This window comes from Nitrososphaerota archaeon, assembly GCA_029785825.1.
GTDB lineage: Archaea > Thermoproteota > Nitrososphaeria > Nitrososphaerales > Gagatemarchaeaceae > UBA183.
On sequence record JAFLYY010000001.1, the window covers coordinates 736,164 to 791,573 of the forward strand.

General features: G+C 63.4%; 65 protein-coding genes and 1 pseudogene (2 of these 66 running past the window's edge). 38 read left to right on the top strand and 28 right to left on the bottom strand.

The window, feature by feature from the left end; genetic code table 11:
- The 3 genes from JRN21_04010 to JRN21_04020 form a co-directional block, all read left to right on the top strand.
- Positions 1–781 carry the 3' portion of a hypothetical protein gene (locus JRN21_04010; GenBank protein MDG6988472.1) on the top strand. It extends 179 nt beyond the left edge of the window, so 781 of the gene's 960 nt are visible here — the last part of the coding sequence; its start codon lies off the left edge, out of view; it ends in the stop codon at positions 779–781.
- A gap of 212 nt (positions 782–993) precedes the next feature.
- Positions 994–1,488 carry a hypothetical protein gene (locus JRN21_04015; protein ID MDG6988473.1) on the top strand — a complete coding sequence of 165 codons (495 nt, stop codon included), beginning with the start codon at positions 994–996 and terminating at the stop codon, positions 1,486–1,488.
- Positions 1,489–1,607: 119 nt separating this feature from the next.
- Entirely contained in the window at positions 1,608–2,060 is a 453-nt protein-coding gene (locus JRN21_04020) for a hypothetical protein (protein MDG6988474.1), read from the top strand.
- Between the two features lie 438 nt (positions 2,061–2,498).
- Here the strand turns inward: JRN21_04020 and JRN21_04025 are convergent, their stop codons facing one another.
- Complete coding sequence (locus JRN21_04025) at positions 2,499–3,362, bottom strand: hypothetical protein (protein ID MDG6988475.1); 864 nt, start codon at positions 3,360–3,362, stop codon at positions 2,499–2,501.
- A gap of 322 nt (positions 3,363–3,684) precedes the next feature.
- Here JRN21_04025 and JRN21_04030 point away from each other — a divergent pair, with 322 nt between their 5' ends.
- A complete protein-coding gene (locus tag JRN21_04030) occupies positions 3,685–3,993 on the top strand; it encodes a hypothetical protein (protein ID MDG6988476.1) in 309 nt (102 codons plus the stop codon).
- Between the two features lie 514 nt (positions 3,994–4,507).
- On the opposite strand, the gene JRN21_04035 is transcribed toward JRN21_04030, so the two are convergent.
- The gene (locus JRN21_04035) at positions 4,508–4,663 is read right to left on the bottom strand and encodes an AbrB/MazE/SpoVT family DNA-binding domain-containing protein (GenBank protein MDG6988477.1); all 156 of its coding nucleotides are present in this window, start codon (positions 4,661–4,663) and stop codon (positions 4,508–4,510) included.
- 64 nt (positions 4,664–4,727) lie between these two features.
- On the opposite strand from JRN21_04035, the gene JRN21_04040 reads away from it, so the two are divergent.
- The 5 genes from JRN21_04040 (at position 4,728) to JRN21_04060 (ending at position 7,483) form a co-directional block, all read left to right on the top strand.
- Positions 4,728–4,943, top strand: coding sequence for a hypothetical protein (locus JRN21_04040; protein MDG6988478.1), 216 nt, complete (start codon positions 4,728–4,730; stop codon positions 4,941–4,943).
- 90 nt (positions 4,944–5,033) lie between these two features.
- Positions 5,034–5,546: a hypothetical protein gene (locus JRN21_04045; protein ID MDG6988479.1), complete on the top strand. Its 513-nt coding sequence runs from the start codon at positions 5,034–5,036 to the stop codon at positions 5,544–5,546.
- A gap of 59 nt (positions 5,547–5,605) precedes the next feature.
- A complete protein-coding gene (locus JRN21_04050; GenBank protein MDG6988480.1) occupies positions 5,606–6,040 on the top strand; it encodes a hypothetical protein in 435 nt (144 codons plus the stop codon).
- A complete protein-coding gene (locus JRN21_04055; protein ID MDG6988481.1) occupies positions 6,030–6,530 on the top strand; it encodes a hypothetical protein in 501 nt (166 codons plus the stop codon). The genes JRN21_04050 and JRN21_04055 overlap by 11 nt, the downstream gene beginning before the upstream one ends.
- 11 nt (positions 6,531–6,541) lie before the next feature.
- Positions 6,542–7,483, top strand: a complete 942-nt coding sequence (locus JRN21_04060) for a hypothetical protein (GenBank protein ID MDG6988482.1) — start codon at positions 6,542–6,544, stop codon at positions 7,481–7,483.
- A gap of 5 nt (positions 7,484–7,488) precedes the next feature.
- On the opposite strand, the gene JRN21_04065 is transcribed toward JRN21_04060, so the two are convergent.
- Both JRN21_04065 and JRN21_04070 read right to left on the bottom strand, forming a co-directional pair.
- Positions 7,489–8,889: an ATP-binding protein gene (locus JRN21_04065; GenBank protein MDG6988483.1), complete on the bottom strand. Its 1,401-nt coding sequence runs from the start codon at positions 8,887–8,889 to the stop codon at positions 7,489–7,491.
- 62 nt (positions 8,890–8,951) lie between these two features.
- A complete protein-coding gene (locus JRN21_04070) occupies positions 8,952–9,938 on the bottom strand; it encodes a hypothetical protein (GenBank protein MDG6988484.1) in 987 nt (328 codons plus the stop codon).
- A gap of 68 nt (positions 9,939–10,006) precedes the next feature.
- On the opposite strand from JRN21_04070, the gene JRN21_04075 reads away from it, so the two are divergent.
- Complete coding sequence (locus JRN21_04075; GenBank protein MDG6988485.1) at positions 10,007–10,543, top strand: hypothetical protein; 537 nt, start codon at positions 10,007–10,009, stop codon at positions 10,541–10,543.
- Here JRN21_04075 and JRN21_04080 read toward each other — a convergent pair.
- The 3 genes from JRN21_04080 to JRN21_04090 all read right to left on the bottom strand — a co-directional run bounded on the left by JRN21_04080 (position 10,518) and on the right by JRN21_04090 (position 12,249).
- Positions 10,518–11,030, bottom strand: coding sequence for a hypothetical protein (locus tag JRN21_04080; protein ID MDG6988486.1), 513 nt, complete (start codon positions 11,028–11,030; stop codon positions 10,518–10,520). The genes JRN21_04075 and JRN21_04080 overlap by 26 nt on opposite strands.
- Before the next feature lie 158 nt (positions 11,031–11,188).
- Complete coding sequence (locus JRN21_04085) at positions 11,189–11,689, bottom strand: hypothetical protein (protein ID MDG6988487.1); 501 nt, start codon at positions 11,687–11,689, stop codon at positions 11,189–11,191.
- 38 nt (positions 11,690–11,727) lie between these two features.
- Complete coding sequence (locus JRN21_04090) at positions 11,728–12,249, bottom strand: Lrp/AsnC family transcriptional regulator (protein ID MDG6988488.1); 522 nt, start codon at positions 12,247–12,249, stop codon at positions 11,728–11,730.
- Between the two features lie 115 nt (positions 12,250–12,364).
- Here JRN21_04090 and glnA point away from each other — a divergent pair, with 115 nt between their 5' ends.
- The gene (gene glnA, locus JRN21_04095; protein ID MDG6988489.1) at positions 12,365–13,762 is read left to right on the top strand and encodes a type I glutamate--ammonia ligase; all 1,398 of its coding nucleotides are present in this window, start codon (positions 12,365–12,367) and stop codon (positions 13,760–13,762) included.
- A 163-nt stretch (positions 13,763–13,925) separates the two neighbouring features.
- Here glnA and JRN21_04100 read toward each other — a convergent pair whose 3' ends face one another.
- Entirely contained in the window at positions 13,926–14,153 is a 228-nt protein-coding gene (locus JRN21_04100) for a hypothetical protein (protein ID MDG6988490.1), read from the bottom strand.
- A gap of 277 nt (positions 14,154–14,430) precedes the next feature.
- Positions 14,431–14,667 carry an ATP-binding cassette domain-containing protein gene (locus JRN21_04105; protein ID MDG6988491.1) on the bottom strand — a complete coding sequence of 79 codons (237 nt, stop codon included), beginning with the start codon at positions 14,665–14,667 and terminating at the stop codon, positions 14,431–14,433.
- A 30-nt stretch (positions 14,668–14,697) separates the two neighbouring features.
- On the opposite strand from JRN21_04105, the gene JRN21_04110 reads away from it, so the two are divergent.
- From JRN21_04110 to JRN21_04135, 6 genes and pseudogenes are all read left to right on the top strand, one after another.
- A complete protein-coding gene (locus JRN21_04110; GenBank protein MDG6988492.1) occupies positions 14,698–15,813 on the top strand; it encodes a DegT/DnrJ/EryC1/StrS family aminotransferase in 1,116 nt (371 codons plus the stop codon).
- Between the two features lie 22 nt (positions 15,814–15,835).
- The gene (locus JRN21_04115) at positions 15,836–16,384 is read left to right on the top strand and encodes a hypothetical protein (protein MDG6988493.1); all 549 of its coding nucleotides are present in this window, start codon (positions 15,836–15,838) and stop codon (positions 16,382–16,384) included.
- A 189-nt stretch (positions 16,385–16,573) separates the two neighbouring features.
- A pseudogene (locus JRN21_04120) lies at positions 16,574–16,708 on the top strand (RNA polymerase Rbp10).
- A gap of 89 nt (positions 16,709–16,797) precedes the next feature.
- Positions 16,798–17,832, top strand: coding sequence for a hydroxymethylglutaryl-CoA synthase (locus JRN21_04125; GenBank protein MDG6988494.1), 1,035 nt, complete (start codon positions 16,798–16,800; stop codon positions 17,830–17,832).
- Positions 17,833–17,840: 8 nt separating this feature from the next.
- The gene (locus JRN21_04130) at positions 17,841–19,001 is read left to right on the top strand and encodes a thiolase domain-containing protein (GenBank protein ID MDG6988495.1); all 1,161 of its coding nucleotides are present in this window, start codon (positions 17,841–17,843) and stop codon (positions 18,999–19,001) included.
- A 1-nt stretch (position 19,002) separates the two neighbouring features.
- Entirely contained in the window at positions 19,003–19,389 is a 387-nt protein-coding gene (locus JRN21_04135; protein ID MDG6988496.1) for a Zn-ribbon domain-containing OB-fold protein, read from the top strand.
- Positions 19,390–19,434: 45 nt separating this feature from the next.
- On the opposite strand, the gene JRN21_04140 is transcribed toward JRN21_04135, so the two are convergent.
- Positions 19,435–20,040: a GNAT family N-acetyltransferase gene (locus tag JRN21_04140; GenBank protein MDG6988497.1), complete on the bottom strand. Its 606-nt coding sequence runs from the start codon at positions 20,038–20,040 to the stop codon at positions 19,435–19,437.
- A 127-nt stretch (positions 20,041–20,167) separates the two neighbouring features.
- Here JRN21_04140 and JRN21_04145 point away from each other — a divergent pair, with 127 nt between their 5' ends.
- Together JRN21_04145 and JRN21_04150 are read left to right on the top strand one after the other, a co-directional pair.
- On the top strand, positions 20,168–21,466 hold the full coding sequence (locus JRN21_04145) for a sodium:proton antiporter (GenBank protein MDG6988498.1): 1,299 nt from the start codon (positions 20,168–20,170) through the stop codon (positions 21,464–21,466).
- On the top strand, positions 21,463–22,941 hold the full coding sequence (locus JRN21_04150; protein MDG6988499.1) for a glycine--tRNA ligase: 1,479 nt from the start codon (positions 21,463–21,465) through the stop codon (positions 22,939–22,941). Before JRN21_04145 ends, JRN21_04150 begins: the two co-directional genes overlap by 4 nt.
- On the opposite strand, the gene JRN21_04155 is transcribed toward JRN21_04150, so the two are convergent.
- A complete protein-coding gene (locus JRN21_04155) occupies positions 22,913–23,725 on the bottom strand; it encodes a DUF92 domain-containing protein (GenBank protein MDG6988500.1) in 813 nt (270 codons plus the stop codon). The genes JRN21_04150 and JRN21_04155 overlap by 29 nt on opposite strands.
- A 122-nt stretch (positions 23,726–23,847) precedes the next feature.
- On the opposite strand from JRN21_04155, the gene JRN21_04160 reads away from it, so the two are divergent.
- The gene (locus tag JRN21_04160; protein MDG6988501.1) at positions 23,848–24,873 is read left to right on the top strand and encodes a hypothetical protein; all 1,026 of its coding nucleotides are present in this window, start codon (positions 23,848–23,850) and stop codon (positions 24,871–24,873) included.
- Between the two features lie 16 nt (positions 24,874–24,889).
- Here JRN21_04160 and JRN21_04165 read toward each other — a convergent pair whose 3' ends face one another.
- Positions 24,890–25,603: a helix-turn-helix domain-containing protein gene (locus tag JRN21_04165; protein ID MDG6988502.1), complete on the bottom strand. Its 714-nt coding sequence runs from the start codon at positions 25,601–25,603 to the stop codon at positions 24,890–24,892.
- Positions 25,604–25,697: 94 nt separating this feature from the next.
- Entirely contained in the window at positions 25,698–26,663 is a 966-nt protein-coding gene (locus JRN21_04170) for a hypothetical protein (protein MDG6988503.1), read from the bottom strand.
- 221 nt (positions 26,664–26,884) lie between these two features.
- On the opposite strand from JRN21_04170, the gene tfb reads away from it, so the two are divergent.
- Positions 26,885–27,793: a transcription initiation factor IIB gene (gene tfb, locus JRN21_04175; GenBank protein MDG6988504.1), complete on the top strand. Its 909-nt coding sequence runs from the start codon at positions 26,885–26,887 to the stop codon at positions 27,791–27,793.
- Between the two features lie 59 nt (positions 27,794–27,852).
- Here tfb and JRN21_04180 read toward each other — a convergent pair whose 3' ends face one another.
- From JRN21_04180 to JRN21_04200, 5 genes are all read right to left on the bottom strand, one after another.
- Complete coding sequence (locus JRN21_04180) at positions 27,853–28,383, bottom strand: hypothetical protein (GenBank protein ID MDG6988505.1); 531 nt, start codon at positions 28,381–28,383, stop codon at positions 27,853–27,855.
- Positions 28,380–29,438: a CPBP family intramembrane metalloprotease gene (locus JRN21_04185; protein MDG6988506.1), complete on the bottom strand. Its 1,059-nt coding sequence runs from the start codon at positions 29,436–29,438 to the stop codon at positions 28,380–28,382. Before JRN21_04185 ends, JRN21_04180 begins: the two co-directional genes overlap by 4 nt.
- A 22-nt stretch (positions 29,439–29,460) precedes the next feature.
- Positions 29,461–29,673, bottom strand: coding sequence for a hypothetical protein (locus JRN21_04190; protein ID MDG6988507.1), 213 nt, complete (start codon positions 29,671–29,673; stop codon positions 29,461–29,463).
- Between the two features lie 182 nt (positions 29,674–29,855).
- Positions 29,856–30,647: a 3-hydroxy-5-phosphonooxypentane-2,4-dione thiolase gene (gene lsrF, locus JRN21_04195; protein ID MDG6988508.1), complete on the bottom strand. Its 792-nt coding sequence runs from the start codon at positions 30,645–30,647 to the stop codon at positions 29,856–29,858.
- Between the two features lie 55 nt (positions 30,648–30,702).
- Entirely contained in the window at positions 30,703–31,740 is a 1,038-nt protein-coding gene (locus tag JRN21_04200; protein ID MDG6988509.1) for an alcohol dehydrogenase catalytic domain-containing protein, read from the bottom strand.
- A gap of 136 nt (positions 31,741–31,876) precedes the next feature.
- Here JRN21_04200 and JRN21_04205 point away from each other — a divergent pair, with 136 nt between their 5' ends.
- The 12 genes from JRN21_04205 to JRN21_04260 all read left to right on the top strand — a co-directional run bounded on the left by JRN21_04205 (position 31,877) and on the right by JRN21_04260 (position 43,316).
- Positions 31,877–32,974 (top strand): GTP-binding protein, encoded by a 1,098-nt coding sequence (locus JRN21_04205; GenBank protein MDG6988510.1) that lies wholly within the window; start codon positions 31,877–31,879, stop codon positions 32,972–32,974.
- Complete coding sequence (locus tag JRN21_04210; GenBank protein MDG6988511.1) at positions 32,975–33,151, top strand: hypothetical protein; 177 nt, start codon at positions 32,975–32,977, stop codon at positions 33,149–33,151.
- 312 nt (positions 33,152–33,463) lie between these two features.
- Positions 33,464–34,066, top strand: coding sequence for a hypothetical protein (locus tag JRN21_04215; GenBank protein MDG6988512.1), 603 nt, complete (start codon positions 33,464–33,466; stop codon positions 34,064–34,066).
- 21 nt (positions 34,067–34,087) lie between these two features.
- Entirely contained in the window at positions 34,088–34,738 is a 651-nt protein-coding gene (locus JRN21_04220; GenBank protein ID MDG6988513.1) for a hypothetical protein, read from the top strand.
- Positions 34,725–35,012 (top strand): transcriptional regulator, encoded by a 288-nt coding sequence (locus tag JRN21_04225; GenBank protein MDG6988514.1) that lies wholly within the window; start codon positions 34,725–34,727, stop codon positions 35,010–35,012. The genes JRN21_04220 and JRN21_04225 overlap by 14 nt, the downstream gene beginning before the upstream one ends.
- A gap of 53 nt (positions 35,013–35,065) precedes the next feature.
- Complete coding sequence (locus tag JRN21_04230) at positions 35,066–35,977, top strand: malate dehydrogenase (protein ID MDG6988515.1); 912 nt, start codon at positions 35,066–35,068, stop codon at positions 35,975–35,977.
- Positions 35,978–36,092: 115 nt separating this feature from the next.
- Positions 36,093–37,271 carry a hypothetical protein gene (locus JRN21_04235; protein MDG6988516.1) on the top strand — a complete coding sequence of 393 codons (1,179 nt, stop codon included), beginning with the start codon at positions 36,093–36,095 and terminating at the stop codon, positions 37,269–37,271.
- Positions 37,268–38,350, top strand: a complete 1,083-nt coding sequence (locus tag JRN21_04240) for an electron transfer flavoprotein subunit alpha/FixB family protein (protein ID MDG6988517.1) — start codon at positions 37,268–37,270, stop codon at positions 38,348–38,350. Before JRN21_04235 ends, JRN21_04240 begins: the two co-directional genes overlap by 4 nt.
- The gene (locus JRN21_04245; protein ID MDG6988518.1) at positions 38,340–40,016 is read left to right on the top strand and encodes an FAD-dependent oxidoreductase; all 1,677 of its coding nucleotides are present in this window, start codon (positions 38,340–38,342) and stop codon (positions 40,014–40,016) included. Before JRN21_04240 ends, JRN21_04245 begins: the two co-directional genes overlap by 11 nt.
- A 112-nt stretch (positions 40,017–40,128) precedes the next feature.
- Entirely contained in the window at positions 40,129–41,076 is a 948-nt protein-coding gene (locus JRN21_04250; protein MDG6988519.1) for a threonine/serine dehydratase, read from the top strand.
- A 13-nt stretch (positions 41,077–41,089) separates the two neighbouring features.
- Positions 41,090–42,085: an ornithine cyclodeaminase family protein gene (locus JRN21_04255; protein ID MDG6988520.1), complete on the top strand. Its 996-nt coding sequence runs from the start codon at positions 41,090–41,092 to the stop codon at positions 42,083–42,085.
- Between the two features lie 52 nt (positions 42,086–42,137).
- Positions 42,138–43,316 (top strand): serine hydroxymethyltransferase, encoded by a 1,179-nt coding sequence (locus tag JRN21_04260; GenBank protein ID MDG6988521.1) that lies wholly within the window; start codon positions 42,138–42,140, stop codon positions 43,314–43,316.
- A gap of 15 nt (positions 43,317–43,331) precedes the next feature.
- Here JRN21_04260 and JRN21_04265 read toward each other — a convergent pair whose 3' ends face one another.
- Positions 43,332–44,348, bottom strand: a complete 1,017-nt coding sequence (locus JRN21_04265; protein MDG6988522.1) for a type II glyceraldehyde-3-phosphate dehydrogenase — start codon at positions 44,346–44,348, stop codon at positions 43,332–43,334.
- Positions 44,349–44,379: 31 nt separating this feature from the next.
- On the bottom strand, positions 44,380–45,585 hold the full coding sequence (gene pgk / locus JRN21_04270; protein ID MDG6988523.1) for a phosphoglycerate kinase: 1,206 nt from the start codon (positions 45,583–45,585) through the stop codon (positions 44,380–44,382).
- Positions 45,586–45,978: 393 nt separating this feature from the next.
- Here pgk and JRN21_04275 point away from each other — a divergent pair, with 393 nt between their 5' ends.
- Positions 45,979–46,191, top strand: coding sequence for a hypothetical protein (locus JRN21_04275; protein MDG6988524.1), 213 nt, complete (start codon positions 45,979–45,981; stop codon positions 46,189–46,191).
- 17 nt (positions 46,192–46,208) lie between these two features.
- Positions 46,209–46,640, top strand: coding sequence for a type II toxin-antitoxin system VapC family toxin (locus JRN21_04280; GenBank protein MDG6988525.1), 432 nt, complete (start codon positions 46,209–46,211; stop codon positions 46,638–46,640).
- A gap of 127 nt (positions 46,641–46,767) precedes the next feature.
- Here JRN21_04280 and JRN21_04285 read toward each other — a convergent pair whose 3' ends face one another.
- On the bottom strand, positions 46,768–46,995 hold the full coding sequence (locus JRN21_04285) for a hypothetical protein (GenBank protein MDG6988526.1): 228 nt from the start codon (positions 46,993–46,995) through the stop codon (positions 46,768–46,770).
- 716 nt (positions 46,996–47,711) lie between these two features.
- Entirely contained in the window at positions 47,712–48,554 is an 843-nt protein-coding gene (locus JRN21_04290) for an undecaprenyl-diphosphate phosphatase (GenBank protein MDG6988527.1), read from the bottom strand.
- Positions 48,555–48,624: 70 nt separating this feature from the next.
- Here JRN21_04290 and JRN21_04295 point away from each other — a divergent pair, with 70 nt between their 5' ends.
- Positions 48,625–48,963: a hypothetical protein gene (locus tag JRN21_04295; protein ID MDG6988528.1), complete on the top strand. Its 339-nt coding sequence runs from the start codon at positions 48,625–48,627 to the stop codon at positions 48,961–48,963.
- Here the strand turns inward: JRN21_04295 and JRN21_04300 are convergent.
- On the bottom strand, positions 48,935–49,753 hold the full coding sequence (locus JRN21_04300) for a hypothetical protein (protein ID MDG6988529.1): 819 nt from the start codon (positions 49,751–49,753) through the stop codon (positions 48,935–48,937). The genes JRN21_04295 and JRN21_04300 overlap by 29 nt on opposite strands.
- 52 nt (positions 49,754–49,805) lie before the next feature.
- Positions 49,806–50,195: a hypothetical protein gene (locus tag JRN21_04305; GenBank protein ID MDG6988530.1), complete on the bottom strand. Its 390-nt coding sequence runs from the start codon at positions 50,193–50,195 to the stop codon at positions 49,806–49,808.
- Between the two features lie 135 nt (positions 50,196–50,330).
- Here JRN21_04305 and JRN21_04310 point away from each other — a divergent pair, with 135 nt between their 5' ends.
- Positions 50,331–51,572: an MFS transporter gene (locus tag JRN21_04310; GenBank protein ID MDG6988531.1), complete on the top strand. Its 1,242-nt coding sequence runs from the start codon at positions 50,331–50,333 to the stop codon at positions 51,570–51,572.
- 2 nt (positions 51,573–51,574) lie between these two features.
- On the opposite strand, the gene JRN21_04315 is transcribed toward JRN21_04310, so the two are convergent.
- The 4 genes from JRN21_04315 to JRN21_04330 all read right to left on the bottom strand — a co-directional run bounded on the left by JRN21_04315 (position 51,575) and on the right by JRN21_04330 (position 54,696).
- Positions 51,575–51,847 carry a hypothetical protein gene (locus JRN21_04315; GenBank protein ID MDG6988532.1) on the bottom strand — a complete coding sequence of 91 codons (273 nt, stop codon included), beginning with the start codon at positions 51,845–51,847 and terminating at the stop codon, positions 51,575–51,577.
- A 220-nt stretch (positions 51,848–52,067) separates the two neighbouring features.
- The gene (locus JRN21_04320) at positions 52,068–52,499 is read right to left on the bottom strand and encodes a hypothetical protein (GenBank protein MDG6988533.1); all 432 of its coding nucleotides are present in this window, start codon (positions 52,497–52,499) and stop codon (positions 52,068–52,070) included.
- 737 nt (positions 52,500–53,236) lie between these two features.
- Positions 53,237–53,407, bottom strand: a complete 171-nt coding sequence (locus JRN21_04325; protein ID MDG6988534.1) for a hypothetical protein — start codon at positions 53,405–53,407, stop codon at positions 53,237–53,239.
- A gap of 266 nt (positions 53,408–53,673) precedes the next feature.
- Entirely contained in the window at positions 53,674–54,696 is a 1,023-nt protein-coding gene (locus tag JRN21_04330; GenBank protein MDG6988535.1) for a hypothetical protein, read from the bottom strand.
- 259 nt (positions 54,697–54,955) lie between these two features.
- Between JRN21_04330 and JRN21_04335 the strand changes: the two genes are divergently transcribed.
- A protein-coding gene (locus JRN21_04335; GenBank protein ID MDG6988536.1) for a hypothetical protein crosses the window boundary here: on the top strand, positions 54,956–55,410 show its 5' portion. 190 nt of this gene lie beyond the right edge of the window; only the first 455 of its 645 coding nucleotides appear in the window; the start codon lies at positions 54,956–54,958; its stop codon lies off the right edge, out of view.

The window sequence follows — 55,410 nt, forward strand, 5'->3', positions numbered from 1 at the left end:
AACCCATTCCAAATGGGGCTCATACGTCAAACAGGTATTCAAAACGAACGCCTGCCCTCTAACAGCAACAATGCCGGAGCAGAAGGCGAAGAAGACAAAACGCATCAGCGCGGGGATACTCAAAACCGTCTACGACAGCCTACCCCGCGACGAGCTACGCCTCATCTGCGACCTCCTCGCCTTCGTCCCTGAAAGGCTAATGGCCGTCTGTGCCTACACTCCCATATCAGCATGGGAAGACTTCAACGACAAATACACCATAATCCGCTTCGACTCCGAAGCCTGCAAAGTCGCCTATGACCACATCGGGATACTCCCAAAACCTCTCGCCGACAAAATCCGAGAATACACAAAACAAACAGGAAGATATCCCGGCCCTCCATTCCCCAACGCATCCACTCTCTGGCGAGAGATAACAAAATTCACGCTGGAGAAATTCGGAATCAGACTAACGTCCTCCTACCTCCGGAAAGAATACACAGCCAAAGCAAAGAAGACGCCCATGCCTCCCAACGACTGGGACTTCCTCGCCGGCCACAAACAAAAAATCGGACACCAAGCTCATCACTACGACCCAGAAGACGACCCAGACCTCATAAGGGAATACGACCGTTACCTAGCGCCCTACCTGGGCCTCTGGAACACCAGAGACCCTGACGAAACAAAAGACCCGTTCAAGACCTCACCGGAACTTGAACAACTACGGAAAGAGAACCTCGAGCTTAAGGAACAAATCCTCAAGCTCACCAAACTGCTCACGGAGAGACTACAAACTCCGTGAGCTACCCTATTCTTTAGACTTATTCACCATATGAACAGAGAATAACACCATCAACACTGCAAAAACCACTCCCTACCTGAAGCATTAAAAGCCAACCCCGGCCAACTCATGAACACTTGGTCCGACCTTGGCTCATACCGCTACTCCTCGGACTACTTTTTGGACTGACCGCCTTATACATCCCCTACCTCCCATCACAATATAGCTCAAACGTGTCCATCCAAACAAACATCCCTACCCAACCGACATTCCAGACAACTTTCATATCAACAACCGCCATCAACGCCGGAACAACCTTCTTCGGAAACCTAACTCTTCCCAACACAAGCCTTAGCTCAGGAGGATACTACGACCAATTCTACGTAGTCACCGAAGGCGACTACAACACTTGGATGCAAAGCCAATCCATCTCAAATGGCCCAGAAGGAGGATATCATGGGACAAACAGATACATCTACAACAGCATCACCAACACACTAACCTATCCCTTCCATATCAAATCAAATTCAACCTCAACCTATTACTTCGTGTTCACTGGATCCACTGGCTGTACCACGAGCACTCAAACCTACGCTCAGTCTCAAAACTGTAAACTGAATCTCTACGAATCAAGCCTCACGTGGACAGAGCCAGCGGTAACCATCCTAGGAACACTATCGCTAATCTGCCTAGTCATAGCAACAGTTACCGCAAAAAAGAACGAGTGAGCATCTCTTCCCGCCTCACCTAAACCCGTTATTCAACCCAACAAACTCCGTGAACCTCTCATTACCAAGACAAAGACCCTACGAGTCTTTAAGACACAACCTTCGCCATCCTACCACACTTGACGGTAGAATGGCACACCGAAGGAGTTCCAAGACCAATCAAATGGGCCGCAATGATAGTGATAATCGCTATCATCTACCTGGTCCTCGTCACCACAACAGCCTACCTCCTCCTGACCGTATCATGGTTCTATACCTTCTGGGCCTACGGATTATCAGCCGTAGCATCATATCTACTCACCGACTACATCCAGCACACATTCTTCGACAAAATCCGAAGAGCGTTCACTAACAAGCTACGGGTATTGAAACCAATATCATACATAGAAATGATATTCCTAACGGCAATACTAGCCTCACTGCTAAACTACAGCTTCCAAACCTCACTACAAGCACGCATAGACTTGGTACTTACAATCGGCTACCCATTACTAATCCTCTTGGGAATCATTTACTACTCCAAAGTCTACAGCAAAACTGATACGCTGTCCAACACAACAACCCAACGCTAGGGAACCCCACCCTCTGACGGGAGCCTATGGAGGGAGTTTCTCACTCTAGAAGGTCGCTCGGCCTTCGGCCTCGCTCCTACAATCCTTCAAAACCAGAGAGAGAAACAAACCCCTTCACGCTCCCACAGAGAGGCCATTCCCTAACGTTTACCTTTGGGCCAGTTCTCGCGCCAACTCCTCGACGCTAACAGGCGCTCGAAACTCACTGCACAATCGTAACAACAATACCCGCCTGTCAAATCGAGACAGCGCTTGGTCTCACCACATCGGGAGCAAACAGTTATTCTCGTGATACGGCCTCGTAAGGCTCTATCACCGTTCCACACTTAGCACAGATTACATCAGTCCCCAAAACCTGAACACCCAACCCTTGAACTTCAATGGAGTAAACCCTAACTTGAACAGCACCATTACAGCCATTAGGACAAACACGCAAAGCTAACCACCGTCCAATGACTGAGGACCTCCAAACGTCAGACGGCGATCTATCACCAAAACAGACTCACCCCGACCCAAAACATCAGCCGTCGGCATCATAGGAACTAACGCCCTCTCCATCAAGCAACCGCAAGTCGGACAGAACAACTTACGCCTCTCCTTCGCATACTCCGTCCGCTTCAGGAACTTTATCCCAAACCGTTTCATAAAAGGAGACTTCTCGGAGCAATTCCTCGGAGCTATCCAACCAGAATACGTCATCCTCTGAACTCGCTTCCGCTCAGCGAACAAAACCCTCATCCAATCCACGTCATAATCCTGAACACCATGAGCCTTCACATACGAATACACATCATGAACGGGAGAACGGAACATATAGTACAACCTATGCGTCAAATGTTCCCCTCCCTTCTCATAATGGAAATTCACGTCAACATCCCTCGCCTCCGAAGCGCCATAGCGCTTCTCTAGCTTGCTCCTCCAAAGGCTCCGCAGACGCTTAAACCCACGGTCATCCTCAAAACCAAAACGGTTGACCTTCACATCTAAAACAATCTGCTCCGCCTTATCGAAGGCAACGGAGAACAGGACCCCGTGGACATGGGGCAATGGCCCCTTACCCATCGGGTCTGATGAGCTCCAAATCTGAGGAACTTGAACAATCGCAAACTGAACGTCGCGGCCGTTGAAAGGCGAATAACCCCGGACGTACTCCTCTATCGCTTCCCTCGCCAACTTCTCAAACACCTTCATTCCCTGAGCCATAATCCTCTGTCTCAGGTCATACGGAACAGTAAACTCGTAAGCTATATAATGAACGGGCCTCCTCAAAGCCCCATAAACGGAACGAATCTTGTATCTCACATAATCAACAAGACTCTTCGTCCTGGACCTCGAACAAAACGGACAAAGCGGCTTCCTACAACCTCTTGGCTTCCAATGCCTATGAGTATCATTCCCGACACAATCATAGGCCACAGACATCGAACCACAATCCGCTATATCCTGAACTTGGGAACCAAAACCTAGAACAGACAACATCTCTCGGTAGTCAGAACGAGCAACACTCCTAACGAACTGACCCTTCTGCACAGAACGATAAAACACCGAAGAACTCTGACTCATTCCCACCTCCAAATGGTTGCTGACAAACCCTTAAAAATACAAACGTGCATCCTTTACACTCTTGTCCGCACCTTCAATGGATACAGCATACAACATCCTCAAAACACTGAGGACGCCCGCAACCACCTATCAAATCAGAAACACTTTCAAAGGGACAAACCGCACATGGCTCCAGTCCCAACTAGACGCCCTCCTTCAGAGCGGACACATCGAACTCGAAGGGGTCTCACAACACATCACTAGAAAGGAAGCATCAAGGCTGCCCTACATCTACCGAAGAACACCTCTCGGAGACCTATTCATTGAATCATACGCAAAAACCAGAAAACTCTTACGAGCTTACAACCTCGACGCAAAACGCACCCTGTAAAGACTAACAAAAAGCGAAGCCAGCAACCCTCCACCATTCCCTCTCGCTCTAACGCTACAGCGAACGGCGAGCCGCCATAAGCTCCTCACCGCTACAGTCCGAAGACTCTCTAAACTCCCTCCACTAACCAGTGGGGAACACCCATCACCGCCCATAACCACAAGGAACCTGACCGCCCTCGACAAAACAATCCATACGGAAAATTCGGCGCTCACGCACCTCCGGCGCATCGCAAGACGAGCGCCTACGGCGCCAGAAAGCGCCGAAAACCACAATGACGACAACAATCCCGCCATTACCGGATCTCTTACCAGACACCGGCGAGCAAAAGCTAACACGCCAAGACCCAACAACAACCAACACCATACACAACAACAAAGATAACAACAACAGGCGGGGCAAGTAATGACAGGAAACCACGTGGAGAACCACCCAGAGATAAGCCCCCCACCAACCTCCACCCCAGGGAGAGACCTGACGAGCGATCCTCGCCCGTCAACATCCACAACGGAAGCTAAACTCGCTTCCTAACAGTTATGGTCGGCCCGTCAGCCACCCAAACAAGAACGTCTCCCTTCTTAATTTTGTACCCATCAGCCAAAGGCTTCGGAATCACAGCCTCAAGACTGGAACCTATCTTCTGAACCTTCACTTCAAACTCAACGGGCACAAAAAACTCCGAAACTAACCTCCATATAACTTATATGTGGGCCTATATCCCAATATAGATGGAAATGACCGCCGACGCGAACGAACCAAAGGTTCTCTCCATAGAATACCTCGAAGTAGACGACCCAGACCTCATGAACGACCTAACCCTAGACGAGAACGGACTCCTCCGAGTCGAACTCGTCCAACTAGACCAACAAGAACTAGACAAACTACGAAAACAAGCAGAACAAGACGGACAACCAGACCCCTTACACAGGGGATGGGAAGACCTAGTTTGACTGCCGCCAACACCAACCCGAAAGAGCCAGATGCTATGCCTTGCCTCTTAGGACCTAAAGATAGCTGTATAGAATTGGTCTATACAGATTATGGACCTCTTCATCATCATAGCCGCCGTATTGGGAGTCGGCGGGATAGTCACAGCGTCCATCTACAACCTGATCAACAGCGCCACCTCGAACTCCAGCGTGACTGTGGTGGGGGCGTCCCTGGTCGCAGGGACGACCTCGTCGGCTGCACCGTCGGCCATGTCGGTCACCGTGAAGAACGACGGAGGGTCAATCATCCACTGCACCAACGGCGGCTGCCAGGTGGTCATCTCAGGGTCGGACACAGGCTCGACCCCGGGGACCGCTTGCACGGCGTGCATCGTCTCCTCCCCGGCCGGCTGGGCCGCCAGCGCATCAGCGAACGCCCCCCTCACCTTCGTCTTCGCCCCCACGACAGGGACCTTGGCCCCCGGAGCTCAGGCGAGCTTCCTGGTGAGCGGGCCCGTCTTCACCAGTACCACCCTCACCGGGATGCCCACGACCGGGTCCATGGTGACCCTGAACATCATCTTCGGGTCCGCGTCCACCCAGGTCACAGTCGTCGCGCAGTAGAGGGCCGAGCCATGGCCCTCTCCCCCCTTTTTCCGCTCCGCCCTGCCAGGAGGCAAGGGGTGAGCGAGATATTCGCCGCCGTCCTGATGATAGGGGTCACGCTTTCCCTCGGAGGCCTCGTGGCCGCGGGCGCCGCCAGCCAGTTCAGCCTCGGGACCCAGTCCGCTTCCCTGGGGGCGGCGGCGGTGCAGAGGTCCGCCGGAGCCCAGCTCAGCCTTGCCTTCGCGGCGGTCCCGCAGTCCGCGTCATGCCCCTCCTACAAAGGAGCCGAGGAGGGGACCACCCTCGTGGTCGGCCTGTTCGACTATGGCTCCGTCCCCTTCGACCCCGCGGGGTTCGCTGTCAACTCCACCGTGTACACCGGGAGCTTCGGCCCGGTAGCCGCCGGGGGGCTCGCCCAGTTCGCGGTCCCGCTCGGGACGTGCGTCCATCAGTCAGGGCAGACGGTGGTCGCCTTCGACGCCATGGGAGACGAGGTGCAGCTTGAGACCTAGGGGCCGGGCCGGGGTGTCCACCTACCTGGAAGTCTTCCTCCTGATAGGGGTCGCGGTGGGCGGGTCCGCCATCGTGATGAGCGCCGCGTCCAGGTTCCTGGGCCCCATGGGCGGAGCGGGGGTCGAGGTCGAGGGGGCCACCATAAGGCAGGGAGCCGACGCCGCCTTCGAGACCCTCGTGGTCGTCAACACGGGAGACTCCGCCTTTTCTTCGTTCGTCGTCAGCACCGCGCACCCTCCTGGGGGGGCGACCTTCTGCTACACCCTCGCCGACCTCTCCGGCGGGGGGTCCATCGGGTCCACCTGCCCTGCCATGCAGGCCGGACCAGGGAGCTTCCAGGTCGACTACCCCCTGAAGCCGGGGGCGGGGGTCGAGGTGGAGCTCCTGATGGCCGGAGGGGCGTTCTCGGTGGGGTCGGAGCACCTGGTGACCGTGACAGCTTCGACCGGGTCCCAGCAGAGCGTGGGCGCGCTGGTGGTCCCAGCCTAGGGGAGGGGTCGATGAAAATCAGAAGGAAGGCGGTGGCCTCGGTCCTCGGGACGGTCATATTTGTCCTCGTCTTCATGCTCGCCCTCGGCGCGATGGCCTACGAGTCCGGGCTCGAGTCGCAGGGGGCCCAATCGCAGCTCCAGGCGGACGCCCAAGCCGCGGCGAGGGGAGTAGAGCGGGTCGAGTTCTCCGGGAGCGCCTCGGCGCTTGCCGCGGTGAACCTCGGGGGGACCGGCGTCGTCTTCAACCATCTGATCCTGGACTACCCCAACGGCACGGTCTACGTCGTCCCTGCGTCGGCCGCCGTCCCTGCCGGGGGAGAAGAAGAGGTCGCGTCGCTTGTCCCGTCGGGGGCCTGCTCTCCCGGGAGCGAAACGTGCGTTGCGCGCTACGACTCCATAGTGTCAGGAGCCGCGGCCGGGAGCTCGGTGGGGCTGCTGACCTCCCTCGGGGACACGTTCTGGTACTACCCCGGGTCCTCGTCCGGCGGGGCCCCCGGTTATTATGGCACCGGGTCCGTGGAGTCCACCACGTCGACGACGTACGTGGGGACCCCAGGGCTCTCCTTCGACGGAGGCGCCGGTCAGACATACGTAGTCCAGTTCTACGTCGGCTTCTGGCAGTCAGGGACCACGTCGAACCCGGGGATGTTCGCCCTGTCGGCGCCGTCGGGGACGACGTTCATGTTCTGCGGCGGGACGGACTTTTCCATCGCGGGGTCCAACGCCGAGCCCCCTTCCAACGTGTGCACCTCGCAGCAGGGGGTGTCGCTCGGAGAGACCCAGACGTACCCGGGGAGCTGCACGTCCCCGTCTCTGGGATGCGAGTTCCTGGGGACGGCGTTCGTGACGTTCGGGCCGGCCGGGGCGTTCCAGCTGGAGTTCCAGGGGATGACGTCGGGGGCCGCGAACGTGATGGCCGACTCGTACCTGGTGGTGACCCAGGTCCCCTGACGCGCTCAGGCGCCGATTTCGATCCGCTGGGAGAAGAACCGCCGCGTCAGGCCGCTCGGCGGGGAGTCGAAATTGTCCACGCTCACCACCACGGGGAGGTCCCTCACGGCGTACCCCAGCATCAGGCACATCCGCGGCGGCAGGGTCCTCACTATGGCCTTGACGGTGTCCGCGTCAGCCATGGAAGCCTGCGACACCATGGCGAGGTCGGAGTCGTTGCTGAAGTTGTAGAGGAATATGTTGTCCACCTGGCGGTAGATCTTCTGGTCTATGGCGTCGGGCTGGTTGGTCACGAAGACGGTGAAGACACCGAAGTGCCGCATCCTTGTGATCAGGTCCTCCCAGTACGTGTCCCTCAGGTAGAGGTGCGCCTCCTCGGCGAAGAGGAAGACAGGGGGGATCTTCCGCCGCTCCAGGAGGTCGACTATCTTCGAGAGCATCAGCTCCACGACCATCTTCCTGTTCAGGGGCGAGACCCCGCTCAGAGAAACCACCAGGGTCCCTCCTTTCCTGTTCAGGGTGAAGAAGTCCTGGAGGTCGACCTGCAGGTGGGCCGAGTCGGTGAAGAGGCCGCATGAGGCGAGGGTGTGGTAGCGCGCGAAGAGGGCGTCCCTCACGAACTCGTTGCACCTCCACTGCTGTATCGCCGCCTCTAAAGACGCCAGCGAGAGCTCGTCCCTGCTGTCAAGCTGCTCCCATATCTTCACGAACTCCCTGAGGGAGGTCCCCGGCATGTCCAGGGAGTGGGAGAGGAGGTTGGTGATGGGGCGGAGGCCCACCGACGCGAGGGAGAACTTCAGGTCCCGCCCCGGCCTGAGGACCTTCACCTTCTGCCCCACCCCGGTGTCCGACCCGTCCTCTCGCTGCCCCACCGACCCGTATTCGTCGTTCAGGTCGAAGACCACCGAGTAGGCGTCGTTCGCGAGGAGCCCCCGCAGCAGCATCTTGGCCAGGTGGGACTTGCCTGACTCCTTCCGCCCCGTGATCACGGTTATCCTCCCATCCAGCGCCTCCGCGGGGATCCCGAAGGGGGACTCCCCGTCCACCGTGCCGACCCTTATCGTCCTCGACCCCAGGGGGGCCACCGTCCCCGCGAGGTCCTCGACGAGGAGCCGCGAGACCCTGGAGCTGGTCCTCGACGGCATCCAGTTGACCCTGGGGGTGAGCTTTCCGCCCGTTATGGTCCCCCTGGCCTTGCAGAGGAGAATCCTCATGTCGCGTATCAGGGTGGAGATCGTCGCCAGCCCGGTCGGGTCCGACGTCACCCCAGGGGCCGAGGCGGAGAGCACCTCTTCCCTGGATATCTCCTCCTCTATCCCTTCGACGTCGAGGTACCTCTCGTCGTAGACCTGGAGCACCAGGTCTCTTTCAGGCTCGGAAGCCACCAGGTAGTCCCCTATGCGCACCCTCTCCCTTGGAGAAGCTACGACGAGGATGTCGTCCCCCTCCTTCTTGAGTATCTTCGCGCCTACGCCCCTCCCTTGAACCCCCCGAGGGCTATGGTCCTGAGCGGGAAGGCGTGGAGCTGCCTCACGCGGAAGCGCTTGGCCACGAAGGCCTTCAGGGCCTGGTCGTCCGCCTTCGAGAAGATTGAGAGGTGGTGGGCGACCTTCAGCGAGTCCGGGTACCCTGAGGCGAAGGCGTCGTTCCAGAGTATCCTACCAAGGACCGCAGGATGAGGCTCGGCGGAGGCTATGTCCAGCCTGAACACGAGGCCGTCGGGGGCGAACTTCGCGAGGACCGTCCCCACGGACCCCCGGTCGACGGTGTGATAGGAGGGGACCCTGGCCCCCGAGAGCGAACTGACCAGGTCCTCCGACAGTATCAGGCTGCTCGACTTCGAGAACCCCACCATCGAACGGTTCGACCCCCTCCGGAGAGGGCCCGCCAGCTGCCCCATGGGGTGCTTGAGGGACCCGTCAGCCATCACTATCGTCCTGTCGTCCCCCTCGGAGAGGGCCTCAACCACACGCCGTTCGATCGTGTTCCGGATGAACCTCTCCGCAACTGCGTGGTCGGAGAGGAGCAGGTCAAGCTCGGCAGACGGGAGCCGGGGGGCGAGGCCGCTGAGCCCCGAAGCGTTCGCATAGACGAGTATCGGCCCCAGCCTGAAGAAGCGCCTGAGGGCGCCTTCGTAGGAGACGCCCACGGCGGTCCGGGCCGCGTAAAGGGACCCCTGGGATGTCTCCCCCACCAGGACGCACGTCGAGTCTACGGACGCGATTGGCCGCCCTTCTTTGACGGGAACTATGCACCCAGGGACCAATGACGCGTCCGTCGGCTCGAAGTACGGATACAGCTCCTTCCCGTACCTGCTGAAGACGAACGCCCTCCCCGAGAGCTCGCGTTCGGCGTCTTCGGAGAGCTCGGCGAAGGCCTCCTCGAACTCCCTGGCGAGGGAGTCGAGGGTCGAGAGCTGCTCGTCTTGGACAGGTGAGGTCGCTGTTATGGCCATCTTGCGCATCATGGCCTATACAACAAACAGTAGTTAAATATTGCGCATGCGCAACATGGACAACATCTATGAGCGCCGTCGCCTCCCGTGGGGCCATGACCACTGCCGCCCGGCTAGAACAGGTGGTCCCGTTCGTAGCCAGTTCAAATAGCCGCATCTTGGACAACAGGCGCAACACGATACAGATGTCCGAGAACCCCACCCCGACCAGCGTGACTGTCAAGCTGAAGAGAGGCGCATGGGAGATAGAGATCACCACTCAGGAGGGGAAGGTCCAGCAGGCGGTGGAGAGTGTGCTGGCAGGGATGGCCTCCAAAGAGCCCATGCTGGTGCAGGCGCAGGAACCGGAGGCGGCGCAGCGGAGGTTCGAGACCTGCCGGGGAGTCCTATTGACGATGTGGAAGGAGGGATGGTTCGCGTCTCCGAGGGCCCTTTCGGAGGCCCACGAGGAGATGAGCAGGCGGGGCTACCACTACGACAGGACCGCCGTCTCGCACACGCTGGTGGACCTGGTGCGGGAAGGGTCGCTCTTCAGGGACGGGAGCATGAGGAACTACACGTACATCCAGAAGCACCCGTTCAAGGCGCAGTCCGGAACTTCTTAGACAGCTGTTCGCTCAGCCTGCTGGCGCCGACGGTCGTTATCCTGTACTTCCCGCCCTGGTCGGAGCCGAGGCGCTCGACCGTGGCGGACTTTGTGAGCTCGCTCAGGCGCGAGCTTATGGTCTTGGGGTAGAGCCCCGTAGCGGCCTCTATCTCCCCTGCCCCCATGGCGTCCGACAGCAGTTTCCCGCTGAGGTTGGAGATCTTGGCAGCCACGAGCTGGAGCAGGATGACGTCCCTGTCGCTCAGCTTTTTGTCCTGGGTCCATACCCGCGGGCCTTCAGGGGTCACACGGACGTACTCCCTGAACATCTGGACGAGGTCGTTGAGGGAGTGGTTCACGCTGATCGCCCTCGCGAGGTCCATGTTGGGGATTATCTTGGAGACGAACTCGTGCAGGGAGCGCATGACCACTTCAGGCGGGCCCGAGAACTCGGTCCTGTCTTCCCCATAGCTCACGGACACCCGAAGCTCCCTATCGCTGGACAACCCGAACACGAGCCTTTCTGGTCAGGTTAAAATCAGTATCGAAGGCGGACGGGTCAGGAGAACGACACGGCCGACGAGTAGATGTGGCCGTAGCAAGTCATCAAGGAAGTACTCCCCGAGGTGAACGCGACGGAGGTGAAGCCGCCGTGCTTGACTCGTTAGCTGCCCTGTAAGGGGAGGTCGCCGAGCACCGGTGCTTCAGGGCCGGCCCACGGAAGCCCCACGGCGCCTGCGGACGTGTAGACATACTCCCCGTCCTCTGCCTTGAAGCGCCTAAGCTTCGTTGTCTTGGCCAGCCGCAGGAGGGCGACCGCCACAGACTGCTTGGGATAGTTCAGGCCGTACGACTGGAGGGCTTCCCTGACGTCCGAGAGTTTCCTCTTCTCTCTCCCCCAAGGGCCGGAGAAGAACTTCCCGATCACGTCAGCGAGCGAATCCCCCTTCTCTAGGGACACCGTCGGGAGCTCTGCGGCGCCCGCCACGGCAGGGTCGCTCGGGGAGTCCTGCGCCGGCTCCCTCGCGTCCAGGTGCTGGTCCCTGGCCTGGCTCGGGAGCTTCGCGGCGAGCTCCGGGACAAGCTCTATCGCTTCTCTCAACCGTTCAGGCTCGGCCTCCACCTCTGCTTCAGCCTGTCCCAGCTTCACCCTGATCTTCGCCAAATCGACCGAGCGTCTCGGAGGCCCTCAGGCCATTTAAGCTAGATGGGGACCCGGAAGTCTTCCTTTACGGTCGTCAAGACGATATGGGAGTTCGTCCGCTCGACGAAGGGCATCGCGAGCAACCCCTTCGTGAACCGGCTCAGCCCCTCCCTGTCCTTGCACTTCGAAATCACGATGGCATCTATCTCGCCGGTGACGTCATAGACGGCGAGGACCCCGGGGACCTTCGCGATCTCTCTCTCCATCTCGACCAGCTTCCCCTTGGAGACGATGATCTCCGTGATCACCGTGAGCTCGTAGCCGAGCTTCTGGTAGTCTACCGTGGCGGTGAACCCCCGCAGGACCTGCGACCGCTTCAGCCTCTCTATCCGGGCAGTGACGGTCGACGTCGAGACCCCCAGCTCCGAGGCAATCCCCCTCGCCGAAGTCCGCGAGTCGACGAGGAGCGACCTGAGCAGCTTCAGGTCCAGGTCGTCGAACGGTTGTCGAGGGTGAGTCGTGCCCGCAGCGGCGGCTGTTGGACGAACGGCGTGTCTTTGTGGAGGCAATCGACCAGACATATCGTCTGCTCCCCCCTCTGCTTATATCTTTTTGTGAGAAGGGGATGGGAGCTTGACGTTCAGAGTCACCGAAGACGGTAAGTTCGCCAGGCGGACCTTCTCCCCCGAAGAGGCGATGGGGGTGCTGAAGAAGGACGGGGCGAGGTTCGTGGAACTACAGTTCACCGACGTCCCGGGAAGGCTGCGCCACGTGACGCTCCCTGCCGAGATGATGGAGGAGGAGTTCTTCAGCGAGGGGGTCGCCAAGCTGGACGGGTCATCCGTGAAGGGGTTCGTGGACATACAAGAGTCAGACATGCTCCTGGTGCCGGACGCTTCCACGTACGGCGTGATTCCCTGGACCGAAGGCGCACTGAAGTCGGCCAGGCTGATCTGCGACGTCAGGGCGGGGTACGGGAGAGGGCGGTTCTCGAGGGACCCGAGGCACGTGGCCCAGATTGCAGAGCAGAAGATACGCGACGCGGGGTTCACCGACTCCCTCTGGGGCCCGGAGGTCGAGTTCTTCGTCTTCGAAGGCGCGACCTGGGAGGTGAACAACCCCTTCTCGTCGGGGTTCAAGATAACGTCGAGAGAGTCGGCAAACGAGTCCAGAGGGACCAACTTCCCCATCCGGTTCAAGGACGGGTACTATCCGGAGCAGCCAGTGGACACGTTAGGGGATTACAGGGGAACCTGCGTGAACTACCTGAGAGACGGGTTCGGGGTGCTGAGCAACGCCCACCATCACGAAGTGGCGACCGCGGGACAGTGCGAGATAGACGTGTACAGAGACGAGCTCGTCACCATGGCGGACAGCACCATGACATACAAGTTCGTGACCAAGAACGTGGCCAGTAGGATGGGCCTGATCGCTTCGACGATGCCAAAGCCCATCTTCGGCGACAACGCGGTCGGGATGCACGTCCACTCCAGCCTCTGGAAGAGCGGGAGGAACGCGTTCTACGACCAGGCGGACCCGTACGCCGAGCTGAGCCAGACGGCGAGATACTACATAGGAGGGATAATGGCGCACAGCAGGGCGCTCTGCGCCATAGTGGACCCGACCACCAACTCTTACCACCGGCTCGTCCCAGGATACGAGGCCCCTGTCTACATCGCCTGGAGCAAGATGAACCGCTCGGCCAACGTCAGGATCCCAGCCTATGAGAAGGGGTCCGAGGGGTCGAAGCGGGTGGAGTTCAGGACCCCCGACCCTTCGTGCAACCCTTACCTGGCGTTCGCTGCCATAACCGCGGCCGGCCTCGACGGGATAGGGAAGAAGACGGAGCCTGGAGACCCTGTGGACGAGGACATCTACAAGCTCACCCCTGACAAGAGGAGGGAGCTGGGTGTCGGGGAGCTCCCCGGGAGCCTGAAGGAGGCCGTGGAGAGCCTGAAGAGCGACTCAGGGTTCCTGGAGGGGACATTCCCGAGCGACCTGGTAGAGGTCATGATGGAGCTCGAGATGGACGCGTACAGGGCGGTCTCGGCGAGGCCGCACCCATACGAGTTCTACATGTACTTCGATTTGTAGAAGTCAACCTCAAGATATCGAAGTCCAAGTGCCGGAAGTCCAGATGCACCACGACTCGGAGTGAAGGTCTCCGGCAAGCAAGCGTACGATGCCCCAGTAGTGCTTTCCGAGCCAGCTGCACAACTTCCATCGGTCCCGTTGACCCAGAGTGGTTCGAGCGGTTTCAAGGCTTTCGCGTACCCACGGTGTGGGCTTGGTCTGATACCGATATCGACCACCCTCCGACAAGGCCACCTGCGCATCCCAAGACTAGTCTGGGGTCGATGTTCTCGTAGAGCTCGAGCCGCTCTTCCAAGACGCCTGCCCGTGCCTCCTTGACCCCCCTGATCCTCCCTACTCTGGCGGCGAGCTCGTCGGCCTCGACCACCACCTCGGCAGGAAGTTCGACCAACTCCTACGGGGTCCTCTTCGGCGGCCTGGTGGCTGCCCTGATCGTCGTGGTGCTCGCAGTTCTCTTCCTCTCCAGGCGGAGGACGCAGTAGCGACAGGCAGCATAGGGGAGCGCTTGCGGGCATCACCACACCCGGGTTGAAGGGCCGCATGACTGCGTCCTAAGTGACTTTGCCCTCTCTTCTGGCCTAAACCCCAAGTCTCGAACTGGCGGCACGCTGAGAGGTTGGAGGCCGTCGCGACGCGCTCGGCTTCGACGAGTGGTTCACCCGAAGAGCTCAAGACTTGTCGTCTTGCGCCGGAGCCTTCTCTTTGGCCGACTCGCCGAGGACCCTCACGTCTCCCCTCTCTTGCCCGATGCTTGTCCCGAAGACCTTCGCCGAGCCCGACTGAATCCGCACAAGACCCAATACCGCCCGGAACAGGGTCGATTTGCCCGAGCCGTTCGGGCCCACCACGGCGGCCTTCTCCCGGCTCTGGGCGCGCCTCGGGCTCTCGGGCCGATAGCTTTCAATAGTCTCCTGCGTCCGGCCACGACAGGACCCATGGACTTCATCCCTGTCAACAAGCCGATAATCGGGGAGGAGGAGAAGAAGGCGGTCCTCGACGTCGTCTCTTCCGGGATGCTGGTGAACCCCTCCTTCGAAGGGGGCGCCCAGGTGAGGGCGTTCGAGGAGAAGCTCAGGAAGCTCCTCGGCGTGAAGCACACCGTGGCGGTCAACTCGGGGACGGCCGCGCTGCACACCGTCCTGATGGCGCTGGGGGTGAAGCCGGGGGACGAAGTGGTCGTGCCGTCGTTCACCTTCCTGGCCACAGCCAACGTGGTCCTAGCCTGCGGGGCGAACCCCGTTTTCGTAGACATCAAAGATGATTACAACATGGACCCGGACGCGTTCAGGAAGGCCGTCACGAGGAAGACGAAGGCGGTCATCCCCGTACACGTCTACGGCTACCCGGCGGACATGGACGAGATCAGGGAGATCGCTGACGCGAAGTCGGTAAAGGTCGTCGAGGACGCGGCGGAGTCCCTGGGCGCCACCTACAAGGGCGTGCAGACCGGGAAGCTGTCGGACGCGGGGTGCTTCAGCCTCTACGCCACCAAGGTCGTCACCTCCGGGGAAGGTGGGGCCATCTCGACGGACGACGACGAGCTGGCGGAGCTGCTCAGGCTGGTGAGGAACCACGGCCAGGTGCACGGATACGACTCCCGGCACCTCGGGTACAACTACAGGCTCCCGGAGATGAGCGCGGCCCTGGCGTCGGTGCAGATGGACCGGCTCGACGGCTTCCTCAAGGCGAGAGAGCGCAACGCGAAGCACCTGATGGAGAAGCTCGGCTCGGTCGACGGGGCCGAATTCACCCAGGACTCTCCTGACAGGACGCACTGCTACTATCTGTACACGCTGCGCCTCCGGAAGAACAGGGACAGAGTGAAGGAGTCTCTGGCCGCCGCCGGCGTGGGGTCAGGGGTCTACTGGCCTGTTCCGGTGCACCGCACCCCGCTCTACCAGAAGCTGGGCTACTCGAAGAAGAAGCTCCCGCGGACCGAAGACGCGGCGAACCACGTCCTATCTATCCCGGTCCACCCCGGGGTGAGCCAGGGCGGCCTGAAAAGGGTCGGGGACGCCTTCCTCTCGGCTGCGAGAGAGCACCTGCGGTGAGGGCTCCAGGTCCGGTGTCGCCTTGAAGGCCCTGGTGTCCCTTATGTGCCACCCCGAGCGGGAGCCGAAGATACAGCTCCCTCCGGATGGGAGGTACGACGCCTTCGTCAACAGGATCCCCAACTACGCGGAGGCCTACAGGGCGGCGATCGCCAGGGCGATGGACGAGGGGGCCGACCTGGTGACCGCGGACACCGACGGCTATCACCCTCCCGGAGAGATAGCGAAGCTCGCGGCCGGGGACTTCGGCGAGGGCCCCGTGCTCGTGATCCCCTACAGGGAGAACATCGGCATCCAGTCCAGGTCGTTCTCGCTCTTCTTCTCCTTGATCGGGCGGAGGCGGGTCAGGGACGCGACGGGGGGCCTCTGCAGGCTCTCCCTTGACTTTATGCGATCCCTCCCTCCCCTGAGGTCGGACGACATGACCGTCCACATCGAGATCCTGAGGCACGCGGCGAAGTCGGGGGCGAAACTGGTCCAGTACGGGTACCTTGCGAGCTCGAACGACGAAGCAGAGTCGAGGCGGACGGCGCACTACCAGCTGAGGCTCATCTGGGCCGCCCTGAAGTGACCAGCCCGTCTCGAGGGCCGAGGCACCGCGCCAGCGGGGGCGCCAGAGGGTCAACCCCGCGGAGCAAGACAGAAATACGAGGTGGGGCGGGCGAATCCAACCTTGAGCACTCAACCCCCGCCAGTAGCCCCGGCACCTGAGACCCCTCCCAAGGAGGCGGCGCCGCCCAAGGTCTTCGCCGCGGCAGTCTACGAGTGCGTCAGGTGCGGGACCAAGACCACCCAGGAGGAGCTGGCGAAGCTCCCTGAGGTGAAGTGCATCTGCGGCTACCGGGTCTTCAAGAAGGCCAGGCCGATGGTGGTCAAGCAGATCAAAGCGATCTGAGTGAGAAGGCTGAAGTTCGGCGATTGCATAAGCAGAATACTAACCATTTAACTACCCCTCTCATTCGTGGCGTCTGACGCTTGTACCTGATGCAGAGCAAGGAGAGGGCGGCGATTCAGGGTTACGGAGCTTACGTCCCTTACTACAGGCTCCCGACCACTGAGATCGCGAAGGTCTGGAAGGGGGGCGGCTCGGGGCCCAACGTCGAAAAGGCCGTCGCCGCCATGGACGAGGACACGGTCACCATGGCCATCGAAGCGGGGAGGTACGCCATGAAGATGGCAGGGACGGAGAGGCTCGGGGCTGTCTTCGTCGGGACCGAGTCGAAGCCTTACGCTGTGAAGCCGACCAGCACCATCGTAGCCCAGGCGCTGGGGCAGCACCACACCCTGGCGGCCGACCTGGAGTTCGCCTGCAAGGCCGGGACCGAGGCGATGCAGATAGTCACCGGGCTGGTGGGCTCCGGGATGATAGATGCTGGGCTCGCCATAGGGATGGACACCGCGCAGGGGCGCCCGGGGGACGACCTGGAGTACACAGCCGCGAGCGGCGGGGCCGCCTACGTCATCGGGAGGAGGGACAAGAAGTCGGTCGCCGTGATAGACTGCAGCACGTCGTTCGTATCCGACACAGGGGACTTTTGGCGCAGGGCCCACGAGCGGTACCCCCGCCACCTCTCGAGGTTCACCGGGGAGCCGGCATACTTCTACCACATCGAGAACTCTGTCAACACCCTCTTCAAGGAGACGGGGCACAAGCCTTCCGACTTCAAGTACGCCGTCTTCCATCAGCCTAACCCGAGGTTCCCGGTGGAGGTCGCCGCCAGGCTGGGGTTCACGATGGAGCAGATCAAGACGGGCCTGCTGAACCCCCTCATAGGGAACACCTACGCCGGGAGCTCCCCGATAGGGCTCGCAGCCGTCCTGGACGAAGCCAGCCCCGGGGACAAGATACTCCTCGCGAGCTTCGGGTCCGGGGCGGGGTCCGACGCTTTCTGCATAGAGGTACTGGACGGGATAACAGCGACCAGAGGGACAAACCCCACCGTGAAGTCGATGATGGAGCGGAGCACCAAGATCGACTACTCGACCTATTCGAAGTTCCGCGACAAGCTCCACAAGTAGGCGGTCGGGTGGCCAGAAAGGCATACGTGTCGTCGGTCGGCTTCACCCCGGTCGGGGACCACTGGGAGAAGTCCATCAGAGACCTGGCGGTGGAAGCTGCCCGCGGCGCCCTCAAGGGGTCGGGCGTGAAGAACCCCGGCCAGATAATAGTGGGGAATATGTTCAGCGCGGTCGGCGCGAGCCAGGAGCACCTGGGCGCCCTCCTCGCGAGCGCCCTCGGCCTCTCGGGCACCCCGGCGTACAAGATAGAGGCGGCCTGCTCTTCAGGGGGGACGGCGTTCAACGTGGGGTACAACCTCGTCCGCTCGGGGGCCGTTGATTCGGCCCTGGTGGTGGGGGTCGAGAAGATGAGGGACCTCGAGCCCGAGGAGGTCTCCCAGGCGCTCGCCATGGCAGAATCAGCCGAGTACACCCAGTTCGTCGGCGCCACCTTCGCGGCGCTGAACGGGCTCCTGGCCAGATACTACATGGAGCAGAAGAACGTCACCAGGGACGAGCTGAGCTCTATCCCGGTGCTCGACCACGCCAACGCGGTCACGGCGGCCCATGCCCAGTTCAGGAAGGCCATCACCCCGGAGGTGGTGGGGAGGTCTGCCATGATAGCGGACCCGCTCAGGCTGTTCGACTGCGCCCCGGTGGGGGACGGGGCTGCGGCGGCGATGATCGTAGGCGAAGGGGGCGCGTCGGCAGGGAAGGGGAAGCTGGCGGAGGTCCTAGGAGGGAGGGTGGCTACCAACGAGTTCAGCATCTATGAAAGGGAAGACATGCTCGACTTCAAGGCCACCAGGGAGGCGTTCAGGGGGGCGACGGCGGAGGCGGGGGTCTCCGCGAAGAAGCTCAGCCTGGTCGAGGTCCACGACGCCTTCTCCGTCGTGGGGGCCCTGTCGCTGGAGGCGATGGGGTTCTCGAAGCCGGGAGAAGGGTCCAGGGACGCGAAGGCAGGCAAATATTCCAGAGGAGGAGAGCTCCCGATCAACACCTTCGGAGGGCTGAAGGCCAGGGGGCACCCGGTCGGGGCTACCGGGATGTACCAGATAGTCGAAGCGTACCTCCAGCTGACAGAGCAGGCCGGGAAGAACCAGGTGGAGGGGGCGGAGTACGCCGCCACGCAGAACATAGGCGGGGTCGACTCCACCAGCGCGGTACACGTCTTCGGGAGGAGCCCCTGAGTTGGCGATACAGCACTGGAGGGTGAGGGACCGCTACTATCGGCTCATCGGGAGCAGGTGCACCGGATGCGGGGCGGAGTGCTTCCCTCCCGTCTACAGGTGCAGGAAGTGCGGGTCGGAAGAGATAGAGGACAAGGAGATGCCCAAGAGCGGCAAGATCGTCACCTACACCCAGCTCCACGAGCCCCTCCCGGGGTTCGAAGCGCAGGCCCCCTTCTACCTCGCGGTGGTGGAGCTCGACAACGGGGCAAAGATACTCACCCAGCTGGTCGACTCCCCGGACGAGTCGGTCAAGACGGGGGCGAAAGTCGTCGCGACGGTCCGCAGGGCGATGGTCGACGGAGACTCCGGGCAGATCACGTACGGCTACAAATTCAGAGTGACATAGGGAGCCAGGCTGGTCCGCTCCGTCCGGCGCGCCTCTGACGGAACCTCAGCCGCGCAGCTCTCTTCGCATGAGCACGTTGCTCTTCCCGAAGGGGGCGACCACCCTGAACCCCCGCTTCTCGAACATGGACGTGCTCCCGAACCAGGCTGCCAGCGCGCCCCTGTTGGTCACAGGGTACGCTTCTACCGTCCCTCCTCCCTTCTTCTGTATGGAGCTGACCGCGGCGTCGAGGGCGGCTGACGCCACCCCTCTGTTCCGGTACGCCCTGTCGACCGAGAAGCATGTTATCCTCCAGAGCTTTCCCGGGCCGGCCCTGAGGTCCAGCTTGCGGTACTTCCTCCCCCTGTCGATCCGGGGCGCCTCCTCCTTGGGGCCGTACTGGCACCACCCCACAGGCCTGCCGTGGTCGTAGACGAGTATCCCGTGGGCCCTCCCGTCCGAGACCAGCTTCCGCTTCTCCCTCCTGTTCCGTTCGGCCCTCTGCTCCAGGGTGAGGCTCTCACGTTCGGCTTGCGGAGGCGACCTCTCCTTCTGGTAGTAGACGCACCAGCAGACCCCCCACTCCCCCTTGCGCCTGAAGAGGGCCTGAAAGTCCGGCCACGTCTCCTTCGTGAGCTCTCTGGTCTCGTACTTGGGCGGGGCCGTCTCCACGGCGCCGGAGGGTCCCCACGGCTACTAAGGGTTCCCTGCGCGGCTGCGTCTCCCTTCCGCGGGCCGGCCGGGGGCGGACTCCGACGCCACGACAGTTAAGACGAATGAAGCCGCAGGGTCAGCGCCCATGGTCCAGACTGTGACCGTCCTCGCGGTCTTCCTTCTCATATCGTTGTTCTCCGTCCTCGTCGCGAGGAAGGCCAGGACCCCGTACACGACGCTCCTGGTCCTAGTCGGGCTCGCGCTTTCGGCCATACCGCTGGCAGGCCTAGCCGGGCTGAGGGGGTTCTTCAACGACCTGGCCAACGAGCAGCTGTTCGTCGGGCTCGTCCTCCCGCCCCTCCTCTTCGAGAGCATCATGAGCGTCAAGGTCTCCGACTTCCGGGCGGTCTACAGGCCCGCCCTCCTCATGGCCACCATGGGGGTCCTGGTCTCCACCCTGGTGGTGGGGGTGGTCCTCTGGAGGGTTGTCGGGTTCTCCCCCTTGGTGTCGTTCCTCTTCGCCGCGCTCATCTCCCCGACCGACGTCGCCACGGTCCTCGAGATATTCGGGAGGGCGAACGTCCCCACCAAGCTGGCGACGCTGGTCGAGATGGAGTCGGTGTTCAACGACCCCACGGGCATCGCCATATTCACCGTCGTCCTGACCACGTCGGCCGCGGTGTCGCTGCGCGCCTTCCAGGCCGCCGCCGACTTCACCTACATCCTGACGGCCGGGATCCTCGTGGGGATAGGGGTCGCCCTGGCCGCCCGGTGGGTCCAGCAGCACATCACGGACACCGTCACCCAGGTGGTGCTCACTTTGGTGGCCGTGTACGGCGCCTACGCGCTGGCGTACTCCATAGGCGCGTCCGGGCTCATCGCGGTCGCCGTCACCGGGCTCCTGTACGGGAACACGATACCGTTCAACGTGGAGAGCAAGAGGGTCGCGGCTGCGACGAAGGACTTCTGGGAGATAATCGCCTTCGTGGCCAACGCGGCCGCCTTCTTCTTCATAGGGGTGAGCACCGACATATTCCTCCTCGCCTCGAGCCTCGGGGCGTTCCTGGTCGCGTACGCCGTCGTCGTGATGGCGAGGATAACCTCCGTCTACCCGATCCTGAGCCTCTCGAAGGTGGAGGGCTCGCCTATCCCGTCGACCTGGATGAACACCACGGCCCTCGGGGGGATGAGGGGTGCCCTGGCCATCGCCCTGGTCTCGGCCATACCGGTGGCGACGAGGCAGCCGGTGGCGACCCTCACCTTCGGGGTGGTGGTGCTCAGCATCCTCCTGCAGGGGCCGCTCCTGACCAGGTACACCCGGAGGATCTTCGGGCGGCAGGAGACGCTGCAGGACTTCCAGCCCCCCGCCAGCGCGGAGGACGAAGAGGCGGGCCCGCCCGCGGAGCCTTTATCATCCGACCCCGCGAAGCGGGACGAAGGATGAGCTTCGACGAAGTAGTGAGGCTCGGCCAGCAGAGGGGGTTCTTCTTCAAGACGGCCGAAAGCTACCCGAACACCCCGGCCGGGTTCCTCGACTACGGCCCCCTCGGGGTCGGGCTGAAGAACAGGTTCGTCGAGCTCTGGAGGAGGCTGGTGGTGAAGCGGGACGGGATGCTGGAGATAGACGGCTCCCAGATACTCCCGCGCGCCGTCTTCGAGGCGTCGGGGCACCTGGCTGGGTTCACAGACCCGTTCGTGAAGTGCGCGAAGTGCGGCTCCGTCTTCAGGCCGGACAAGCTCGTCGAGGAGAAGACCGGGAAGGCGGTCCCGGAGAAGCTCGGAGACGCTGACTACGACCAGCTGATGGAGAAGTCGGGGGTGAGGTGCCTGAAGTGCGGCTCCAAGCTCTCCGGGACGACGAGGTTCAACATGATGTTCAAGGTGGGGATTGGGCCGGCGCAGGAGGAGGCTTACCTCCGCCCGGAGACATGCCAGAGCATCTTCGTCGACTTCCCCCTGCTCTTCAAGACGCAGAGGGTGAAGCTCCCTGTCGGCATCGCCCAGGTCGGAAGGAGCTTCAGGAACGAGATAGCGCCGAGGCAGGCTCTGATCAGGCTGAGGGAGCTGAACCAGGCGGAGGTCGAGGTGTTCTTCAACCCGAAGAGGGCGGACGACCCGCGCTACGACCGCGACCTGGCGACGGTGCTCTCTTTCAGGCTCCCTGACGGCTCGGACAGGAAGGTCCCCCTGTCGGAGGCTCTGAAGGACGGGATGGTCCCGCACAAGCTCGCGGCCCATCACCTCGCCCTGATAGCGGGGCTCTACGAGGCGGCCGGGATAAAGCAGGAGAACATACGGTTCCGGATCCTCTCCGACGAGGACAGGGCGTTCTATTCCAGGGCCGCCTACGACCTCGAGGTCAGGCTGTCATGGGGGTGGGTGGAGCTGGTCGCCTGCAACTACCGGGGGGACTACGACCTCGGGGGGCACGCCAGGGTGAGCGGGGGGAACTTCTCCGTGGACGACGACGGCGAGAAGGTCCTCCCTCACGTCTTCGAGCTGTCGCTCGGGATAGACAGGAGCATATTCGCGCTCATCGAGTCGTCAATGGCAGGGGAAGGGGATAGGAGGGTCATGGCCCTGAGGCCGTATCTCTCTCCGACGCAGGTCTGCGTCTTCCCCCTGGTGAACAAGGACGGGCTCCAGGAGAAGGCGAAGGAGCTCTATGGGGAGCTGAGGGAGTCGTTCGACGCCTTCTACGACGACTCGGGCGGCATAGGGAGGAGGTACGCCAGGGCGGACGAGGCCGGGGTCCCCGCGTGTGTGACCCTTGACTACGACACCCTGAAGGACGGTACGGTGACCCTCAGGGACAGGGACACCAGGGAGCAGCAGCGGGTCCAGGCGGCCGACCTGCCCTCGAAGCTCGCGGCCCTGACCAGATACCCGCCTATGCGAAGTGAAGCGCGAGCAGGATAGCCAGAGACGCCCAGGCGCCGGCGACCGTCGAGACCACGTTCACGACGTTGTTCTCCACGAACGGGGACCCCCACGTCCTGACCGTCTTCTCTCCGCAGTGCTTCAGGGCCTCGGTCGGCTTCAGGCAGACGATGCAGTAACCTCTGCGCTGGACCGCGGCTCCGGCCAGGCTGTCCACGAGGGCGCCGAACACCCCCCCGGCCAGGCAGAGAATGACGACGTAGTACGGATGCGGGAGGATCCCAAGGAGGGCCCCGAGGACCCCTATCACCAGGGACGCGAACGCCGCCCCTACGAACCCCAGCGGGGAGACCCCGCCCGATGTCCCCGGCCGGACCATCTTGGTCGGGTTGGTGATCAGCCTCGGCTTGCTGTGGCTCAGGAGCCCGAGCTCGGTGGCCGCAGTGTCCGCGGCTGACGCAGATATCGCCCCGAGGAACATGGCGGCGGCGACCGGTCCGGGCTGGACGATGTTCCAGACGGCGACGATGGACGCGAGCCCCCCGTTTGCGAGTATATGGGGCCAGTTGCGAGCCCCTCCCTTCCCCTGGGCCCCGCCGAGCCTGCGCTTGTACCCGTACTTGTAGAGGGTGAACACCACCCCGAGGACGAAGAAGACTGCGACTATGAAGAACCAGTCGAGCCCGCCCCCATAGACCACGGCGAACCCGACCGCGGCGCTCGCCAGGAACCCCCGTGCGTCTATGGTGTTGAGGAGGACCGCCGCCAGCGCGACCCCCACGACGAGGAAGAACTCGAAGAGGGCGGTCAGCAGAGTGAGCAACTTCTCCCCGCCCCGGGCCCCCGCGTTAAATACGCAACCTTCCTGAGCATCGAGCGCCTGCGCGGACGGCGCAACGCGCGCGGCAACCTTTTTTGACGAACCCGTTTTCGCGTCCGGGGAGCTTGACGAAGGTCCTCTACGGCGTCTCCCCCGTCGGCCTCGGGCATGCGACGAGGTCGATGGCCGTGGTCGGGGAGCTCCGGAAGGCCGGAGCCGAGGTGAGGGTCTTCTCCGGAGGGAAGGCGGCCGAGTTCCTGAACGCGTGCGGGTTCGAGGCGACGGACGCCGTGGACGACGCGGGGCCGAGGGTGGTCCGGGGGGAGATGAAGGGCGCGGCGTCCTGGTACGTCAGGTCATGGCTGGCGCAGCGGCGGAACGTGAAGAGGGTGGGGGGGCTCATCGACGGCTTCCATCCCGACCTGGTGGTGTGCGACGAAGAGTTCTCAGGGATGGCGGCGGCGGAGGACAGGGGAGCAAGGCGTGTGTTCATCTCCGACGAGCTCGAGCTGGGGTTCGCGAGGTCTTGGCTGGCCAAGGCCATCGAGCGCAGGGTGGAAGGATGGTACCGGCGGCTGCAGCTGTCAGTGGACCTCCTGATCATGCCGGAGGAGGGCCAGGATCAGGGGAACAGGCGGTACGTAGGGCCGATCGTGAGGCCCCCGACGGCCGGGTGCGGAGAGGCGAGGAGGAGGCACGGGCTCCCCTCAGGGAGGATGGTCCTCCTGAGCCTGAGCGGGAGCGGGGCGGGGAGGGAGCTCGTCCCGAAGGCGATGGCTGCCGTTTCTGCCATCGGAGGCGGCGCCTTCCTCGCAGTGTCGGGGAACAGGGGGGCGTCCTTCGCGGCTGAGGGGGTCTATGACCTCGGGGTCGTCCCCGACAACCAGGACCTGGTCCGATGCGCGGACCTGGTGATAACGATGGCGGGGAAGAGCACCATCGACGAGGCGGCCGCCGCCGGGACCCCGGTCATCGCCATACCGATCAGGCACCACGCGGAGCAGGAAAGGAATGCATCCGCCCTCGGGTTCCGTCCGGAGGACGCCGAGCGGCTGGCGGAGCTGGCACGGCGGAGCATAGGGAAGAGGGGGGCGCCCCGGACGTTCAGAGGGGAAGAAGAGGCGTCTCGGCTCATCCTGTCGCTCGGGTAGCTGCCCCTGCGGGCGGTCAGCTCTGTCTGCTTCCCTTCTCTAGAAGCGCCTGGAGGGCGGAGATCATGGCGTCCTCGGCGGGGACCTGCGACAGGGCCAGGACAAGCCCTTCCTTCCGGGCAAGCTCCACGGCCAGGGGGTCGACCTCCTTGGGGCCATGGATCACCACGACCCTGGGCTTCAGCTGGGACACCCGGATTGCCACCAGGGGGCTCCTCCCCATCCCGACCTTCGTGAACACCAGGGCCCTCTCCGTCGTCGCGCCGAAGATGCGGTAGAAGTCATATCCAGAGAGGGCGTAGATTGTCTTGATGCTGTCCACCACGGTGTATCCGTAGAGCTTGACCCTGGAAGGGTCCCCTACGAGGACAGTCGCGTCGAGGGCGTCCAGGATCTTCGAAGCTTCCAGGGGGGCGTGAAACTCCCCTATCGACAGGATGGCGTCGTCCTTCTCGCTAGCCACCAGCTTCGAGACCACCCTCCCCTTCCCCTCGTCCAGCCTGACCAGCGCTTCTATGTACTTCTTGACGAACTTGACGCCGGGAGAGGGCCTCCTCCCCGACTCGTAGTCGCTCAGGACCGACGCGGACATCTCCAAGGAGTCGGCCAGGGCCTTCTGCTTGATGCCGAGCTTCTCGCGCCACGCCCTCATCGCCCGACCTGCGTCGGGGCTGGCTATGATGTCGCCCGCTATCTTCACGAGCGCGTCGGTATCCGCTGTCGATTCCAACTTCTACCTTTGCCGAACAGGACGTTTTAAGGTTTGAACGGCGCTGATCGGACGGACGTCTGCCGGGAAGGGGCGCCGCCCCCTGCCCTGATCCTCACCCCTTGGCGAGCTGCGCGACCTGTCTCTTCAGGAGCTCGAGCCCCTTCTTGATGGACTCGCCGTCCCTCGCCAGCCCGAGCTGCCTGACGAGCCGCTCCCCCAGGAGCCTGTCGTCTCCGGTGGTGAGGTCGGATATCGCGCCTTTGAGACGCGACTTCCGGAGGGCCAGCATGCCATCTATCAGCTCCTGCCCAAGGAAGGAGTAACACTCGGCCAGCTCGACCCTGGTCATCAGCTCCTGAGCTTTCGCGGTCATCATCTCCGTCTTCACCTTCGGCCACCCGGGCTGGGCCGGGTCCTTCTGCCCCTCCCTCAGGATGTCGTGGAGGACCGTGACCCCTTCCAGCCTCGCCCCGCACCCGGCCCTGCTGGCGGCGTCCAGCCCGGCCGCGATAGAGATCCCCTCGAAGCCGTTCGCCGCGCCCTTCGAAGCCTCTCTGAGCTGGGACATGACGTGGCTAGGGGACGGGACGGCCTCCCGTGAAAAGAGGAGGGCATAGGCGAATTCGTAGCTTCCGGCGAGCAGCCAGAAGTCAGCGTCCACCAAGTCCCCCTTGGCGAGGGCGGCTTCCGCGCGGGTCACGGTCTTCAGCGCGGAGGTGAGGCGGACCCTGCTCGCGGCGCCCGCGGTGCTCGAAAGGGTGGCCGTGAAGGCGGAGGACGCCGTGGAGAGGACGAGGGAAGTGTCTCTGACCGGCTTGCAGAGGGCGAGCGAGAGCGCACGCTCGGGACCGGCGGGCTTGAGTATCTCCTTTTCCGGGACGAAGTACACGTCGGCGTATATGTCTCCGATCTTGAGTGACGTCGGGGGCCTTCTGTCCCCGACCACCAGGACGTCGAACTCGCAGGAGTACCGCTGCAGCCCCGTTGCGGTGCACCCGACGAGAGCCACCGCGGCGTCCATGTAGGTGTCGAGTATCGGTCTGAGGTGCTCTGAAACCGGGCCCGTTTTCCCTTTCATCGCGCTCCCTCCTGAAAAGCCTCTGAAAACTTATGGTGCAAACGTGGCGCCGAAAAGGGAACCAAACATGAGAGATGTGGAGTTCCAGCTGCAAAGCCTCGCCAAGACATTGAAGGATTTGCAATCCACCCGCAACGCATATATACGCGACCCGGAGAGAGTTCCATGTAAGTATTTCGCTAGTGGTAACATTGTTCGCAGACAAAGATTTCTCGAGGCTGATGCGCCTGCAGAAGGCCCTGGACAAGTGCCCCAGATGCGGGAAGGGGCCGATGCTAGTCGACAATGCGGGCGGGGAGCTGTTCTGCGGGGCGTGCGGCTTCGTGGTCAAGGAGAAGATAGAGGAGGTCGGGCCCGAGTGGAGGGCGTTCTCCAAGGAGGAGAAGGACGACAGGAGCAGGGGAGGGATACCCACCTCGATCGCGATGCACGACATGGGGCTCGCCACCGTCATAGGAGGGATCAACAAGGACGCGTCGGGCAAGTCGCTCTCTGCTTCCATGAAGGCCACCGTCGAGAGGCTCAGGACATGGGACTCCCGCAGCCAGGTGCACGAGCCGGTGGACAGGAACCTGAGGCAGGCCTTCAGCGAGCTGGACAGGCTGTCTGACAAGCTTTCGGTCTCTGACGCGGTCGTCGAGAAGGCCGCCTACGTCTACAGGAAGGCCCTCGAAAGGGGGCTTGTGAGGGGACGGTCCATCTCCGCGATAATCGCCGCTTCGCTTTACGCCGCCTGCAGGGACACCCAGACCCCGAGGACCCTGAAGGACCTCGCCGCCGTCAGCAACGTCAAGAAGAAGGACATCGCCAGATGCTACCGCCTCCTTCTGAAGGAGATGGACATCAAGATGCCGGTGGTCGACCCCACGAAGTGCATCTCCAGGATCGCGTCGAAGGCGGGGCTGTCCGAGAAGACGAAGAGGAGGGCGCTTGAGATCCTGAAGCGGGCGGAGGAGACCAGAATCTCGGCCGGGAAGGACCCCATGGGGCTCGCGGCCGCAGCACTCTACGTCGCCTGCACCCTCGAGGGAGAGGACAAGACCCAGAAGGACGTGGCCGAGGCGGCCGGGGTCACCGAAGTCACGATAAGGAACAGGTACAAGGGCCTCAGGTCAGCGCTAGGGATCTAGCTGCAGGCTCAGGCCGTAACAGTCGGTACAGGCAACTTCGCCAAAGCCAGGACGGCCCTTCAGTCTTCGCGGACCAGCCGCTCTTTCCCCCTCTGGGCGAGCTTGTCCCGGGGGTAGAGGTCGGGGTAGTTGGCGGAGAGGATGTCGACGTACTTCTCCGTCTCCTCGTCGTTCATGAACTGGAACATGTACCTCCCTGAGTAGGGCTCGTATGGGCCCTCCCGCCTCATGAACTCGATGTGGATCAGAGGGTCCCCGCGGGAGATCGTGATTGGGGTCCGCTCGTTGCTGAGGTTCACCAGCTCCAGGGCGAGCCTCCCCACGAACCCGCTGTGCACCTTCACGGAGTTGAGGAAGGACAGCCCGAGCCTCCCGAACTTGCTCTTCGAAGTCAAGTGCGCTACCGTGTCTGGGGGGGTGAACACAATCTCCCTCGACACCATGTTCCTGTGCTCCAGGTAGTGGAGGGTCCTGTCTTCCCTCACCGTCAGGACGTAGCCGTCGCCGTCGAAGGCCGAGTCGTCCGAGGGATAGATGCAGCCGTACTTTCCCACCATCTCCTTCAGCAGGGGCGCGCCTATCACCGTCATGTCGACGAGGGAGGGGCCGTTTCTACCCCCTTATCAATGAAACCTGCTTCCGGCCGGGCCTGCCGCGCCAGGAGCCACTTGACGGAGAGGTACGTCACCAGGACGAAGCTGGCGATCCCTATCAGGTAGATCACGTCGAAGTCGTACAGGAACTGCAGGACGTACTCCGTGGTCGCAGAGTTCGCGGGGATCCCGAACGCAGACTGGCCGAAGTACGAGTAGACTGTCCCCAGGTAGTCGACCCCCCAGTGGGTCAGGATCGCCGCGGGGAGGCCGTACTTCACGTAGAGGTATCCCAGGACGACCCCTCCCCAGAGGGCATAGGGGAACTTCGCCCAGGTCCACCCCCCGCTCCCCCCCACGCAGTTCACGTGGCAGACCCCGAATGTCACTGCGCTCCCGGCGAATGCCGCCCAGAATATCGCCGTCGCCACCCCTCCGACGGCCGCCCCCTCGAACAGGACGGACGGGCGCCATAGCGCCTTCAGCGCCGTCTTGAAGGGCCGCCCCGCCGAGAGTATGAACGCCACCACCCCGATGAGGACCACCCGGAACCCGACCTCCTCCCTCAGGGGGGCCATGGTCAGGGAGCCGAACACCAGGAGGGGGTCGGCGTTGCTGAAAGGGTTGCCGACCGACCCGAGGAGCGCCTGTGATATGCTCGTGATGACCACCCCCGTGAAGTTGAGGAAGCCGATGGCGATCAGCACCACGAAGAGGGGGCTCTTCATGAGCCCGCCGACCCCCCCGGTGAAGGCGTCCTTCGTAGCCTGCCACGGACGGGTCTTCTGCAGGCCTGTGTAGGTGATGAGCGCCGCGTATATCGCCAGAAGGAGGACGAAGAGCCCCCCGAACGCGACCGGATACGGTATCATCAGGGGCGCGGGCCCGACCCAGAGGTAGGTGTAGACCAGCGACGAGGGCGACAGCTGCGTCGACAGCCCCCCGTGGAAGACGGCGTACGCCCCGGCGGGGAGGCTGAAGACGGCGAGCGCCAGGGTGAACAACAGGAGAGCCAGGATCGTCCCTGCGACCAGCACGGTGCCTACCCGCATTCCGCGCACCGCAGGCTCCAGCTCACTTGTCACCCTTGACCGGGCCCTCGAGGTAGACGGAGCCGGAGTATTTGCACTTCCGGCAGTAATATTCGGCGGGGATTATCCCCAAGAGGTCCTTGTTGCTGGTGGCGAGCGGGCTCAGGCACCTCGGGCAGAGCTTCGTCGCAGGGGAGAAGGGGCTCCTCCTCGCGAGTACGGGCTCCCGTTCGTCGCGCCCCTCCTCCGTCGCCATGATGCTCGGCGGGTTACGCGGGCTTAAAACCGTTCGAGCAGCGAGTGCTTCTGTGATCCCGGAGCCGTGCTATGCGTGCGGAGAGGAGATGGTTGCCATCCAGGCGTGCAAGCTGAGGTGCGGGAACTGCGGGGCGCTCCTGGACTGTGAAGACATCTCAGGCCTGCCGAGGTAGGCATGAATCAGCGCGCTATCTGCCGGGCCGCCTGCCCTTCGTCGAACAGGCTGAAGGCCTCGTCGGCGCTCCTCCCCTCGTGCACCACCGCCCTCACCGCCTTTATCATCCCCACGGGGTCGGACGACTGGAAGATGTTCCTCCCCATGTCGACGCCGCTGGCCCCCTCGGCCATGGCGTTATGGGCGAGGACGAGCGCGTCCCGCTCGGGGAGCTTCTTGCCTCCGGCTATCACCACGGGGACCGGGCAGCCGTTCACCACCTTGCGGAAGTCCTCGCAGTAGTAGGTCTTGACGAGGCTCGCGCCGAGCTCGGCGGATATCCTGCATGCGAGCCCGAGGTACCTCGCGTCCCGGGCCATCTCACGGCCCACGGCCGTGACCGCGAGGACGGGCATCCCGTACCGCTCTCCTTCGTTGACCAGCTCGGCCAGGTTCGCCAGCGTCTCCTTCTCGTGCTCGGAGCCGACGAAGACAGACACAGCCACGGCGGAAGCGTTGAGCCTGATCGCCTCTTCGATGGAGGTGGTGACCACCTCGTCAGAGAGCTCCTTCAGGACGCTTGTCCCTCCTGACACCCTGAGGACGACAGGGACTCCCAGGTCCGGGTCGACAGAGGTCCTGAGGACGCCTCGGGTCAACATCAGGGAGTCGGCGTAGGGGAGCAGCGGGGTGATGGTCTTCCTCGGGTCCTCCAGCCCCGTGGTGGGCCCCTGGAAGTATCCGTGGTCGACGGCCAGCATGACCGTCCTCCCGCCTTTCATCAGCCGTTCGACCCTGTTCTTCAGCCCCCAGCTCACGACCTGTCTTCTCCTGGCCCGTCTCCTCCCAGCCGCATAATAAAGGGAGCGGGGCTCAGGGGGTCACCACTACCTTCATCCCCGCCCCGCTGGAAGCCGTCTCGAGGGCGCGGTCGAACTCAGAGAGGCGGAACCTGTGGGTCACGAGGGCGCCGAACTCGTCCCCCCGCGACGCGAGAACGTTCAGGGCCGCCTTCGTGTCTGCTTCGGAGGCGCCGTAGCTGGTGGTCAGCTCCTGCTCCGCGTTGTAGAGGGCGCTGATGTCGTAGTCGAGGACCGACCCCTTCGGCGGGACCCCGAACAGGCAGACCCTTCCCCCCTTGCGGACGGAACGGAGCCCCTGAAGGATGGCCGCCTTGTTCCCGGACGCGACGATCGCGACGTCTACCCCTCTCCCCCCTGTCTCCCGGGCGGCGGCCTCCGGGACGTCGGACTTCGAGGCGTCGACGACGACCGCGGCGCCGAACTTCTCGGCGAGCTTCAGCCTCACTTCGCTGACGTCGCTCACCACGACCTTCGACCCGACCGGACTGAGCAGGAGGGTGTGCATCATCCCCACCGGCCCCGCCCCGGCGACCAGGACCGACTCTCCCGGCTCGACGTGGGCTTTCCTGACGGCCCTCACGCAGCAGGCGAGGGGCTCGATGAGCGCCGCGACCTCCCACCCCATGGCGTCCGGGAGCTTCAGCACCCCGCCTCTTTCGGCGTTCCACCTCGGCACCAGGATCCGCTCCGAGAACCCGCCTGGGGAGAGGTTGCTCGTCCTGTACTCCTTGCACATGGTCTCGTTCCCCGACTTGCAGAGGTAGCAGCTGTAATCGGGGACGTGGTGGTGAGGGAAGACCCTGTCGCCCGCCTTCAGCCCCCTTACCCCGGCCCCGACTTCGTGCACCACTCCCACCGCCTCGTGCCCGATGACAGGCATGGACGCCGTGTACTCCCCACGTATCTTCTCGATGTCCGTGCCGCAGAGCCCGCAGGCCTGCATGTCCACCACCAACTCCCCCTCGCCCGCCCTGGGCTCCTCCAGGTCGACGGTCTTCGGCGCGAAGCCGTGGCCGCCGGGGAGGGGCGCCAGGACTACCGACTTCATCTGGTGGGCGTGCGGCGTGCCGGGCGATATAAGCCGAGCGCGGTGGCGGCGAGGATCCCCTCCCCTCCGACGCCGCGCGGGGGCGGGCGCCGGCCCCGAAACCTCTTAACCTTCGCCGCGCGGTCGGTCCGACGCCGTGGGGCTCCCGGAGAAGATCAAGAAGATAGAGGACGACATCCACAAGACGCAGGTCAACAAGAAGACCGAGCACCACATCGGGCTCCTGAGAGCCAAGCTGGCGAAGCTGAAGTCGGAGATGGAAGAGCAGCAGACGAGGAGGTCGGGGAGCCGGCTCGGGTTCGACGTCAAGAAGTCGGGGGACGCGACGGTGGTCCTGATAGGGCTCCCGAGCGTCGGGAAGTCGACCCTCCTCAACCGCCTGACCAACGCGAAGTCGAAGGTGGCGGCTTACCAGTTCACCACGCTGGACGTCGTCCCCGGTGTCATGGAGCACAACGGAGCCAAGATCCAGATACTCGACCTCCCCGGGATAATCAAGGGCGCTTCGTCCGGCAAGGGGCTCGGGAAGAGGGTCCTGTCAGTTGCGAGGAGCGCCGACCTGGTCCTCTTCGTCGTGGACGTCTTCCAGCCCGAGGCGAGGGACCTGCTCGCAAGGGAGCTCAGGACGACCGGGGTCAGGGTGGACGAAGCCCCCCCGAACGTCGTCATAGAGAAGGTGGACTCGGGGGGGATAAGCGTCGCAGCCCTGGTGAAGATGACCAAGATGAGCGAGTCCCTCGTGAAGGACATACTCCGGGTCTACGACGTCAACGGCGCGAGGGTGGTCATACGGGAGGACATCGACGACCAGCAGCTGGTGGACGTCCTCTCTGGGAACAGAGTCTACGTCCCGTCGCTGACCGTGATGAACAAGGTCGACCTGGTGAACGCGGGGTTCACGAGCGAGGTTTCGCGCAAGCTCTCCTACAGGTTCGTCCCCGTCTCGGCCGAAGCCGGGGTGAACATCCAGGCGCTGAAGGAGGAGATATACAGGAGGCTGGACTTCCTCCGCGTCTACATGCGGAGGAGGACGGGAGAGACGGACTTCGAGGAACCCATGGTGGTAAAGGGGGGCGCGACCATAGGCGACGTCTGCGACAGGGTGCACAGGAACATGAAGGACGAGTTCAGATACGCGCAGGTCTGGGGGAAGAGCGTGAAGTTCGGCGGCCAGCGCGTGGGGATGACGCACCGGCTCATGGACCAGGACGTCCTGACCATAGTGACGAAGTAGATGGCGGGGAACGACCCGACGGCCATCGGGGGGCTGATCCTGCTCGGAGGGGTCCTTGCGCTCTTGTCAGGGAGCGAGCTTGCCGGCATCTTCCTGGTCGTGGCGGGGGGCCTCCTTCTGGCGACGGGGTTATGGCGAAGGCGAGCCCGCCGGGAAGGACAGAGGTCTCAGGCGTGAGCGGGAAGTCCGGCCAAGGGATGGCAGGCAGAAGCTGGCAGCGGACCAGTCGCTGCAGACCGTCGTCGAACCTTCGCCCATCTGCCGGAAATTCCACCTTTCGATAGACCGCAACGGCGCTGTCAACTCAAGGGATGAATTGAGCCGGCGCTCTAGCTTCGCTGCTTTCTCACGGTCTGAGGGGATGATGCCTCCCACGCTACACGGGACCTCGCAAGTTCATGGAACGTGCAAGGACGTCCCTCCCTGTGATTCTTTACGGGGCGTATGTCTGCCTCTGCTCAAACAGTTTGAGGAGGGCGTCGAGGACTCTTGAGCCCCTGCTGGAGAGGTCTCACGAGGCCGTCCGTCAGTGGGTCCAGAGGCTGGCTCCCATCTGCGACAGGCTCGACGTCGACAGGAGGAGGGTGCGACGAGTCTTCGTCGACGAGACCATGGTCCGCATCAGGGGGGGCATGGGTCTGGGTCGCCTACGAACCGTCTCTGAAGAGGTTCCTCCCCTTCCGGATCTCCTTCAATCAGTCCACTTTGGACGCCTACCTCTTCCTGAGGGAGCTCAGGAACAGGTATGGGAGGAAGCCTGTGTGGACCGACGAGGGGGTCTGGCACCTCGAGGCGTGCAGGTGGGCGAGGCTGGAGCATCGCGTCTACCCGGTCCGGTGGAAGAACCTCATCGAGAGGATGAACCAGGCCCTCAAGGACAGGCTGGAGAACTTCGACGACCTCTTCCCCTGCTTCGAGGAGGGGCGCGACCATCGGCACGTCAGCAACTGGGTCGGCGTCTACAGGTTCTTCCACAACGTCATCAGAGAGTGGGGCGGCAGACCAGAGTATCAGAGGTCCATTCAGACCATCTCGGGGGCCCTAGCTCGGCAGCGCCACCGCAACCACAATCACGCTTTTATACCAGATTGAGCCCATAAAGGGCAATCACACATGGTGCTGGAAGCCGACCTGGCTCTGGTAGAGGAGGTCCTTCAGTTCATCGGGGTCTTCGTGTCCTTCTCGATAGCGTTCGTGGCGTACAAGGGGGTCAGGCAGACGGACAGCAGTTCGTTGCTCAGGCTCGCCCTAGCGTTCGTGTTCCTCGGTCTCGGGTTCCTGGTGGAAAGCGTGGTCGGGCTGGGGCAGGTCGTCCCATACCTTTCGACCACCGCCGCCACGGTCGTGGTGGGGGGGCTGCTCCTGGAGACGACGGGGTACTTCTTCCTCGCGTTCTCCCATGTGGTGGACGTGATGCTCTCCAAGAGGGCTGGAGCGGCGTTGCTCGTCTTCCCAGTCATCACCCTGAGCGGGCTCCAGCTCTCGAACATCCTGAGCATCCTCTCCTTCTACTTCGTCATGTACGGCGTCGTGGAGACCGTCTACTCCTACGCTAGGACGAGGAAGCCCGACACCCTCCTCATAGCCGTCGGCCTGTCCATGATAGGGCTCGGGACGTTCTTCCAATGGTTATCACTTGTGTACCAATATGTCGGGGTTCTTTCACTACTGCAGATTATACTCCAGGAGATGGGTTTGCTCATGTTGTTCACCCCTGTGCTGAGGTTCGCAGTGGGAGGAGTGAAGGTAGATGGTACAGTATAGGACCCAGGTAAAGATAATCGCCGACGTGCTGGTCACAGCTCGGGACATGAACACCGAAGGGGCTGGCGTGGGGGTCACCGCGCTAGTCCGGAAGGCGAACATGTCGTACACCAGGATGTCAAAGCTCCTTTCGGAGCTCGTGGGGTCGGGGCTGCTCCTCGAGCTCGACGGAGAGAGGATTTCAAAGTACATGATCTCCGAGAAGGGGAAGCAGTTCCTCGTCGCCTACTCGTCCTTCCAGGACTTCGCCCAATCTTTCGGGCTAAGACTGTAAGCCGGCGTGCGCCGGGGAAACCGGTTTATACTCCAGCCTGAGGCCTCATCCTGATGATTGGCGTAGCCGGAGCGGGGAGGATAGGGGCCCAGTCGGCGCTCGAGATAGCGTCCATGGGGCTGGACGATGTCGCTCTTGTCGACATCGTCCCGGGGCTGGCCGAGGGGGAGGCCCTCGACATCAGCCACAAGCTCTCTGACGCGGGGGTGGACGTGGACGTCAAGGGGTCCACGGACTATTCTGTCCTGGACGGAGCCGAACTGGTGGTGATAGCAGCGGGGATGGGAAGGAAGCCCGGGATGACGAGGATGGACCTGCTGGCGAAGAACGCAGGCATAGTGAGCACGGTCACCAAGGAGGTGGCGAAGCACGCCCCCGACGCGGTCCTTCTGGTCATGACCAATCCGATGGACGTCCTCACCTACGTCACGCTGAAGGCGTCAGGGTTCCCGAAGCAGAGGGTGGTCGGCCAGGGAGGGCTCCTCGACATGTCGCGGTTCAAGTACGTCTTGGCGAGGAAGCTGGGGGTCTCGAGAGGCTCCATCACATCTCTTGTCGTCGGCGAGCACGGGGAGAACATGATCCCCCTCGCGAGCCACACCTACGTCGGCGGGGTCCCTCTCGGCACCCTGCTCAGCGAGGCGGAGGTGCAGCAGGCCATCGACGACACGCGGAAGGTGGCGGCAGACGTCATAGCGAAGAAGGGGGCGACGGTCTTCGCGCCCGGGCGCGTCGTGGCCCGCATGACGAAGGCCATCGTCGACGACACCAAAGAGGTCATCCCGGCGTCCGCCTACCTCGAGGGGGAGTACGGGCTGAGCGGCCTGTGCATCGGGGTCCCGTTGAAGCTCGGCCGGGGCGGCATAGAGAAGATCTACGAGCTGAAGCTCACGGACAAGGAGAGGGACTGGTTCAACAGGGGCGCGGACACCCTGAGGGACGCAATCGCCAACCTGAAGTTCTGAGCTTGCCCCAGACGCCGTCCACGACCAGCGCCGCCCATGGCCGCCGTGAGGCCCAGGGGTGCCCGGGCCCCGACGAGAAAGCCTAAGAACCGTCTGCGTCGGCGGTCGAAACGCGTTGCTCATCATCGTCCTCACGAAAGGGGTCCCCGCCAGGACTACCCAGGCCGTGCAGATGGGAGGCGTGCTCAACCGGGAGGCGATGGAGCTTGTCCTGAACCCCCACGACGCCAAGGCGGTCGAGGCCGCGGATTACGTGAAGAGGCGGGTCGGGGGGAAGACGGTGGCGCTCAGCATGGGCCCGGACATGAAGCTGGTCCCCCTGATGAAGCCCCTCTACATGTCGGAGGTGTCCGGCGTGGACGAGGAGTACGTCCTCAGCGACAGGAAGATGGCAGGGGGCGACACCCTGGCGACGTCGTACGCCGTCGCTCTCGGGGTGAAGAAGGTCGTCGAGAGGCACACAAAAGCGATCGAAGAGCTGGAGGAGGCGATAAAGAAGGCCGGCTACTCGGAGGCGGTGAAGGCCAAGGCGAAGGAGCTCTACGCAGCCAACCTCCTCCCGAACAGGGTCTACAGCGACCTCCCGTCCGTGAACGGGACGACAGTGTCCAGGTTCCTTGCAGGTGACATCACGTCGAGCGGCGCCGTGCAGGAGCTCGAAGCAGAGAAGGCCAGGGTCTCGCGTTTCATGGTGCTCAGCGGGATCAAGACCACCGATGGCGAGACGGGGAGCGTCGGCCCGCAGGTGGCGGAAGGGATCTCGGAGCTCCTGGGGACGGTGGTGCCGCACGCCACCTACGTCGAGGATTTCGACGTGGACCCGGGCACGTCCACCGTCGCCTCGCGGCGCATGATCGGGTACCTCTCGCAGAAGCTCGAGATGCAGCTCCCTGCTCTCCTGACGGTGGCGGCTGAATACAGGCCGAGGGCCGCTCCGGCGGCGGGGATGAAGGAGGTGCGCGCCAACTGCTACAAGGGGAAGGTGTACCAGCCGTTCAAGTGGACGGCCGAGGACATAGGCGCGGACCCGAAAAAGATCGGGCTCGTCAACTCGCCCACCATCGTGGGGACCGGGATAGACATAGGCAAGCCCCCCGTGCAGAAGATGGTGGGGTCGACGCAGGTCTTCCTGAAGGCGGTGGAGAAGACGGAGTTCGAGGGCAAGGCCTACGGGCCCTATTCGCGGGGGGACGTGGCCGCCGACATCCCTGAGGGGCTCGCGGCCATGCTGAGGGCCGACGGGAGCGTCGGGGTCTTCGACGTCCCGATGCTGGTGGAGGAGCTGACCTCTTGAGCGACGACTCGAAGGGGGTCTGGGTCTACCTCCAGCACGGGAAGGCGGGGCTGACCGTCCCGTCCCTGGAGCTCATCGCCGCGGGAAGGTCTGTCGCCGACAAGATAGGCCAGGAGGTGGTGGGGGTCATCCTCGGGAGCGGCCTCGACGAGATGGGCGAGATGGCGGTGCAGAGGGGGGCGGACAGGGTGATTCTCGTCGACTCTCCGGACCTCGAGACGTACTTCAACCTCGCCTATGCAGACGCGATCTACTCCCTTGTGAAGGAGAGGAAGCCGTACGCCCTCCTCATCACGGCCAACGAGGTGGGGAAGGACATCGCCGGGAGGGTCGCTTACCGGGTCCCGACCGGGCTGGCCACGGACAACGTACAGCTCGCGGTGGAAGACTACTCCAACCCTGTCCTCGGACAGTTCAAGGACCTGCTCATACAGGTGAGGCCTGACTTCGGCACCAGGCTCGCCAGGATCTACACCCCCCGTCACAGGCCGCAGATGGCCACCGTGAGGCCAGGGAGCTTCACCCCGCTCGACCCCGACCCGAATAGGAAGGGGAAGGTGGAGAAGGTCCCGTTCAAGGCCCCCGGGTACCCGGCCAGGGTGACCGAGGTCGTCGAACTTCCGCCGCCGACCCCTGACCTGGCTGGGGCTGACGTCGTCATAAGCCTCGGGCTGGGGATCCTGAAGGACGGGAGCGGGAGCCCGAAGGACCCCCGAGACGCGTACCGGCTGGCGCTCGACCTGAAGTCTGCTTTCGAAGCCCGCGGGATGAAGGCGGAGATAGGGGCGACGAGGGCCCTCATCTACGCTGAGCTCAAGGAACTGGAGGGGACGATAGGAAAGAACAACCAGGTCGGGCAGACCGGGGCCACCGTGAAGCCGAAGGTCTACGTCGCCGCCGGGATAAGCGGGGCGCTGCAGCACCGGGTCGGGATGCAGAATTCCGCGAAGATAGTGGCCATCAACACAGACCCCGAGGCTCCCATCTTCAAGATAGCACACTACCCTGTGGTAGGGGACCTGTACGAGGAGCTCCCGAAGCTCGCGGATGCCGTAAGGAGGGGTGCGGTTGCAGGCTGAGTACGACGCCATAGTAGTGGGGGCGGGCCCCGCCGGGTCCGCGGCTGCCCTGTCGCTCGCAAGGAAGGGGGCGGACGTCCTGATGCTGGAGAAGGCGAGGGTCCCCGGCGAGCGGAACATGACCGGGGGGGTGATCTACGGCGACTTCCCCGGAGATTGGGGGCTGATACAGCTCGTCCCGGACTTCGAGTCTACCGCGCCCCTCGAGAGGCGCATCATCTCCCACGAGGTGGTCATCCTGGACAAGCCGGACTATGCGAAGGGGACCAGCAGATACTACAAGCTCTCCAAGACCTCACTCCCCACCAAGATGGGGCTCTTCCCTCTCGGCTTCGAGACGGGGCACGACTACTCGGTCCTCAGGCGCTCGTTCGACAGGTGGTTCGCCGGGGTGGCGGTGCAGGCCGGGGCGATGCTGTCGGCGGGGACGACCGTGGAGGGGCTCATGACCGAAGGGGGCGCGGTGGTGGGGGTCAGGACCACGAAGGAGGAGCTCAGGGCGAAGCTGGTCATCGACGCGTCGGGGGTCACCTCGAACCTGGTGACCGAGGCCGGGCTGAGGGGGAGGCTCACCCCCAGGCAGCTCTATCACGGGATAAAGAGGGTCTACAAGCTCGACCCCGCCGCCATAGAGCAGAGGTTCAGGGTGCACGACGCCGAGGGGAGGGCCATCTTCTTCCTCGGGGACTTCATGAACGAGATCGGGGGCGGGGCGTTCGTCTACACCAACAGGGACACGCTCTCGGTCGGGCTCGTCGTCTCCATGGACTCGCTGATCCGGAGGACGACGGAGCACTTCGACCAGGTGGGGAAGCTCATCGACGTCCTGGACGCCTTCGAAGAGCACCCCATGGTCGCCGAACTCCTGGAGGGGGGACGGGCGGTCGAGTACTCGGCCCACAACATCCCCAAGGGGTACAAGGCGCTCCTGAAGCGGCCGTACGCCGACGGGTTCCTGGTAGCCGGGGACGCTCTCGGGTCCTTCGTCAAGATAGGCCCGATGATAGACGGCATGAGGAGGGCGATCACCTCCGGGATGATGGCGGCGTCGACCTATCTGGAGGCGCGCGCGTCAGGGTCGTTCAGGGCCAAGAACCTGTCGAGGTACAAGGACTTCCTCGGGCCCATCTACGAGGACGTCGGCAGGTCGGGGAGGGACGGTTTCATTACGGAGAGCTCGTTCACTTACCATACGCTCCCGCGGGTGCTCTTCGGGACGAGGTTCATGTCGAGCGTCCACCGGTTCGAGCCGAAACCGGACGGGAGGCCCCGGCGGGACGCCGTCGCCCGGGTGCAAGAAGGGACCGGGCTGCTGGTCTACGACGAGGACGAGTCGTACTCGCACATACGGGTGGACCCGGCGCTGGCCTCGAAGTCCCTCACCAAGCCATGGGTCCCCGCCTGTCCCACCAACTGCTACACGATATTCACACCGAAGGGGGTGTTCGCGTCGTTCAAGGACCTCTTCGACCACAACCTCGCCCAGAACGGAGGGGACAGGGGGAAGGCGCTGTCCCGAACCCTCGAGGATATCGGGTCGTCGGAGCTCAGGTTCGACCACGTCGCGTGCGTCGCTTGCGGGACCTGTGGCGCCATCGGACCTCCCGAGATGGTCACTTTCGGCCACGAGAGGGACGGCCACGGGGTCAGATACAGGTTCGGCTAGAAGGTCGGCTCCCCTCCCGGACCGCCGTGGTCCCGTCAGAGTTCCAAGGCCCGTCAGCGCGAGCCTTTTCCGCCGAAGGGCCTTCAAATAGGGCGAGGAGTGCCGTGCCGGCATGGATGTCCCGAGGGTCTCCCTGGCGCAGATCGAGGACGCGGCCGCCAGGATACGGGGGTCGGTCTACCGAACCCCGCTGGTCCCGTCTTCGCGCTTCGACGCCGGCTCCGTGCTGCTCAAGCTCGAGTGCCTGCAGCCGACCGGGAGCTTCAAGGTGCGGGGCGCCTGGAACATGATGAGCAGGTCGGGGAGGGAGGAGATGAAGCGGGGGTTCGTGACAACATCGGCCGGGAACCACGGCCAGGCGGTCGCCTGGAGCGCCAAGAAGCTCGGGGCCGCCTGCACGGTGTACGTCCCCACCGACGCCGTCCAGCGGAAGGTCGACTCCATGGAGTCGATGGGCGCGAAGGTGGTCCGCCGGCCCCACCATGAGATAATGGAGGCCATGGCCGACGACAGGATGACGAAGCTCGGGATGACGTTCGTCCACCCGTTCGGAGACCCGTTGGTGGTCGCCGGCCAGGGGACCGTCGGCCTCGAGATACTCGAAGACTTCCCGGGGGTGAAGAGCGTCGTCGTCCCTGTGGGGGGCGGGGGGCTGGTGTCGGGGATAGCGCAGGCCGTCAGGGCGAAGAGCCCTGGGGTGAAGGTATACGGGGTCCAGGCCGAGGGGGCGGCACCGCTGCCAGAGTCGCTGGCGACGGGGAAGGCGGTGGACGTGGGGGAGCCCCACACCATCGCCGACGGCATAGGGGCCACCAGGGCGTACGACTACATGCTCCCGCTCCTCCGGGAGAACCTCGAAAGGGCGTTCACCGTGAGCGACGAAGAGATCAGGGCGGCGATGAGGAGGCTGCTCCTGGAGTCGCACGTCGCCCCGGAGCCTGCCGGCGCGGCTTCGTTCGCCTGCCTCCTGAAGCACCGGGGGGAGATCCCGGGGCCGGCCGCGTGCGTCGTCAGCGGGGGGAACGCCGACCCCGCCCTCCTGGCGTCTTTGCTCTCCTAGCCGGGGTCGCGCGTTGAAGGCCCTCTTCGTCGGCGCGGACCTGGTGTCCGGCATACTCGGGATGAAGGACTGCGTCGAGGTGATAGAAGGCTGCTTCCGGGCCATGGCGAGGGGGGACGCGGGGTTCCCCCCGCGGTCCGCCATGCCCTATCCGTCCGGGAAGGGGGTTCTGGGGATGATGCCAGGATACCTGGAGAAGGAGGGGGTCTTCGGTGTGAAGGCGACCTCGGTCTTCCCGGGGAACTTCGGGACCAGGTTCGAGTCGCACCAGGGGGCCGTGCTGCTCTTCGAGTCAGACCACGGGAGCCTCCTGGCGGCCGTGGACGCCGCCTCCGTCACGCGCATCCGGACAGGCGCCGCGAGCGCCGTGGCGACGAGGGCGCTGGCGAGGCGGAGTTCGAGGGTTCTGGCCATCCTCGGGTCCGGGACCCAGGCTTCGAGCCACCTGGAGGCGATGACTACGGTCGTCCCGGGGATCGCGGAGGTCAGGGTCTGGTCGAGGAACCCGGCCAACGCGAAGAGGTTCGCGGATGCCGCCAGGGGGAGCGGATTGGAAATCAGGGAGTGCCAGGGGGGAGAGGAAGCCGTCCGCGGCGCCGACCTGGTCTGCACGGTCACCGGGGCGACGTCTCCGGTCCTGATGGGAAGATGGCTGGCCCCCGGTACCCACGTGAACGCCGTCGGGGCTTCCAGGCCCCCGTCCCGGGAGCTGGACAGCGAAGCGGTGAGGAAGTCGCGCTTGTTCGTAGACTCCAGGGAGTCGGCGGAGCTGGAGTCGGACGACTACCTCGTCCCCCTGAGAGAGGGGGCCATAGGAGAGGGGCACATACTGGGCGAAGTGGGGGAGGTCCTCGAAGGGAGGGTCAGGGGCCGGACCGGTGACTCGGACGTCACGGTCTTCAAGTCGCTGGGGGTCGCGGCCGAAGACATTTCCGCCGCCTATTTCGTCTACCGCCGCGCCTCCGAGCTCGGCGTCGGGACCGTGGCGGAGTTCAGCTCGGAGAGATAGCGCCCGGTGGGCCTCGAACTCTAAATACCATCCATCGGCGGGGCCGAATCCGATGCCGCACCAGTTGGAACCGTTGAAGAGGACGATACAGCAGCACGAGGATTGGAGGCTGAGGGAGTGCCTGAACCTGATCCCTTCCGAGAACAGGGGGAGCGACCTGATGAAGTCGATGTACCTGACGGACTTCGGGAACAGGTACACGGCGCCGGACCGGTTTTACAGGGGGACGAGGTACGCCGACGAGCTCGTCACCCAGACCCAGGACCTGGCGCGGAAGGTGTTCAACGCCCGGTACGCCGACGTCAGCCCGCTCTCCGGGCATGTCGCCAACGCCGCGGTCCTCCTCGCGCTCACGAAGCCCGGGGACAAGGTGGCTTCAACCTCTCCCGATGACGGCGGGTATCCAGGCATATCCCAGGACGGGCTCGGCGGGCTCCTGGGGCTCCAGAACGTCTACTTCCCATACGACCGGGCGGCTGTTGGGGTGGACCCCGCGGGGTCCGTGGAGCTCCTGAAGTCCGAGAGGCCGGCGGTCGCCTTCTTCGGCTCGAGCCACATCGTCTTCCCCTATCCGGTCCGGAGGCTCTCGGACGCAGCGGAGGGGGTGTGCGTCTACGACGGGTCGCACGTGCTCGGGCTCATAGCCGGAGGGGAGTTCCAGGACCCTCTCAGGGAAGGGTGTCCGATCCTCATAGGGTCCACCCACAAGAGCCTCCCCGGCCCGCAGGGAGGGATCATCCTCTCCAACAACGAGGAGGCGTTCGAGGCCGTGTCAGGGAAGGTCTTCCCGGGGGTGGTCGACAACATCCACCTGAACAGGGTCGCCGCCCTCGCGGTTTCGCTCCTCGAGATGCAGGAGTTCGGGAAACAGTATGCCCAGGCGGTGGTGAAGAACTCGCGGGCCCTGGCACAGACGCTGGCAGCGGAAGGGGTGAAGGTGAGGGGCGCGGGACAGGGGTACACGAAGTCGCACCAGGTCCTCCTCGACTATGAGGCGGGGAGGTTAGGACCGCTTTCGCAGAGGCTGGAGCAGGCGAACATCATAGTCGACGAAGGCGGGAGGCTCGGCACGGCGGAGCTCACCCGGATGGGGTACGGGCCGCAGGAGATGGAGGTGGTGGCCGAGCTGGTCGCCCTGATAGTCCTCGGGAAGAAGCCCGCAGACTTCGTCCTGAAGAAGGTGAAATCTCTCGTCCGGCAGTTCCAGCAGCCGCGGTTCGTCCTGTCGTAGCCGCCGGGGCCCTGGCTATCGGTGCGCGATGCCGAGAGAGTCGTCCGTGAGCTTCATCGACTCGTCGCGGGTGTAGCCGCCGGCGAGCGCCCTGATGGCGTCGACGTTCTCGGGGACGACTATCGCCTCCTGGTGGACCCCCAGGAAGAGGTAGGCCTCTCTGTCCTCCACGGTCACAGAGTCCTTCCAGACCGTCGCCTCGTAGACGTCGTTCCTGTCCCTCCCCTTCTCCCTCGCCCAGTCCATCACGTTCGCCGTCGACTTGAACCCCGACTTGCCGTCCACCATGTTCATCCTCGGCGCGGCTTGGAGCGCCTCCGCCACTTCGTCCGCCGTCGCGTCCTTCTTCAGGGTGAGGATGACGCTGTGGAGGTGCATGTGGGTGGTGGGGACCTTGAATGCCATGGTCACGACAGGGATCCCCTTCAGGACGGTTTGGACGTCTGGGGCGTGATGCGAGGGGACGGTCGTCGGGTCGAGCACTACCGCGTCTATCGGGCCCTTCTTCACGTCGTCGGGGTCCGTCGCCCTCCGGGCGAGGACGGCCCTGGCCTTCGACACGCCCACCCCCTTGTCTACGGCGCCGATCGTCCTGCAGAGCCCTGTGGTGTTGCACGAAACGACCCTGACCATCGGCTTGCCTACCGCCTTTTCGAAGTTGCACTGTGCGACGAACGACCCGTCCGTCAGTTCGTGTTCTTCCCCCCCTTGGAAGATGGCTTTCACCCCCGCCTGCTGGTAGGCTGCCCTGTTGGTCACGCCGCTCCCCTCCGGGGCGCCGTCGATCACCACGTCTACCCTCTGGAGCAGGTCGTTGAGGGTCCCCTTCAGGTTGTACCCCGCGGCGTTGAACGCCTGCAGGCTCTTCATGTCGAGGGCGTAGATCGGTATCCCCTTCTCCTTGGCGACTGCGTACTTGTAGTGCGGATGCGCCCCCGTCACGCCGACCAGTTCCATGTCCTTCTGCTTCCGCACCGCGTCCGCGACCCTCCTCCCTATGGTCCCGTACCCGTTCACCCCCACCTTGATCATGCCGGTCACCGGGGCGTCTCTCCTCGGTTTATCAGGCTACGCGCCCCCCTTTCCCCCACCTGTCAGCCGCCCGCTCGAGCGCGTCTATGAGCGGGAGCCTCTTCCCTGCCAGGTACTGGACGAGGGCCCCTCCTGCCGTGCTGACGTGGTCGACCTGGTCGTGCACCCCGTACTTCTTGAGGGCGGTGGAGAGGTGCCCCCCGCTGATTATCGTGGTCCCGAGCGAGGACGCCATCGCCCTGAGGAGCCCCTCTGTCCCCAGGCTGAACCCGTCCCACTCGAAGGCTCCGGGGGGGCCGCTCATGAAAACCGTCCCCGCCCCCTTGATGTAGTGCGAGTAGCGGTCCACGGACTTCGGCCCGATATCCAGGATCTGGGCCCCTGACCCTAGCTGCGCCGGGTCAACGTCCTTCCTCCCGTCCTCCCGTCTTATCCCAACGTCGACGGGGAGGACGAACCTCTCGGGGTCGTCGTCGATCAGCTGCCTGGCCCTTAGCACGAACTTCTGCTCCCCTTCCACCCCTACGTCCCCCCTGAGCTTCCCCGCCGCCTTCAGGAACACCAGCCCCACCACTCCGCAGAGGAGGACCTTGTCGGCCCTGTTGTTCGCGATCAGGGCGTCTATGGCCTCGAGGCGGTCGTTCACCTTCGCGCCTCCGAGGACCGTCACATAGGGCCCTTTCTCCACCGAAAATATCCTGTCCAGCATCCTCAGCTCCTTCTCGACGGTCCTCCCGGCGCAAGTGGGGACGAGCCCGGCGAACCCGACTATGGTCGGCGAGGAGCGGTGGGCGGTCGAGAAGGCGTCCAGGACGCAGGCGTCGACGTGCTTCGAGAGCCTGCTGACCAGCCAGGTCTTCTCGGCACCGGGCGGGGGGTACTCCTGGTTCTCCTCGGCGGTGAACCTCAGGTTGTCGAGGACGAGCACCCCCCCGTCCGGGAGGGAGTCCATCCTTGACAGCGCCTCAGGACCGAAGACGTCCGGCACGAAGTCCACCTTCTTCCTTATGATCTCTTCCAGCGCCTTCGAGTGGGGCTCCAGGCTGATGTAGTCCGACCTCCCGACCCTCCCCTGGTGCGAGACGACTATCGTCTTCGACGCGCCAAGGTCCTTGACAGTCTCCGCCGCCTCCTCGAGTCTCTCGCGCTCCATCAGCTTCCCCGTTTCGGGGTGGACGGGGGTGTTGACATCGACGCGCAATAGGACGCGCTTCCCATCGAGGTCCAGGTCGTCCATGGTGAGCATTTTGACGGGCAATGGGCCTGGCAGTCGGCCCGGGCCATCGATTATATGCGTTGCTGAGTTGGAGAAGGACGGGACGTGGGTCGGGTGCGAGAGGTAAGCGAGCGCACCACCATCCAGGGCAGAACGGATCGCTGTAAGAAGCGGTTAACGGCCGTCTTTGGTGAACTGGTCCTCTTCCCTCTACGAGGCGTCCCCCAGACCGCTGCGGCGGATGGAGATAGCACCACTGACATGGACGGGAGGACCGAGAACAGCAGTGACATGAGAGTCCTATCCCGAGCTTCCCCGGGTAGGCAAGCGGCGGGCGAGCCTGAAGGAGGAGTGCAGCAGTGCCGGCCGGCTCTTCAATCCATGTTTATATGTATGTTCAAACATTGTTTCCGTATGACCAAGACCCTCACAATAAAGGACGAGGTATACAAGAAGCTCACCGCCGTGAAAGACCCTGATGAGAGCTTCAGCGACTTGTTTTCGAGGCTCGTCGAGGGGGAGAATTCCACAGAGGCGCTCAAGAGGCTCAGGGGGAAGGTAAAGTTCACCGGCAAGGAGGCGCTACTCGTCGAGCTGTCGGCTCGCAGGGAGGAGAAGAGGGCCTGATACTCCTGGACACAGACGTGCTCATCGAGATCCTCGACAAGGAGTCGCAGAAAGGTGACGAACTGCTGGCGTCGCTGGAGGAAGCGGGCGAGGAGGCGGGGACGACTTCGATAAACATGCACGAGCTGCTGTACGGCTTGAAGAAGTACTCCCGTTCAGATGCGAAGCTGTCGCAGTTACGCGTGGCGCCGTACACGAAGGAGGACGCGGAACTGTCGTCGCGGCTCGAGCTGGCAGCGGAGAAGCGGGGGACCGCGGTCAGGAGGCTGGACTCGATGATAGCCGCGATAGCGGTCAACAGGTCGGCCAAGCTTTCGACCTTCGACCTGCGCCACTTCGAGCAGTTCGCCAAGGACGGGCTCAAGCTGTTCCGCCCAGGTGACGTGTCCGGGGCCCATCTCCAGGGCCGGGATGCCGGCCGCGAGAAACAGAACGACCGCCCCTCTTGACAGGCTAGCTCCATGTCGGAGAGGGGGGCTCCCTCCTCGGGCTGACCGTCGAAAGGCGCTTCGGGGATTGCAGCCGTCTGTTCTTCAGAAACGTACTAGCTGTTGCCACCTGAGACTGCGTTATTCGCTACGGGCCGTAGCTGTCCGGCAATTTCCATGTTGGGCCTAGAGCCGCGCCAATAGCCGACAGTGCACCACCAAAGAGTTCTCCAGCGTATGTCGAGGGGATGCCAGCGATGAGGCTAGTCAAGATAAGTGGAGAACCAAGTCTCACTTTCTGTCTTCCCCCAGAGTACTGCAGGGCTGCTCCAGCCAATATCATAACTCCGCAGATCGTCTCTATGACGAACAGCACTATGGCCTCCCCAGAAGGTACGCTGCCAAGGCCCAGTGAGTTGTAGTCAAACCCACCGACGGCTGAACTCAGGGCAAACCACTCGTGGGCATCGGACAGGCCAACAGCCAGCGTTAAAGCGCCACCAATCAAGGAGTGAATGAACGCTGAAAATGGCCCATCCCCATCGTAGCTTCGAAGTAGTGCACGCTCTACATGGCCGTTACGAACACTTCGGGCGTCGGATACAAGTCAGAAGGTCGAGAGATAGAATAGGTTGTGCCAGAGCCCGGTGCAGAAGCTGGCGCGGTCTGTCCTGTCGCCCCTCCTCTGACCGGTTGACCACCCGCACATCTTCTTGTCCTCGGCGAACTCTGACTTGAAGCTCTCCCTTCGCTAATACTCCTCCAAGTGTTTCATGGTGTTCCCGACGAAGCCCATCATGGCCTCCTTCCACCTCCAAGAACCGTTCAGGGTGCCGTCGCTCCCGGGCGATACGAAGACCTCGGTCCCGCGCCTTCAACTAGGTCGGGGCCCACGACTCGTCGACGTCGCCGTCATGGCGGCCATAGACAAACGCCACATCGCCCGTCGCAGCCCTGACACGGAGGGGGCCCCTGGCCGCAAGTGAAGCGGCTTCGCGATAGAGCGGCGACGAAATGGAGTCCTCCGCCTGTCCGCGGTGTTAAGTTGCCGTGGTTGATACGCAGCGCATGTGGCCCACTTATCTTAACACCCTATCCGCTTATCCCTGTGACGATGCTGACCACCCCGCTCCCGATGGCGAGCGCCCCCAGGGCGACGACGAGGAGGACGATGCGGTTGCTCCCAGCCGCTCTGAGGAGGACGCGGATGAACACCAGCCCGATGGCGACGGAGATTATGATGGCCAGAAGTATCACTCCGACCCCTATGGTGGACACCGCCGAGCCGATATCGACACCGGAGAAGATGACGCTGACCCCCGCCGCTCCGACAGAAGCAGGGATAAGGGCCAGGAAGGAGAGCCTGAAGGAATCCTCCGCGTTGATGCCGAGGAGGAGCATCGCAGACACTGTGACTCCGGACCTGCTCACCCCTGGGAGGGCAGATATCCCCTGGACGACTCCGATGATGATGAGCTCCTTCATAGAAAGGTCTTTGAGGCCTTTGGTGGGGTTTGCCTTCCCCCTCGCGAGGGCGATGATGGCCCCATCTCCCAGGAGGATGCACCCTAGGATGATCATCGGAATCCCGACCACGGGCCCGGAGATGGAAGAAAGAGCCGTCAGATAGATCGACACCCCCACCACGGCCGTCAGCGCGGTGACTATGACCAGGTACTTCAGGAGGACTTTCCCCTCGTCGTCACCCTTCCCCACGAGCGCTTTCAGTACCCCCCACACCTCTCGCCTGAAGTAGAAGGTGGCGGCTATGAACGTCCCGGCCTCGAGGAAGAGCCCGAGCGCATAGGCGTCCTTTAGCCCGAGCCCGAAGAGGAAAGTGGATGCCAGTATGATCTGGGTCTTGCTGCTGACCGGGAGCCACTCGCTTACCCCCTGCACCACGCCCAGGACGATGCCGAGGAGCCAGTTGGTCATCCCTCCGGCCGCCCCGCTCCATGTCGCTTAAAGCGTTCTAAAACCAGGGGGCCCACAGGGGCTGGACACTATGAACAACGGGACGCTTACGAACATATTCTGGGGGATCCTGCTGATCTGGTTCGGGGCGGTGGCCGGGCGGCTGGGCGGCGACCTCTTCCTTACCGTCAACTCCCCGCTCTTCGCCTTCGGCACGGGGGTCCTCCTCCTGGCCATGAACGTGGCAAGGTCGGCGCTCAGGCTGAGCCTGAGCGTGCTCACAATCGGGTTGGGGCTGATATTGGCTGTGGCGAACGGGTTCGTCCTGTTTTACAGGCAGTCGGTCCCCTTCCTCCCGGAGCTCCTGATCATCGCGGGCGTGGCGCTGGTGATCGGCGCCTTCAGGACCAGGAACTTCCAGACCTACTAGCGAGCTTCCCCTTCGCCGTGACGGTGAAGAGGCAGTATGGGTCTCCTGCCGCAGCGCAGCTCTTCTCTTCGCAGGCAGTGGCGCGTGACAGGGCCCTCTCAGCAGACCCGGCGATAAGGCCCCTGGTGAAGTGGCAGACCGGGACCGGCGACTTCACCCCGGTGCACTCGAACCCCTCTTCCAGCTTCATGCTGAAGGCCGAAAGGTCGGGCGCCGCTTCGACGATCTCCATCCTTCCCCACCCCAGGGCCGCGTAGAGCCCCGTGAACAGGTCGGGGTCCTTCGTCAATGCCTCCTCGCCCATTACCCTCGCGACGTCCTCCGTCCCCTGCCTTCCGACCGCGTGCCCCGCCCTGAAGAGGATGGACTCTCCGCCTGTCCCGAACATCTTGATGATGTCCTGGAACATGGCCCTCACCCCCGACTGCGGGAAGATCACCCCGCGCCCTGACGGGAAGTACATCAGAGGGAACGGGAAGCTGTCGACCAGGAGCTTGGACTCGGACTTCCTCACAACGACCTCCAGCGCGTACGGCGACCCTGCGATCGCGCTCCTGAGCTCGTCCTCAGTCGTCCCCGCCTCGCCTTCGACGAAGAACGTGGCCGTGGACTCGCGGCTCTCGGGGGGCGAGCACTCGTTGACCAGGAGAATGTTGAACCCAGCCCCGCCCATCTTCGTGGCCAAGTCCCCCAGCACGCCGGGGCCGTTCGTCCCCTTCACCACCGCGTGGAAGAGAGGGCGTCCCCGCTCGAGCATCGAGACGCCAACGAAGCGCGGCGTTTGCTCCAACAGGTCTCCTTGCCCCGGTTCGGTATATCACCCTTTGGAGCCTGACGCGCGTTCAGCCGAAACCGTGCGAGCGGTAGTGGACGACGTAGGCCTCTTCGTAGGGGGTCACGAACGGACAGAAGGGGCACTTGAACAGGTTGTCGGGGAGGAGCTGGCCCGTGTCTTTCCTCCCCCTCCTCCTCGAAAGAGGGTCCGGGGTGTGGACCACCACGTGCTCCCCGCTCGTCTCGACGGCGTAGTGCTGGGGGTCCTTCCTCCTCGACGCGAACGCCTTCGCCAGCTCGGCGACCTCTCCTGGGGTCACCTTCCCCGCGATCTGGTCCACGACCACCCGGTCGTCCTTCACGAGCGCGACCCCTCGCCCTGCGAGCCCGTCGGAGACGGCCGACGCGAGCGATAACTGCTCGTCAACGGTCATCTCGCTGCAGTCGATGTCGATCAACGGTCGAGGTCCCCCTTCAGGGGGGATTAAGGCCTCTTGTGGCGTTTTCACGCCGTTTCCTCCCCTTTGCGGCGCTGACTTCTGTCACGTGGGGTGAGCAGACTATAGATAGAAGACCAAGGCCGGGCGGCCCAATTGGACAAGAGCGTCCGCCTGCTCGGGGTGGCGACCGGGATCAGGCTCCTCGGGTTCGCCATGATCTACCCTTTCCTCGCCCTCTACCTGAAGCGAGTCATCGGGCTCGGTTACGTCGAGGTCGGCGCCCTGGTCGTCCTGGTATCGATACTCCCGCTTGCGATCTCCCCGTTCGGGGGGCTGATAACGGACAGGCTCGGGCGGAGGAGGGTCTTCCTCCCCGGCCTCGGCGGAGAGGCGGCCGCCGTCCTGCTGGTCGCCCTGAGCATGGAGCTGAACTCGGTGGCCGGGGTCCTCGTCGGGGCGGCACTGGCCGGGGTCGCCGGGTCCATCGCGCAGCCCGCTATTCAGGCGTACGTGGCCGACCTCACCAGCATCCCGGACAGGACGATGGCCTACACCTGGGTGAGGATCGGGTTCAACGCGGGGTTCACCGTCGGGGTCGCCGCCGGGGGGGTCCTGATCGGCTTCATCGGTTTCCCGGGGACGGCTTTCGTCACGGCCGCCACGCTCGCCTCCGGGGTGGTCTTCATCTTCCTGATGCTCGACCCGTCCCCCTACGACGTCGCCCGCTCGAAGGGGGCGGCCGCGCCGGGCCACGCGCCGACTGTCACGGGTCCGGGGTCGCTCAGGCAGAGCATCACGACGCTCGCCCGCGACAGGACGTTCCTCATCCTCTGCTTCGCGTCGCTCTTCTCGGGAGAGATGTACGGGAACTGGAGCTTCACCTTCCCTCTCTTCGCCAACACGGTCCTCTTCGTCCCCTACGCGGTACTGGGGGTCGCGCTGGCCCTGAACGGGGTCATGGTGGTCCTCGGCCAGGCCCCCATGACCAAGATGATGACCGGGAGGAAGCACACGTTCTCCGCCGTGCTCGCCGTCCTGTTCATGGCCGCGTCGTTCGTCGCGATCGGAGGGCTGAGCCTCGTCAGCGGGCTGGCGGTCGTGTCGGTGTTCGCCTTCGTGGTGCTCCTGACCCTCGGGGAGAACCTCGGCTCGATCCCTTCGATGACGCTCCCCTCCAACGTGGCGCCCGCGACCGAGATAGGGTCGTACAACGGGGTGTTCGGGCTCTTCAACGGGGCAGGGAGCAGCATCACCCCCGTCATTGCCGGGGTGATCCTGGCGTCCTTCGGGAACCACCTGCTGGTGTGGGGGCTCCTGGGCTTGCCGGGGATACCTGCGCTGCTGTTGTACCGGTGGGCTGGCAGGAGGATCCCGGCCGCCGCGAACACGGTATAGGCTCACATTTGCAGGGGGCTGATAGCAAAGGTGATGATGACTGCTATTAACGCCGCGTAGACCCAGACTACGAAGCCAAAGGCCTTCGTGGAGTTGTTGGACGGGAAGAGCACCGCTGCGGGCAAGGAGAACACCCCCCACACCATCATTAGGACGACCACCGAGACCGACAGTTGCGAAGGGATGGTCGAGGGATTCACAAAAACCACGATGAGCGTCCATACGGCAAGAGGGAACACCGGCATCGCGAGCCCCACGGCGTCGTTCCACCTCATACAGGAGAGAATCTCGGAGGCGGTTTCACTTACGCGTTTCTCGGAAAGTCCCCGGTGGGATGCATAGGATCCAGCCTATGGTGCTACCTGCGGCCCATCGACGGGTTGCTCCCCAGCAGTTTGCTTCACGAGCCTTTCGAGCTCCAGTTGGGACGCCTCGACGACCTTGTCTCTCCGGACCATCAATGTCGATATCGACGTCGATTCGACCCTTGCGCGGTCAGGCGGGGCTCTGGATCATGTCGTTCCAGGCCTTGGCGACCTGCCAGGTCAGCCTGACGAACCCGGACTGGGGAGGGCGCTCGGGGATGGGCTGGAGCTTCAGCTGGTAGACCCGCGGCGTCTTCTGGTGCTTGGCGTCCCAGATGGCGACGTCCTTCTCCATGAACCCCAGGTCCAGGAGCTTCCTGATGAGCTTCGTGTAGAACCCGTGGTAGCTGTACTTGACGCCGAGCCTCCCCGACTCGAGGTCCTTCGCGAAGAACCTGAGCTCCCTCTTGGTCATGGAAAGGGTGTTCACCTGCTTCATCCTGTCGATGGTGAGCCTCGCCACCTTGATGGTCTCGTCGCGGTCCCCGAAGAGGAAGTGGAGTATGTTCCCCTTGCTTACCGCCTCGCCGCTCCACCAGATCTTCATCCCCTTGCCTGACATATGGAAGTTCACCTCCAGGGTTCAAAATTAGGGAGCGGGTGAGTTTCGGCTCACCATGCGGTCAAGATGCGGGGATGGCGGCATCTCCTCGCACCCCGGACGGAGGGGCGGACAAGTGGCAGACCCCATCGGCGGCCCCGGAAGGCGCGGCCTGTTTGTGCACCTGCGGGTGAACGGGAAACCCCGTCCGCTCTAACTGTATAGTGTACCCCAGAGGGTCATAAAACACCCCCCCGGACCAAAGAATCTCCCTTGCGTGGCAGGAGGTTTTCCGTGCGCAGCCTGTGACCCTCCAGGGGAACGGCCGCCCCTTGCGCCGCCGGTCCCTCCCTGACGCTGCTCCCCCGAACAGATCTCCGCCGCGCCATGCCATTTGTTTGGCGCGGACACCACCCCTCCACAGGCCTGGTTTTGCGTCACATTATCATATGTTTGAGCACGGACCGGAATCTGCGACGAGGCACGCCACGAAGGAAAATGTCCAGACATGGAGCTTACTCGTAAGCCGACCCTCTTGGGCTGATCTTGAATACGACGATTTCCTCGCGCTTGACAGTCGTGTAGAGGATCCGGTAGTCGCCTACCCTCAGCCTGAACGAGTTCGGCGCGCCTTAGTTTCTTGCACCCCGAAGGGTATGGGGTCGTCCACAACTCCGAAATTCTCTCTTCGAGCCTCCTTCTGAGGTCCGGAGAAGCTTCATCAAGAAATCTCTTCGGGCGCTGAGCCAGATAGACTCTCAAGGCTTGCGGGCCTTGAAGGGGACGGCCTTGCCCAGTCTATGCTCTTCAAGAGCCTCCCGAAGCGCCGACCTGTCGTCCTCTGTCATTTCCTCTGCCAAAGCCTCCTCTATCGAATCGAGCCGCTGCCGGATTAACCTCAGCTCTTTCTCGACCGCAGTCTGAGCCATCAACATTCGACGAGTCAGGCCATGACTAAATCTCTTCCGTATGGGTCCCCCCCTTGCGTGGCACGAGGTGTTCCCTGCGCAGCCTGCGACCCTCCAGGTGAATGCCCTTGCCTCCGCGGCCGGCCCTTCCCCGGGGCGCCCCTGATGCGGCTCCCCCGAATGGATCTCCTCCGCGTTCTGCCATCCGTCTGGCGCGGACACCGCCGCCCACGGGTCTGATTTCGCGTCACATCATCATGTGTTTGAGGACGGGCCCGCGCCACGGCTCACGCGCCGGTCACGGCGAAGTGCAGCACCGCTATCTGGCCCCACTCGTCTGCCGCGACGACGGTGTACATCCCCGGCGGGAACTGGCTGAAGACGAGCGGCGGGCAAGCCGGGTAGAGCGCGGCAGGAGGGCAAGGGCCTCCTAGGGTGTACGGGTTCCCGCCCGACCAGTATCCGGACGCGACGAGGGTGCTGGACATCCCCCCCGCGTAGTTGCCGGCGCCGTCGACGGCCAGCGCGACGTCGCTCTGCGCCTCGAACACGTACTGCGAGACAGGGAGGAAGTAGGGGCAGAACAGTTCGGAGTAGCCCGATATGCGGAGTGCGCTCTGTCGCGGGAGGTCGGACGGCCCGTAGTCTCCCGCGTAGACCGCGAAACCCGCGGGGAGCAAGCTGCCACACCCCCCGGGGGAGCCGAAGTTGCGTGTAGCGATCTTCCATAGAGACGCCGGCTGGACGGTGTTTTCTTGGCCCCTGAGGTTGAAGTCGAAGGCGGTCACTTCGACGCCGCCTCCGGGAGCAGCCGTCAGCGTGAGGTTGAGGCTGAGGCCGAGCGCGGGGCTGTAGGCAGACGCTCCCGAGGAGGGGAGGAGGTAGGAGGGCTCCCGGTAGGGGGATGCGGGGCAGGTGGGGTACCGGATGAAAGAGTTGCTGACGGCGTAGGCCGGGGTGACGCAGTAGACCGACTCGTTGGTGAACCAGACGGAGTAGGTGGTATAGAGAGTCGTGCCGTTGATCCTCCCGTACTGAGACGTCTCGTTGTAGACGTAGTAGCGGCCAGGGCCGTAGGATATCAGCGCCACCGGAGAGAGAGTCGCGTCGGAAGGAGCCGGGCACTTCGGGACGCCCAGGTCCACGCACGGCACGACGGCCGGTGGCCCTTCCAGGACGAGGCCGCTTCGGACCACCGCCCACGGGCGCTGGGGCGCTGCGCCTGAGCCCGAGAGGGCCTGCGCCGACCCGATGATCACCAGCGCCGCGACCAGGACGGCCGCGAACACGAGGCCGCTTCTGTCCTCCAAGCTTCTTCGGGGTCTGCCGTTGGAGCGCGTTGCTTTTTTGGCTTCCTCTGCCGGGTTCTGTCCAGTCTCCGCTTGGTGGACGGTGGTCTTCCGGCCAAGTCGTTCGGTGGCGGGCACAGGTCAGGCATCAGAGGCTCCAGGTTAGAGATGTAAGGACCGGTGCAAAAGAAGGTGAGGGCAAGATGGTCAACAGTGTCCTTGGGCGTGACCCGTCAACAACTTCAGATAGGCCTGCCGTCGGCGCTGCTCCGCTTCGAGCGTGATTTCTGAAGCCGCCCTTCTCTTCACGGCCGCGGCTGTGGGCATCCTCCACATGTCCGCTCCCGACCACTGGGCGACCCTCCTCGTCCTTGGGCGGGTCGCGAAGTGGGGAAGGTCGAAGCTCCTCGGCGTCGGCATCATGACAGCTGCAGGGCACGTCGGGTTCTCTCTCGCCCTCGGCTTCGCGATCGTGGGACTCGGGTTCGCCTTCTCGGCACAGGTCTCGACCGACCTGACAATCGCGGTAGGGGCGGTCATGGTGGTAGGCGGCCTCGCCTACGGAGCAAGAGCGCTGAGGAACAGAACCCCCGAAGACTACGAGACGGAGACCCTTGACGAGCTGACCAGGGGCGAGGGGAAGTATGGCAAGAGGTTCCGGTACTTCGCCGTCTTGGGCGCGGCGCTATCGCCCGACCTGGCCATCCTCCCCGTTCTACTCCTCGCCATCCAGGC

Coding starts and splice junctions, on each gene's coding strand:
- JRN21_04295 (MDG6988528.1), top strand. CDS start 48,625: ATGAACAACGGGACGCTTACGAACATATTCTGGGGGATCCTGCTGATC.
- JRN21_04045 (MDG6988479.1), top strand. CDS start 5,034: ATGGACCTCTTCATCATCATAGCCGCCGTATTGGGAGTCGGCGGGATA.
- JRN21_04275 (MDG6988524.1), top strand. CDS start 45,979: ATGACCAAGACCCTCACAATAAAGGACGAGGTATACAAGAAGCTCACC.
- JRN21_04075 (MDG6988485.1), top strand. CDS start 10,007: ATGAGCGCCGTCGCCTCCCGTGGGGCCATGACCACTGCCGCCCGGCTA.
- JRN21_04090 (MDG6988488.1), bottom strand. CDS start 12,249: ATGTCTGGTCGATTGCCTCCACAAAGACACGCCGTTCGTCCAACAGCC.
- JRN21_04225 (MDG6988514.1), top strand. CDS start 34,725: ATGGTACAGTATAGGACCCAGGTAAAGATAATCGCCGACGTGCTGGTC.
- JRN21_04190 (MDG6988507.1), bottom strand. CDS start 29,673: ATGGCGACGGAGGAGGGGCGCGACGAACGGGAGCCCGTACTCGCGAGG.
- glnA (MDG6988489.1), top strand. CDS start 12,365: ATGGGGGTGCTGAAGAAGGACGGGGCGAGGTTCGTGGAACTACAGTTC.
- JRN21_04040 (MDG6988478.1), top strand. CDS start 4,728: ATGACCGCCGACGCGAACGAACCAAAGGTTCTCTCCATAGAATACCTC.
- JRN21_04185 (MDG6988506.1), bottom strand. CDS start 29,438: ATGCGGGTAGGCACCGTGCTGGTCGCAGGGACGATCCTGGCTCTCCTG.
- JRN21_04260 (MDG6988521.1), top strand. CDS start 42,138: ATGCCGCACCAGTTGGAACCGTTGAAGAGGACGATACAGCAGCACGAG.
- JRN21_04250 (MDG6988519.1), top strand. CDS start 40,129: ATGGATGTCCCGAGGGTCTCCCTGGCGCAGATCGAGGACGCGGCCGCC.
- JRN21_04210 (MDG6988511.1), top strand. CDS start 32,975: ATGGCGGGGAACGACCCGACGGCCATCGGGGGGCTGATCCTGCTCGGA.
- JRN21_04125 (MDG6988494.1), top strand. CDS start 16,798: ATGCAGAGCAAGGAGAGGGCGGCGATTCAGGGTTACGGAGCTTACGTC.
- JRN21_04315 (MDG6988532.1), bottom strand. CDS start 51,847: ATGAGGTGGAACGACGCCGTGGGGCTCGCGATGCCGGTGTTCCCTCTT.
- JRN21_04150 (MDG6988499.1), top strand. CDS start 21,463: ATGAGCTTCGACGAAGTAGTGAGGCTCGGCCAGCAGAGGGGGTTCTTC.
- JRN21_04200 (MDG6988509.1), bottom strand. CDS start 31,740: ATGAAGTCGGTAGTCCTGGCGCCCCTCCCCGGCGGCCACGGCTTCGCG.
- JRN21_04070 (MDG6988484.1), bottom strand. CDS start 9,938: ATGGCCATAACAGCGACCTCACCTGTCCAAGACGAGCAGCTCTCGACC.
- JRN21_04110 (MDG6988492.1), top strand. CDS start 14,698: ATGGACTTCATCCCTGTCAACAAGCCGATAATCGGGGAGGAGGAGAAG.
- JRN21_04290 (MDG6988527.1), bottom strand. CDS start 48,554: ATGACCAACTGGCTCCTCGGCATCGTCCTGGGCGTGGTGCAGGGGGTA.
- pgk (MDG6988523.1), bottom strand. CDS start 45,585: ATGGACGACCTGGACCTCGATGGGAAGCGCGTCCTATTGCGCGTCGAT.
- JRN21_04265 (MDG6988522.1), bottom strand. CDS start 44,348: ATGATCAAGGTGGGGGTGAACGGGTACGGGACCATAGGGAGGAGGGTC.
- JRN21_04320 (MDG6988533.1), bottom strand. CDS start 52,499: ATGTCAGGCAAGGGGATGAAGATCTGGTGGAGCGGCGAGGCGGTAAGC.
- JRN21_04220 (MDG6988513.1), top strand. CDS start 34,088: ATGGTGCTGGAAGCCGACCTGGCTCTGGTAGAGGAGGTCCTTCAGTTC.
- JRN21_04060 (MDG6988482.1), top strand. CDS start 6,542: ATGAAAATCAGAAGGAAGGCGGTGGCCTCGGTCCTCGGGACGGTCATA.
- JRN21_04180 (MDG6988505.1), bottom strand. CDS start 28,383: ATGACGGTGATAGGCGCGCCCCTGCTGAAGGAGATGGTGGGAAAGTAC.
- JRN21_04170 (MDG6988503.1), bottom strand. CDS start 26,663: ATGAAAGGGAAAACGGGCCCGGTTTCAGAGCACCTCAGACCGATACTC.
- JRN21_04230 (MDG6988515.1), top strand. CDS start 35,066: ATGATTGGCGTAGCCGGAGCGGGGAGGATAGGGGCCCAGTCGGCGCTC.
- JRN21_04145 (MDG6988498.1), top strand. CDS start 20,168: ATGGTCCAGACTGTGACCGTCCTCGCGGTCTTCCTTCTCATATCGTTG.
- tfb (MDG6988504.1), top strand. CDS start 26,885: ATGCGCCTGCAGAAGGCCCTGGACAAGTGCCCCAGATGCGGGAAGGGG.
- JRN21_04325 (MDG6988534.1), bottom strand. CDS start 53,407: ATGGCTCAGACTGCGGTCGAGAAAGAGCTGAGGTTAATCCGGCAGCGG.